General features: G+C 74.7%; 37 protein-coding genes and 2 pseudogenes. 16 read left to right on the plus strand and 23 right to left on the minus strand.

Annotation, left to right across the window (positions count from 1 at the left end):
* Window positions 1-134: 134 nt before the first annotated feature.
* The 3 genes from ACFWIC_RS35780 to ACFWIC_RS35790 all read right to left on the minus strand — a co-directional run bounded on the left by ACFWIC_RS35780 (window position 135) and on the right by ACFWIC_RS35790 (window position 2,387).
* The gene (locus tag ACFWIC_RS35780; protein WP_329881306.1) at window positions 135-719 is read right to left on the minus strand and encodes a TerD family protein; all 585 of its coding nucleotides are present in this window, start codon (window positions 717-719) and stop codon (window positions 135-137) included.
* Between the two features lie 169 nt (window positions 720-888).
* Window positions 889-1,479: an RICIN domain-containing protein gene (locus ACFWIC_RS35785; RefSeq protein WP_329951900.1), complete on the minus strand. Its 591-nt coding sequence runs from the start codon at window positions 1,477-1,479 to the stop codon at window positions 889-891.
* Window positions 1,480-1,721: 242 nt separating this feature from the next.
* Window positions 1,722-2,387, minus strand: a complete 666-nt coding sequence (locus tag ACFWIC_RS35790; protein WP_329951901.1) for a class I SAM-dependent methyltransferase — start codon at window positions 2,385-2,387, stop codon at window positions 1,722-1,724.
* A gap of 283 nt (window positions 2,388-2,670) precedes the next feature.
* On the opposite strand from ACFWIC_RS35790, the gene ACFWIC_RS35795 reads away from it, so the two are divergent.
* Window positions 2,671-4,992, plus strand: coding sequence for a glycosyl hydrolase family 18 protein (locus ACFWIC_RS35795; RefSeq protein WP_380521124.1), 2,322 nt, complete (start codon window positions 2,671-2,673; stop codon window positions 4,990-4,992).
* A gap of 89 nt (window positions 4,993-5,081) precedes the next feature.
* On the opposite strand, the gene yidD is transcribed toward ACFWIC_RS35795, so the two are convergent.
* From yidD to ACFWIC_RS35840, 9 genes are all read right to left on the minus strand, one after another.
* Window positions 5,082-5,642 (minus strand): membrane protein insertion efficiency factor YidD, encoded by a 561-nt coding sequence (gene yidD, locus ACFWIC_RS35800; protein WP_355405032.1) that lies wholly within the window; start codon window positions 5,640-5,642, stop codon window positions 5,082-5,084.
* Window positions 5,643-5,755: 113 nt separating this feature from the next.
* Entirely contained in the window at window positions 5,756-6,529 is a 774-nt protein-coding gene (locus tag ACFWIC_RS35805) for a hypothetical protein (RefSeq protein ID WP_329951904.1), read from the minus strand.
* 162 nt (window positions 6,530-6,691) lie between these two features.
* Window positions 6,692-7,756, minus strand: a complete 1,065-nt coding sequence (locus tag ACFWIC_RS35810) for a hypothetical protein (RefSeq protein ID WP_380521127.1) — start codon at window positions 7,754-7,756, stop codon at window positions 6,692-6,694.
* 338 nt (window positions 7,757-8,094) lie between these two features.
* The gene (locus ACFWIC_RS35815) at window positions 8,095-9,501 is read right to left on the minus strand and encodes a family 2B encapsulin nanocompartment shell protein (RefSeq protein ID WP_329881312.1); all 1,407 of its coding nucleotides are present in this window, start codon (window positions 9,499-9,501) and stop codon (window positions 8,095-8,097) included.
* A gap of 437 nt (window positions 9,502-9,938) precedes the next feature.
* A complete protein-coding gene (locus ACFWIC_RS35820; protein WP_329881313.1) occupies window positions 9,939-11,408 on the minus strand; it encodes a lysine 2,3-aminomutase in 1,470 nt (489 codons plus the stop codon).
* A gap of 205 nt (window positions 11,409-11,613) precedes the next feature.
* A complete protein-coding gene (locus ACFWIC_RS35825; protein ID WP_380521129.1) occupies window positions 11,614-12,732 on the minus strand; it encodes a hypothetical protein in 1,119 nt (372 codons plus the stop codon).
* 208 nt (window positions 12,733-12,940) lie between these two features.
* Entirely contained in the window at window positions 12,941-13,756 is an 816-nt protein-coding gene (locus ACFWIC_RS35830) for a DUF1963 domain-containing protein (RefSeq protein ID WP_380521131.1), read from the minus strand.
* A 209-nt stretch (window positions 13,757-13,965) separates the two neighbouring features.
* The gene (locus ACFWIC_RS35835) at window positions 13,966-14,475 is read right to left on the minus strand and encodes a hypothetical protein (RefSeq protein ID WP_380521133.1); all 510 of its coding nucleotides are present in this window, start codon (window positions 14,473-14,475) and stop codon (window positions 13,966-13,968) included.
* 168 nt (window positions 14,476-14,643) lie between these two features.
* Window positions 14,644-16,179, minus strand: coding sequence for a PLP-dependent aminotransferase family protein (locus ACFWIC_RS35840; RefSeq protein WP_380521134.1), 1,536 nt, complete (start codon window positions 16,177-16,179; stop codon window positions 14,644-14,646).
* A gap of 228 nt (window positions 16,180-16,407) precedes the next feature.
* Between ACFWIC_RS35840 and ACFWIC_RS35845 the strand changes: the two genes are divergently transcribed.
* Window positions 16,408-19,254, plus strand: a complete 2,847-nt coding sequence (locus ACFWIC_RS35845) for an AAA family ATPase (RefSeq protein ID WP_380521152.1) — start codon at window positions 16,408-16,410, stop codon at window positions 19,252-19,254.
* 100 nt (window positions 19,255-19,354) lie between these two features.
* Here the strand turns inward: ACFWIC_RS35845 and ACFWIC_RS35850 are convergent, their stop codons facing one another.
* On the minus strand, window positions 19,355-19,642 hold the full coding sequence (locus ACFWIC_RS35850) for a hypothetical protein (protein WP_380521136.1): 288 nt from the start codon (window positions 19,640-19,642) through the stop codon (window positions 19,355-19,357).
* Window positions 19,643-19,962: 320 nt separating this feature from the next.
* Here ACFWIC_RS35850 and ACFWIC_RS35855 point away from each other — a divergent pair, with 320 nt between their 5' ends.
* Complete coding sequence (locus ACFWIC_RS35855; protein WP_329951909.1) at window positions 19,963-20,271, plus strand: chaplin family protein; 309 nt, start codon at window positions 19,963-19,965, stop codon at window positions 20,269-20,271.
* Window positions 20,272-20,356: 85 nt separating this feature from the next.
* On the opposite strand, the gene ACFWIC_RS35860 is transcribed toward ACFWIC_RS35855, so the two are convergent.
* Complete coding sequence (locus tag ACFWIC_RS35860; protein ID WP_329951913.1) at window positions 20,357-20,770, minus strand: universal stress protein; 414 nt, start codon at window positions 20,768-20,770, stop codon at window positions 20,357-20,359.
* A gap of 578 nt (window positions 20,771-21,348) precedes the next feature.
* Between ACFWIC_RS35860 and ACFWIC_RS35865 the strand changes: the two genes are divergently transcribed.
* A complete protein-coding gene (locus ACFWIC_RS35865) occupies window positions 21,349-21,747 on the plus strand; it encodes a transglycosylase family protein (protein ID WP_380521138.1) in 399 nt (132 codons plus the stop codon).
* 273 nt (window positions 21,748-22,020) lie between these two features.
* A complete protein-coding gene (locus ACFWIC_RS35870) occupies window positions 22,021-22,656 on the plus strand; it encodes a DinB family protein (protein WP_329951070.1) in 636 nt (211 codons plus the stop codon).
* Window positions 22,657-22,708: 52 nt separating this feature from the next.
* On the opposite strand, the gene ACFWIC_RS35875 is transcribed toward ACFWIC_RS35870, so the two are convergent.
* Window positions 22,709-23,293: a pyridoxamine 5'-phosphate oxidase family protein gene (locus ACFWIC_RS35875; RefSeq protein WP_329881866.1), complete on the minus strand. Its 585-nt coding sequence runs from the start codon at window positions 23,291-23,293 to the stop codon at window positions 22,709-22,711.
* A gap of 177 nt (window positions 23,294-23,470) precedes the next feature.
* On the opposite strand from ACFWIC_RS35875, the gene ACFWIC_RS35880 reads away from it, so the two are divergent.
* The 3 genes from ACFWIC_RS35880 to ACFWIC_RS35890 all read left to right on the plus strand — a co-directional run bounded on the left by ACFWIC_RS35880 (window position 23,471) and on the right by ACFWIC_RS35890 (window position 29,263).
* Window positions 23,471-24,280, plus strand: coding sequence for a DeoR/GlpR family DNA-binding transcription regulator (locus tag ACFWIC_RS35880; RefSeq protein ID WP_329951071.1), 810 nt, complete (start codon window positions 23,471-23,473; stop codon window positions 24,278-24,280).
* Window positions 24,281-24,845: 565 nt separating this feature from the next.
* Window positions 24,846-26,990 (plus strand): alpha-galactosidase, encoded by a 2,145-nt coding sequence (locus ACFWIC_RS35885; protein WP_380521141.1) that lies wholly within the window; start codon window positions 24,846-24,848, stop codon window positions 26,988-26,990.
* A gap of 146 nt (window positions 26,991-27,136) precedes the next feature.
* Window positions 27,137-29,263, plus strand: coding sequence for an NPCBM/NEW2 domain-containing protein (locus ACFWIC_RS35890; protein ID WP_380521143.1), 2,127 nt, complete (start codon window positions 27,137-27,139; stop codon window positions 29,261-29,263).
* Between the two features lie 78 nt (window positions 29,264-29,341).
* Here ACFWIC_RS35890 and ACFWIC_RS35895 read toward each other — a convergent pair whose 3' ends face one another.
* A complete protein-coding gene (locus tag ACFWIC_RS35895; protein WP_329951074.1) occupies window positions 29,342-29,776 on the minus strand; it encodes a CBS domain-containing protein in 435 nt (144 codons plus the stop codon).
* A gap of 149 nt (window positions 29,777-29,925) precedes the next feature.
* On the opposite strand from ACFWIC_RS35895, the gene ACFWIC_RS35900 reads away from it, so the two are divergent.
* The 7 genes and pseudogenes from ACFWIC_RS35900 (at window position 29,926) to ACFWIC_RS35930 (ending at window position 35,742) form a co-directional block, all read left to right on the plus strand.
* Window positions 29,926-30,840, plus strand: coding sequence for a helix-turn-helix domain-containing protein (locus ACFWIC_RS35900; RefSeq protein WP_329881862.1), 915 nt, complete (start codon window positions 29,926-29,928; stop codon window positions 30,838-30,840).
* Between the two features lie 61 nt (window positions 30,841-30,901).
* Complete coding sequence (locus tag ACFWIC_RS35905) at window positions 30,902-31,402, plus strand: VOC family protein (protein ID WP_380521145.1); 501 nt, start codon at window positions 30,902-30,904, stop codon at window positions 31,400-31,402.
* A 5-nt stretch (window positions 31,403-31,407) separates the two neighbouring features.
* The gene (locus tag ACFWIC_RS35910) at window positions 31,408-31,809 is read left to right on the plus strand and encodes an MmcQ/YjbR family DNA-binding protein (protein WP_380362953.1); all 402 of its coding nucleotides are present in this window, start codon (window positions 31,408-31,410) and stop codon (window positions 31,807-31,809) included.
* Window positions 31,810-31,844: 35 nt separating this feature from the next.
* Window positions 31,845-33,035: a saccharopine dehydrogenase gene (locus ACFWIC_RS35915; protein WP_380521146.1), complete on the plus strand. Its 1,191-nt coding sequence runs from the start codon at window positions 31,845-31,847 to the stop codon at window positions 33,033-33,035.
* On the plus strand, window positions 33,032-33,712 hold the full coding sequence (locus tag ACFWIC_RS35920; RefSeq protein WP_380521147.1) for a TetR/AcrR family transcriptional regulator: 681 nt from the start codon (window positions 33,032-33,034) through the stop codon (window positions 33,710-33,712). The genes ACFWIC_RS35915 and ACFWIC_RS35920 overlap by 4 nt, the downstream gene beginning before the upstream one ends.
* Window positions 33,713-33,834: 122 nt before the next feature.
* Window positions 33,835-34,713, plus strand: a pseudogene (gene ligD / locus ACFWIC_RS35925) (non-homologous end-joining DNA ligase); the annotation flags it as partial.
* Window positions 34,714-34,890: 177 nt separating this feature from the next.
* Window positions 34,891-35,742 carry a DNA ligase gene (locus ACFWIC_RS35930; RefSeq protein WP_380521154.1) on the plus strand — a complete coding sequence of 284 codons (852 nt, stop codon included), beginning with the start codon at window positions 34,891-34,893 and terminating at the stop codon, window positions 35,740-35,742.
* A 220-nt stretch (window positions 35,743-35,962) separates the two neighbouring features.
* Here ACFWIC_RS35930 and ACFWIC_RS35935 read toward each other — a convergent pair.
* From ACFWIC_RS35935 to ACFWIC_RS35950, 4 genes and pseudogenes are all read right to left on the minus strand, one after another.
* Window positions 35,963-36,520, minus strand: a pseudogene (locus tag ACFWIC_RS35935) (type 1 glutamine amidotransferase domain-containing protein); the annotation flags it as partial.
* Between the two features lie 69 nt (window positions 36,521-36,589).
* Window positions 36,590-36,958 carry a PRC-barrel domain containing protein gene (locus ACFWIC_RS35940; protein WP_329951079.1) on the minus strand — a complete coding sequence of 123 codons (369 nt, stop codon included), beginning with the start codon at window positions 36,956-36,958 and terminating at the stop codon, window positions 36,590-36,592.
* Window positions 36,958-37,551: a DUF3040 domain-containing protein gene (locus ACFWIC_RS35945; RefSeq protein ID WP_329951080.1), complete on the minus strand. Its 594-nt coding sequence runs from the start codon at window positions 37,549-37,551 to the stop codon at window positions 36,958-36,960. Before ACFWIC_RS35945 ends, ACFWIC_RS35940 begins: the two co-directional genes overlap by 1 nt.
* Window positions 37,552-37,618: 67 nt before the next feature.
* Window positions 37,619-38,071 (minus strand): hypothetical protein, encoded by a 453-nt coding sequence (locus ACFWIC_RS35950; RefSeq protein WP_329951081.1) that lies wholly within the window; start codon window positions 38,069-38,071, stop codon window positions 37,619-37,621.
* A 439-nt stretch (window positions 38,072-38,510) separates the two neighbouring features.
* On the opposite strand from ACFWIC_RS35950, the gene ACFWIC_RS35955 reads away from it, so the two are divergent.
* Window positions 38,511-39,041 (plus strand): GNAT family N-acetyltransferase, encoded by a 531-nt coding sequence (locus ACFWIC_RS35955; RefSeq protein ID WP_380521148.1) that lies wholly within the window; start codon window positions 38,511-38,513, stop codon window positions 39,039-39,041.
* Between the two features lie 107 nt (window positions 39,042-39,148).
* On the opposite strand, the gene ACFWIC_RS35960 is transcribed toward ACFWIC_RS35955, so the two are convergent.
* From ACFWIC_RS35960 to ACFWIC_RS35970, 3 genes are all read right to left on the minus strand, one after another.
* On the minus strand, window positions 39,149-39,832 hold the full coding sequence (locus tag ACFWIC_RS35960) for a TNT domain-containing protein (protein WP_329951083.1): 684 nt from the start codon (window positions 39,830-39,832) through the stop codon (window positions 39,149-39,151).
* A 404-nt stretch (window positions 39,833-40,236) separates the two neighbouring features.
* On the minus strand, window positions 40,237-41,658 hold the full coding sequence (locus ACFWIC_RS35965) for a geranylgeranyl reductase family protein (protein ID WP_329951084.1): 1,422 nt from the start codon (window positions 41,656-41,658) through the stop codon (window positions 40,237-40,239).
* 331 nt (window positions 41,659-41,989) lie between these two features.
* Window positions 41,990-42,382 carry a transporter substrate-binding domain-containing protein gene (locus ACFWIC_RS35970; RefSeq protein ID WP_380521150.1) on the minus strand — a complete coding sequence of 131 codons (393 nt, stop codon included), beginning with the start codon at window positions 42,380-42,382 and terminating at the stop codon, window positions 41,990-41,992.
* Window positions 42,383-42,506: the final 124 nt, after the last annotated feature.

Here is a 42,506-nt window from a genome sequence, read left to right on the forward strand (position 1 = left end):
GGGGGGGGTGCCGGGGGGGGGCGGGGGGGGCCCGCCCCCCCCCCGTCGCCCCCCCCCCCGTTGTGCGGGGGGGGGGGCCGAGGTCGTGCGTGCGGACGGCTGCCGGTCGCCCTCCGCTTCGTCGTCGCCGAGGCTCAGAGGTGCTTCACGAGCTCGGGCATCAGGTCCTGGAACGTCCGTCCGGCGGCGGGTTGGCCGATCGCCACGAGCTGCCAACCCGTCCCGGTCCGCTGCATCTTCGCCATGATCTGCGCGGTGTACGGGCCACCGCCGGTCAGCGTGTAACGGGCCAGCTCGGTGCCGGTCTGGGTGTCGACCAGCCGACAGAAGGCGTTCTCGACCTCCTGGAAGGTCTGGCCGGTGAACGAGTTGACGGTGAACAGGATCTGGTCCACCTCGGCCGGCACGGCGGTGAGGTCGACGGTGATGGTCTCGTCGTCGGTCGCGTCCCCGGCCCCGCCCGTCAGGTTGTCCCCGCTGTGCCGCACCGAGCCGTCGTCGCTGGTGAGGTGCTGGAAGAAGACCACGTCCACCGGCTTGCCGGCCGCGAAGAGCACCGCCGAGGCATCCAGGTCGATCTCCTGCCCGGCGAACAGTTTGGCGAGGAAGCCCTTGCGCTGCGCGGCCCGCCAGCCGAGACCCATCCGCACCACGCCCAGCCGCCCGCCACCGGGCTTCTCCAGGCTCAGCTTCTGACCCTTCGCCAGCGAAACGCTCATCGCGCCCTCCTCGTTCCTCACCTGCGCCCCATGAATCTACAACAGTGTAGATCTTCCCGGCGCCCCGGATTCACCCCGGGACACCTCCATACCCCACGGGCGCGCCCGGGAAGCCGCCCGCGCCCGCACCGCGCCGGGACGCAGTACGGGCACCCAGGGCCCCGGCCGCCTACCAGGTCCAGATCTGGTCGGCCCAACGGTTGTCGCAGCCGCCCACGACCGCCCCGCTGCCGGAGTCCCCGCCCCGGACGATCACGCACAGCTTGCTGTTGTAGTTCTTCAACCAGTAGCCGCCCGCCTGGAGCGAGACCGCCCACCACAGCTGGTCGTCGAAGTCCGCGCAGTCCGTCTGGACCACCGGACCGTTATTGGCGGTCCCCCGGGCCACCAGGCACTTTCCGCTGTGGAAATTCCGGATCCGGAACGCATTGGCCTTGTTGTAGACCGGGTCGAAGATCCAGAACTGGTCGTCGAAACCGAGGCAGCCGTACTGGAACGCCTGGGTGTTGTTCGCATAGCCCTGGACCACCAGACACATCCCGCTGTTCGTGTTCCGCAGCTTCGAGCCCTGCCCCGGATCGGCGAGTGCGAGGTCGGCGACCGGCACCACCGTTCCGGCGGCCCCGGCCGCGGCGGGCCCCACCGGCGCCGAGCCGGCCGCCGCGACGCCGCCGGAACCGGCGAGAACCGAGACCGCCAGCGCGGCCACCGCGACGGAGGCCCCGACGAAACGGGCCGACCTGTGGATGAAACCCTGCATGTGCCATCCCCCTCGATCAGTCGGAATTCCCATCGACGGCAGACGAAGCACACGCCTGCCGGACCGAACCCTAACCGCCGGGGAATTCAGCTTCAACGGTTTTGCGAAATGACGAATGCACCCGTCCGCCCCGTACACGAAACAGCAAACCGTTCGCCACTGACGCCACCTGGTCACTTCGCTCCGGATCCACCGGAACGAGCGGCCGGCGACCGGCGACCGGCCTGAGGACCGGCCCGGGGTCAGCCGACCCGCTCCGCGCGGACGAGGGCGTCGATCGCCTCCACCGGACGGCCGCCCGCACCACCGCCGGCGCCGTCGTCGGTCGCGAGCCGGTGGCCACCCTCGGCGGCCACCGCACGGCGCACCCGTTCGGCCCGAACGGTGTGCAGACCGGCACCGACCAGGTCGGTCAGCACGTCACCCGGGGTGAAGAGCACCTCCGGATCCCGGGGGCCGCCGACGCCCTCGGTCAGGTTGGTCGAGTCGTGGCCGACCACCAGCAGGGTGCCGCCGGGCGCCACCGCGGCGGCGGCGCGACGCAGCGCCGTCCGGCGCTCCTCCGCGGGCAGTTGGAGGTAGGCGACCACGACGAGGTCGTAGCCGCCGGTCGGCGCCTCGAAGGTGCGGGCGTCCCCGTGCCGCCAGGTCAGGCGGTCGGCCACCTCGTCCGGCAGGGCGGCGGTGAGCCGTTCGGCACGGCCGAGGGCCACCGTCGAGAAGTCCAGACCGGTGACCTCCCAGCCCCGGCCGGCGAGCCAGATGCTGTTGCGACCCTCCCCCGCGGCGAGGTCCAGGGCGCGCCCGGGGGCGAGCCCGGCGAGTTCGCGGACCACCCAGCGATTGGGTTCGGTGCCCCAGACCAGCTCGCTCGCGGCATAGCGGTCGTCCCAGGCGCGGCTGTCCATGACCCGTTCTCCGTTCGACGCGGGGCTCCTCGGGAGGCCACCGTACCGGTCCGGCCGTCGTCGACGACCGTTCCGCGGGGCACCCTTGACGGCGAATATTGGTCCAGTCCAATCTGTGATGTCGTGATGCGGGATCCTGTCCGGTCCGCGTCACGAGCACCACACGCATACCCGAAAACGCGCTCCACACCCGCCCGCGCGCCCCCACAGCGCCCGGTTCGGCTCCCCGGCCCATCCCGGGCCAACCGCACCGCCGGAACCCCACTCCTCCGGAGGATCACCCATGCACGACCGGGTCATGCCCGCGCGCCCTGCCCGACGCCGGGCCGCCGCACCACGCCGACGGGCCACCGCGCTCGCCCTGGCGGCCACGCTCACCACCGGCAGCGCCGCCCTCGCCCTCACGCTCGACACCGCCTCGGCCGCGGCCGTCAACCTGCTGACCAACGCCGACTTCGAGACCGGCGGCCTGGCCGGCTGGACCTGCGCCAACGGCTCCGTCGTCACCACCCCGGTGCACGGCGGCAGTTACGCGCTCAGCGGCGCCGCATCGGCCGCCGACACCGCCCAGTGCCAGCAGACGGTCGCCGTCCGGCCCAGCACCACCTACACGTTCTCCGGCTGGGTGCAGGGCAGCTACGTCTATCTCGGCGCGACCGGGACCGGCGTCAACTCCCAGAGCTGGGCGCCCAACGCGACCGGCTGGACGCAGCTGAGCACCACCTTCACCACGGGCGCGGCCACCACCTCGGTGACGGTCTTCACGCACGGCTGGTACGGCACCGGCGCCTACCGGGCCGACGACCTCAGCCTGACCGGCCCGGCCGGACCGACCAGCAGCTCCAGCCCGACGGCCACCAGCAGCCCGACCGTCACGACCAGCCCCACGGCCTCCAACAGCCCGACGGCGTCGAACAGCCCCACCGCGTCGAACAGCCCGACGGCCACCACCAGCCCCACCCCGACGGCCACCTCGACCGGCACCGGCCCGGCCGGGGACGGCAAGGTCACCACCCCGAACGGCGTCACGGTCACCAAGGTCACCCACAACGCCGTCGTGCTCAGCTGGCAGCCGTCCACCCTCACCAGCGGCGACGGCCCCGTCTCCTACAAGGTGTACGCGGGCAACCAGCTGGTGGCCACCTCCATGGGCACCTCGGTCGCCGTCAGCTCGCTGCTGCCGACCCGCGGGTACACCTTCACCGTGCAGGGCTACTCCGGCAGTCACGCGTCCGCCCAGTCCGCCCCGGTGAACACCACCACCGCCGCCGCCCCCGCCAACAGCCCCTTCCGCTCGGCCTACTTCGACCAGTGGGGCGTGTACGAGAACGCGTACCACGCGAAGAACGTGGACACCAGCGGTGCGGCCGGCAAGCTGGACGTCATCAACTACGCGTTCGCCAACATCCACCCGACCAACCTCACCTGCTTCCAGGCGGTGAAGGCCTCGGACTCGGCCAACGAGAACAACCCGAACGCCGGCGACGGCGCGGGTGACGCCTACGCCGACTACCAGGCCGACTACAACGGCGCCACCAGCGTGGACGGCAGCGCCGACGTCTGGGAGCAGCCGCTCAAGGGCAACTTCAACCAGCTGCGCCAGCTGAAGGCCAAGTACCCGAACCTGCGGCTCAGCATCTCGATCGGCGGCTGGACGTACTCCAAGTACTTCTCCGACGCCGCCGCGAGCGACGCCTCGCGCAAGAAGTTCGTCTCCTCCTGCCTCGACATGTTCCTCAAGGGGAACCTGCCGACCAACATCGCCGGTGACCCGGCGGGCGGCGCGGCCTCGGCGGCCGGCCTGTTCGACGGCATCGACCTCGACTGGGAGTACCCGGGCTCGGCCGGCGGGCACACCGGCAACCACACCTCCCCCGCCGACAAGCAGAACTTCACCCTGCTGCTGAAGGAGTTCCGCACCCAGCTGGACGCCCTCGGCAGCGCGCAGGGCAAGCGGTTCCTGCTGACGGCCGCCCTGCCCAGCGGCCAGGACAAGATCGCGCAGCTGGAGACCGACAAGATCGGCGCGTACCTGGACTACGCCGACGTCATGACCTACGACATGCACGGTGCCTGGGACGCCAAGGGCCCGACCAACCACCAGGACCCGCTGCACGACAGCCCGGCCGACCCGACCACGCCGATCACGCCGGGCAACCGCAAGTACAACATCGACACCACGCTGGCCGCCTACACCACCGGCCTGCCGGAGTACGGCATCGCGGGCGGCTTCCCGGCGAACAAGCTGGTGCTGGGCCTCCCGTTCTACTGGCGCGGCTGGACCGGCGTGCCGGCCGGCTCGAACTTCGGCCTGTACCAGAGCGCGACCGGCCCGACGCCGGCCAAGCCGCTCAGCGCGGAGGCCGGTCTGGCCTCCTGGAAGGAGCTCAACGCCACCGCCGCCAACACCCACTGGGACCCGGTGACCGAGTCGTCCTGGGTGTACGACGGCACCAACTTCTGGACCGGTGACACCCCGCAGGCCATCCAGGCCCGTGGCGCGTACGCCAGGAGCAAAGGTCTGGCGGGCCTGTTCGCCTTCGCCCTGGAGAACGACGACGCCTCGGGCTCGCTGCTCAACGCCATGAACAGCAGCCTGCACTGACGCTTCGCCGGCTGATGCCGGAGGCCGCGCGGATCACCTCTCGACCGTGATCCGCGCGGCCCCTCCGTCTGCCGGGCCGCCCGGCCCGGTCAGCGCTCCGGCACCGGGTCGACGCCGCCACCCCGGCGGGCGGCACCCGGGCGGCAGCTCAACAGCCGGCCGACGGTCAGCCGCGCACCGCGCACCGCGCCGTGCCGGTGCAGCGCCTGGACGGCGTACGTCGAGCAGGTCGGCGTGTACGGGCAGCAGGCCGGCCGCCCGGGGCTGATCTCGGTGCGGTAGTGGCGCACGGCCCCGTACAGCACCCCGGCCGCGAAACCGCCGGGCACCGGCGCGGCCGGGTCGACCCGGCCCGCCGCGCCGCCGTGCCGTCGGCCGCGGCCTCCGGCAAGCGCGAACCGGATACCCGCGACCGTCATCACCGGGAAGAAGAGGAGCAGGCAGGGACCGTCACAACCGCCGCTGCAGTCGAGGTTGTCCAGGCAGTCGTTGTCCTTCTTCTTCTCCCCGTGCTTGCGGAGGTAGGCCTTCCACTCCTTGCGCTGGCGGCGCCGCCTCCGGCGCTCCTCGGCGGGCAGCCACCACCAGGCGCGCCCGGGGCGCTGGGTCGTCGGGTACGGGTCGCCCTGGTGGGGCTGTCGGTAGGCCACGCGCACGGATCCTCTCGGCATGCACGCCGGGGCCGGCCCCCGACGGCCCGATCAGAGTATCGAAGGCCGGGGCCGCCGGGAGACGGGTCCGGGTGACGGGCGCGACCGGCCGGTCACTCCTTCCCGCCGCCCAGTGCCGGGAACAGGTCGGTGAACGTCTCGGTGGTGACCGAGACGCTCCGGCCGAACGGGTCGTCGAAGTCCCAGATCAGGAAGAGCAGGAAGGCGATCAGCGCACTGAACACCCCGGCGAGCAGCAACTCCCGTGCCGAGCGCCTGATCTGGAGGGCGAACACCATCCCGACCGTCACCACGGCGCCCACGATCAGGCCGAACCAGACCACGCCCGGCATGGTCGGTCCGGCGTTCTGGCCCCGCGCGTTGCGGGCGTCGTCGGCGATGCCGATCCGGTCCATGATCGGCTGGTACGCCTGGGCCTCCAGGTCGGTGGCCGGCGGACGGGTCGCGACATCACTGCGCAGCTTCGCGAGCAGCTCGGTGCCCCGGTCGGAGATCTCGCCGTTCTCGCGCATGTACGTCCACTCGACGTCGACCACGTAGGAGACGTAGGCGTCGACGTCGGCACGGACCTTGTCACGGAACTCGACCGGGTAGACCTGCGCCCGCTCGCTCACCTCGTGCAGCGCCTGCGCCTCGCGGAACACGTCGTCCTGCGCCACGCCGCGTGCCTCCCAGACACCGGCGAGTGCCAGGCCGAGCACGATGGCGTAGACCACGCCGATCATCATCGTCATGTACTCGATGACGTCCGGTGTCTCGTCGGTGTCCTCGTCCTCACCGGCGCGGCGGTGCCTCAGCAGCACCACCGCCACCACGACGGCACAGGCCGCCAGCATGGCGATGGCCAGCGCCAACCACTCGGACATGGGAACTCCTCTCTGGGTCGGGTCATTCGTCGGATCGGATCGGGCTGAATCGGATCGGACCCGGCCCGTGCCGGGGTGGGAGGCACGGGCCGGGTGCACCGGGGGCGGAACTGCGAGCCGCTGCGGGCGGCCCGGTGGTGCTCACGTCGGACCGACGCGGTGTCAGGAGCTGCCGGTACCGCCTGAGCCGCCGGAGCCGCTCGAACCGGCGGACCCGGTGGAACCGCCGGCGCCTCCGCGACCCCCCGAGCCGCCTCGGCCGGAGCCTCCGCGCGGACGCAGGGCGACCGCCGCGAGCACGGCGGGCACGGTGATCACCAGCATGGTCCGGGTCGGCGCGGCGCCGTGGTGCCGCTCCGGGGCCTGCACCGGTGGGGCCTGCGGGATCCGGACGGGCTTCACCGTCGGGGCAGGTCGCACCGGCTCGGGGGCCGGGCTCTGCGGCGCCTGGGTCTGCGGTGCAGGGGGCGGTGGTGGCGTCGGCGCGGGCGGGCGGGGCGCCGGCGGGGGCGGCACCACCGGCTGTGCGGTGGGCCGCGGGGTCGTCGGCGTCGGTACCGGGGTGGGCACCGGCCGCGGGGACGCGGGCGGCGTGGTGGGCCTCGGCGTCGGGGAGGGCGGAGCCGGGGGCGGCACCGGCGCGGGGGTCGGCGGCGGTGTCGGCACCGGGGTGGGTGTCGGGGTCGGGGTCGGAGTGGGCTTCGGGGTCGGGGTCGGGGTGGGTGTGGGAGTCGGGGTCGGGGTGGGTGTCGGCTTGGGCGTGGGCGTCGGGCACGGATGGCTGTGCGTCGGCTTCGGTGGCCACGGCTTGGTGGGCCAGGGTCTCGGCGGCCACGGCCTCGGGGTCGGCGAGCCCGGGTGGTGCGACGTCCCGGAGAGGTCGACGGTGACGTCCACCTCCACGTCGACGCCGACCTGGACGTCCACGCCCCCGGGGCCGACCCCCACCGAGACGTCCGTCCCGGTGGAGACGCAGGTGGTGACGACCGGTCCGTGCGGGCGCCCTCCGCCGTGCTGTCCCGAGGTCCTGGCGGCGGCCGAACCGCTCAACAGCGCGCAGAGCGCGGCCACCCCGGCCGCCGCTCCGGCCAGCCGGATCCGCCGCGCGCGGGTGGTGCCGGCGCCGATCGGGTCACGGCTGCGGGTGACGCCGTCGCGCCGGGTACCGCCGCTCGCAGCGTCGTCTCTCGGAGTGCCGTCGCTCGCGGCGGTGGGGTCCGCGGTCACGACTGCCCGTCCACCGGTATCCGTCGGGGCGGCTGGGACTGGGGCATGGGCTCCATGCACCTCTCGTGTCGTCAGGAAGGTCGGACGGCGCCGGAAGGGGGCCGACACCGGACGGCCCGCCTCGGGGGGCGGGCCGTCCGGTACCAGGTGAAACGATCATGCGGGCGGCCCGTCACGGCCGGACCGGGTCCGGTCGCGAGCCCGGGGCCCGGGTCACGGGCCGGACCGGTCGTCACGACGGGTTCGTCACGGCATGGTCGTCACGGCACGGTCGTCACGGCACGGTCGTCACGACGGGGCCGCCGCGTCGAGGCGGGCCGGGCGCGCGGCGCCACGGATCAGCGGCGGCCGTGCGCGACCTCGACGTTCTCCAGCACGCCGACCGCGTCCGGCACCAGGATCGCGGCCGAGTAGTAGGCGCTGACCAGGTACGAGATGATCGCCTTCTCGTCGATGCCCATGAACCGGACCGAGAGGCCGGGCTGGTACTCGTCCGGGAGGCCGGTCTGGTGCAGGCCGATGACGCCCTGGTTGTCCTCGCCGGTCCGGATCACCAGGATGGAGCTGGTGTTCTCCTTGGTGATCGGGATCTTGTTGCACGGCAGGATCGGCACCCCGCGCCACGCCGGCACCTGCTGCCCGCCGAGGTCGACGTGGTGCGGGTAGATCCCGCGCGAGTTCAACTCACGGCCGATCGCCGCGATGGCCCGCGGGTGGGCGAGCAGGTAGTCCGGGTCGCGGCGGCGGCTGAGCAACTCGTCCAGGTCGTCCGGGGTGGGCGGGCCGGAGTGGGTCTGGATCCGCTGGGCGAAGTCCGCGTTGTTGAGCAGACCGAACTCCGGGTTGTTGACCAGCTCGTGCTCCTGGCGCTCGCGCAGCGCCTCGATGGTCAGCCGGAGCTGGTGCTCGATCTGGTTCATCGGCTGGTTGTAGAGGTCGGCGACCCGGGTGTGCACCTTGAGGATCGTCTGGGCGACGCTCAGCTCGTACTCGCGCGGCTTGAGCTCGTAGTCCACGAAGGCGCCGGGCAGCTCGTACTCGCCGTGGTGGCCGGCCGACATGGCGATCTCGGCCTCGCCGCGCTCGTTCTGGCGCTGGAGCGGGAGGGCGAGGAAGGCCCCGAGGTGCTCCTGCAGCGCGGGCGAGCCGTCCCGGATCGCCTCGAAGTCCCGGCGGGGCAGCGAGAGGACGGTACCGGAGGTCACCGTCCTGGCGGTGAACTCCCAGACGGCGTCGGCGTCGAGGACGGCGTGCTCGCCGAAGCGGTCACCGTCGGCGAGCACGCTGACCACCGTCTCGTCACCGTACTTGCCGGTGCCGATCTGGTTGATCTTGCCGTGCGCGATCAGGTAGATCCGGTCGGCGGGCGCTCCGCGCTCGGCGAGCACCTCACCCGGGCCGAAGTCGCGCTGCTCGCAGCGGTCGGCCAGCGCGGTGAGCACCCCGTCGTCCTCGAAGCCGCGCAGCAGGGCGAGTTCGCCCAGCTCCTGCGGGATGACCCGGACCTCGGAACCGGTCTTGATGAACTCGACCCGGCCGTCGCCGACGGTGTAGGTGAGGCGGCGGTTCACTCGGTAGGCGCCACCGGCGGCCTGCACCCAGGGCAGCACCTTGAGCAGCCAGCGGGAGGTGATCTCCTGCATCTGCGGCGCGGACTTGGTGGTGGTGGCGAGATTGCGGGCAGCGGCCGTAGTGAGGCTCGACTGCACCACCTGCTGTGTCTCCGGGCTGGTCTCCACGGGCATCGGCAGGGCTCTCCTTCATCTGGTCAGGTCACGTCGTCTGCGCAGGTCCCGCCGACGGGGCCGCCCGGTCGGCGGTGGCCGGGTGAACGGTCTCGACGGTTCATCAGATACACGTATCGGCAAGGGTGTTGGTGGCGTTCACGAGGTGGAGCGCCACTCGGTCGATCCACCGGGAACCCTAGATCACCAAGGCCCGACCGACCCCGTATGGCGGTGGAGTGCCCCCCGATAGGGTGAATCTCTCCGAGCGGAGGGTTTGAATCCGTCAGCCGGTCCCCACAACGCCGACACGTTTCTGCGCATGCGAATCGTCCAGACGTAGGAACGATTCACCTCACCCGAACGGAGCACCGTGAACGCCCGCACCCCGGCCGGCGGGGTGCGGGCGACTGGAACACGTGTTCGCCTGTCGAACAGAGTCGGGCGCCGAGGGCCGATCAGACCAGCGCGGGCTCCCCCGCGAGCTGCGAATCCCCCGCGAACCAGGGCCTCCGCTCGAACGACGCCGGCCTCAACTGATCGAACCAGGTGGCCCGTTCGTCGTACCGGGCGAAGAACGGCAGGCCCACCCGCTCCGGCTCGCGGGCCTGCAGGAACCGGCAGACGAAGACCCGCTCACCCGCGACCTCCGCGACGCCGTCCAGGCAGACCTTCCCCGGCCCGGCCGACATCACCGGCCCGCGCGCCGTCCGCTCCAGCCCCGACACCTGGCGGACCGCGTCCCGGTAGATCTCCACCGCCCGCGCCAGCGGCACCTCGAAGTAGGAGCTCGCCCCGGTGTCCCGCTCCACGAACAGGTAGTACGGCGCGATGCCGAGCCGCACCATGTCCCGCCACATCGCGGCCCAGACGTCCGGGGAGTCGTTGACGTGCCGGATCAGCGGCGCCTGGGCCCGGATCACCGCCCCCGTGGACCTGATCCGCGCCACGGCCGCCCGGACCGCCTCGCCGGCCAGCTCGCGCGGGTGGCTGACGTGGGCCATCACCGCCACCTGCCGCCCGGCGGCGACCGCACGTTCGAACAGGCGGAGCAGGTCGTCGGCGTCCGGGTCGGTGGTGAACCGGTGCGGCCACCAGGCCAGCGCCTTGGTGCCCAGCCGGATCGTCCGCAGGTGCTCGGTCCCGGGACCGAGCAGCGGCTCGACGTAGCCGGCCAGCCGCGCGGTGGACATGATCAGCGGATCACCGCCGGTGATCAGCACGTCGGCGACCTCCTGGTGGGCCCGCAGGTAGTCCAGCGCGGTCGCCGGACCGGGCAGGCTCTGCCGCAGGTCCGGCTCACCGACGAACTGGGCCCAGCGGAAGCAGTAGCCGCAGTAGGCGTGGCAACTCTGGCCCTGGGCGGGGAACAGCAGCACCGTCTCCCGGTACTTGTGCTGGAGGCCGGGCACGGGGCGGCCGTCCAGCTCGGGGATGTTCTCCTCCAGCTGACCGCCCGGGTGCGGGTTGAGCGCGCGCCGGGCGGCCGCCACCGCCTCGGCGAGCCGCTCGCGCGGGGCGCCGGCGGAGATCAGCGCGGAGATCCGGTCGAAGAGCTCCGCCGGGAGCATGTCCCGGTGCGGGAAGGTCAGGCGGTACATCGGGTCGTCGGGGACGCGCCGCCAGTCGATCAGCTCCTCCAGGACGTGGTTGTTCACCTTGAACGGCAGCACCGCCGCGACCACCGCGATCTCGTGCCGCAACCGCTCGTCCGCCCCGGCGAGCTGCGGCAGCCCGGCGAGCCGGTGGCCGGGTACCGCGCGCAGTTTGGGGCGCCGGCCGGCCCCGGCCGCCGTCCCCGTGCTGCCGGCACCTGCGGTGGTGCGCGCGCCGTCGCCGGCGTCGGTGATGGTGATGTCGGCGCCGGTGGTGGTGCCGGCGGCGTCGGCAGGCCCGCCGTTCACACGCTGGTCTCGTACGGTTCGCACCCGTGTCACCCTTCTCCCGGCCGCTCCACGCGGCCCTGCGGGCAGCCTAACCTTCGTGCGGTGACCATCCGTCAGAGGGCCTGGGAGCAGCGGCCGTACGGGTCCGGGGCGGGCGGCGGCCGGGCGCTTCCCCGGTCCACGGGGCGGGCGGACACCCGGTCCGGGCAGCGGGCGGGGCACCCGGCCCTCGACGGCCCGCCCCCCGCTACGGCTCGCCGCGGTCCCGGTGGTCCCGCTCGCGCCGTCGTGCCACGTACCAGAAGGTGCCCACCAGGGCGGAGAGCCCGATCACCACGAAGGCGAGCGCGGGCCACCGGCTCTCGAACAGCCGGACGTCGGCGAGCAGCAGCACGACGACCGCTCCCAGCGGGACGGCCAGCGAGGCCACGGCCCGGGCGGCCGCCACCACCATCCCGGGGTCGGTGCGGGTCCGGCGGGGCCCGGACCAGCCCGCCGGAGCGCCGCCGAAGTGGAAACCCACCGCACGCGTGGCGATCCGGTCGGTGGCCCGGTTGTAGGAGGCCCCCATGTACGGCAGCCAGACCAGCGGGGCGACCGTACCGAGGAGGAAGACCACGGCCAGCAGCGCCCACCCGCCGGCGGAACGCCAACGGGACGGCGGCGGGTCCTCGCCCTCGCTCGTCAGCCCGAGCAGGCGGGCCATCCGCCGGATCAGGGAGGCGAATCCGCGGATGCGCCGGGTCCGGCGGTCCCGACCGGCGGGCGCACCGCCGGGCACCGGATCGGGGCCGGACGCCAGCGCGCGCTCGGCGGCGGCGAGGTCGGGGTACGCCCCCTGGAGGACGAGGATCTCGGCGGCCCGGGCCGGTGCCACCGGGTCCTTCCCGGCGAGGGCGGCGAGCTCCAGGAGGAGTTGCCCCTGGGCCAGCAGCGCGCTGCAGAAGGCGAACGGCACCAGCCAGAGGAACGGCCCGCCGACGAACGCTCCCTCGGACTGGCTGACCCGCCGGGCGTGCGTGACGGCCCGGACGGCCAGCTCGCCCGTGGTCTCGTCGGGGCGGGACGCGCGGAGGGCGGCGGTCCGCCGGGCGGCCCGGGGGCCGCGGTGACGGACGGCGAAGACCGCGAGCAGCTCCGGCAGACGGCCCGGGTGCGCGCGCACCGCGCGCAGCAGCTCGACGGCGGGGGCGGCGGTGTCGGTGCCGGCCGCGACGTCGGCGCTGCGTGCGGTGCCGACGGCGTCGGTGCTGTCGGCGTCGGTGCTGTCGGCATCGGTGTTGTCGGCAGGAGCGGCCGCGCGGTGCGGCGCGGACTCCGTTCCCGGCTCCGCGTCCTCCGGGGTCCGCTCTCGCTCTGGGACCACGTTCGTCTCACCGCCCCGCCGTACCGCCCGACCGACCCCCGGCAGGGCGCCCGGTCCCTCGTTCCGGGCCTCACCCCAGCCTAGGACGAGTCCGCCGGTTCCCGCCGTTCGTCCACCCGGCGGTCGCCCGGCGGTCGCCCGGCCGTCCCGGGCGGAAGGCCGTGCGGGGCCGGTACCGATCAGGTCGGGGGCTCCGCGCCCGACCCCGTCAAACGGTCTCGAACCCGTGCCGGACCAGGTCGAAGCGGCCCGCCGCGAGGTCCTCGTCGGTGATCCAGAACGAGACGTCGGCGCACGCGCCCCGTGCCGTGTCCAGCGCGCCGCTCCCGATCTGGAGCAGCGGCCGGTGGCCCTCGGGGCGTCCGGTGTCGGTGTCGCACCAGCCGAGCACCCGCACGGCCGGCCGGGGCAGCTGGTCCGCGAGGTCGAGGGCGAGGTCGAGCGCGACCAGGAAGTCGTCGGGGAACAGGTTCTCCAGCTCGCGGTCCTGGTAGGACGGCGCGGAGAGCGCCCACGACGCCCGGACCGGGACGGCCGGGACGGCGGGTGTGCCGTGCTCGGTCGGCGGTGCCGCTCGGGGCGGCGCCCCGGCGGGCACGTGCAGGACCCGGCAGCCGCGGCCGCTGAAGTCCGCGAGCCACTCGTCGTGGAAGAAAAGCAGCAGACCGTCGGCGGGAAGCGGCCAGCGGTCGCCGGGCCCGGTCGCCCGGAACGCCGCGGCCAGTCGGGCGCAGTCCAGCTGGGCCAGGAAGCGCATCGGACGGCCGGAGAACGCGGGCCAGGCCGTCCCGGCCGGCAGCGCGGGCAGCCCTCCGAGCCGGCCCTCGCCCCTCTCACCACCACCCGTCTCGCCGCCGCCGGTGACCGGCCCGAGGACCAGCGAGGAACGGAACAGCCGGTGCACCAGCGGTGCGAGCCGGTCACCGGCCCGTGCGCGGATCGCCGCCGCGACGGCCTCGGGGATCGGCGGCGCGCCCCCGCCCGGGGCGGTCGTCGACATGTCAGTGGTCACCGGTTCGGCCATGCGCCGAGCCTGCCATCCGGGTCCGACAATCCGCGGGGCGCACGGGCCGCACACGCGGCGGCCCGCCGACCCGGTGGGCCACCGGCGCCCCGGGGGAAACGCCGGAGTCCCGCCAGGTGCCGGTACGGGGGCGATCGGCACCTGACGGGGGTTCCGGGCGGCCCCGGCCGGGCGCTGCGGCCCGGAGCGGGGGCGGGGCGGGGTCGGGATCAGGAGCAGGTGACCTCGTTGCCGGGGACGTTGAAGATGCCGGAGTCGGAGGCGGTGCCCGAGGCGTACTCGTAGTAGAGGTACGTGTAGAAGTCGATGCGCGCACCGTTGCCGCAGGCCGAGTCGGCGGCGATGTCGTAGGTCAGCGTGACGGTGGTGGTGGCACCCGCCGCGACCGGCACGGAGTGGTGGACCAGACCGCTGGTGGCGCCGGTGTCACAGCTGCTCACGTTGCCGCCGCAGGACGCGAAGGCGTACTTCAGGCCGGTGGCCTGGGTCGTGCCGTAGGTCGGCTGGATGGACTCGTAGAGGAACTGCACGGGGGTGTCGTGCGGGTTGGTCAGGGTCAGGGTCAGGGTGACCGAGGAGCCCGGGGTCGCCGTCGCCTTGTCGGAGGACACGGAGAGCAGGGGGGTGTCGGCATGGGCGGGGGCGGCCGAGAGGATCAGGCCGATCAGGAGGGCGAGGATCGCGGGCAGGCCGAGGCGGCTCAGGAATGATGTGCGCATGACCATGGAGCGTAGGCGGGCTGCCCCGCCCCGGTGTTCTCCTCCGCACCGGTCCGTACCGGCATATGACAGCGGAGCGGACGCCCGGAACCACTACCTTCCGGTTCCGGCCCCGCCGGAAGGCCGGACACCCTACCCTTTGCTCCCGGCCCCGCGCCGGACGGCCACTCAGAGCGGCTCCGGCAGGATGTCGCAGAGCGCGTCGAGTGCGGCCGGGTAGGCGTGGTCGGGCGGGGTGGAGTAGCCGACGACCAGTCCGTCGGAGGCCGGCATCGCCTCGGGCGTGACCAGCGGGTGCCGGTAGTCCGCGAGGCCGTCCAGGGCCAGCCCCCGGTAGGCGGCCGCCTTGAGGACCGACCGCTCCGTTCCGGGTGCGAGCCGGAGCACCGCGTGCAGGCCGGCCGCGATGCCGGAGACCTCGATGTGCGGGGCACGCGAGGCCAGCGCGGCGACCAGCGCGTCCCGGCGGCCGCAGTAGCGCCGGCGCATCCGCCGGACGTGCCGGTCGTAGCCGCCCGAGCCGATGAACTCCGCGAGCGTGAGCTGTTCCAGCGCACTCGCCCAGGCCTCGCGCTCCCCCTTGGCCGCGAGCACCCGGTCGACCAGGTGGTCGGGCAGCACCATCCAGCCGATGCGCAGCGCGGGGCTGAGGCTCTTGCTGACGGTGCCGAGGTAGACCACCCGCTCAGGATCGAGGCCCTGCACCGCACCGACCGGCTGGCGGTCGTAGCGGAACTCGCCGTCGTAGTCGTCCTCCAGGATCAGTCCGCCGCGTCCGCGCGCCCAGTCCACCACCGCCGAACGCCGCCCGGCGTGCAGCGGACCGCCGGTCGGGAACTGGTGGGCCGGGGTGAGCAGGACCGTCCGGACGTCCGGGTGGCGCGCCAACTCGCCGACACGGGCGCCGCGTTCGTCCAGCGAGAGGGGCACCGTGGTCGCCCCGGCGGTGGCGAGCAGCCCTCGGTGGAAGGCCAGCCCGTACGCCTCGACCGCGAGCGGTCCGGTGGTCCGGGCGGGCAGCACGGCCCGCGGACCGTCGAAGAGCAGTCGCAGCCCGTGGGCGAAGCCGGAGCAGACCACGATCCGCTCCGGATCGGTCCGTACGCCGCGCACCCGGGCCAGGTAGTCGGCGAGGACGTCGCGCAGCTCGCGGCGGCCCTGCGGATCGCCCGGTCCGAACGCCTCGTTGGGCGCGGCGGTGAGCGCGCGCCGCCCGGCGGCGAGCCACGCGGTGCGGGGGAAGGAGGCGGTGTCGGGCCGGCCCTGCCGCAGGTCGTGGGCGGGCTGCGGCGGCCGGGACGGCCGGCGGGCGCGGGTCGGGGGGACGGGCTCGGCCCGGTCGGCGACGGCGGTGCCCGAACCCTGCCGGGCGGTGAGCCAGCCCTCGGCGACGAGCTCGGCGTAGGCGTCGGCGGCGGTGTTGCGGGCTATGCAGAGGTCCGCGGCGAGGGCGCGGTAGGGCGGCAGACGGGTGCCGGGGGCGAGCCGGCCGCTGCGGATCGCCTCACGCAGGGCGCCCATCAGGGCGGCGCGGCGGCTGCCGGTGACGGGGAGGTCGAGATGCAGGTCGGCACCGGACGGACCGTCGCCGGCGCGGGCCGCGCCGGCGGCCCCCTCGTCCGGTCGGTCGGCGGTCTCCCGGGGCGTGCGTCCGGCAGGACGGCGGCGGGGTGTCCGGGGCGGCTCGACCGAGATGTCCGTCATGGTCAGGCAGCCTATCGCCGGACCGGGCCCGCCCCCGGGGCCGGGCCCGGCGCCCCGCCGCCGCCCCCGGAGCGCGGCGGGGCTGCCGGGGGCAGGGGCCGGAGTTCACGGGGCACCCGGCGGGAAAGGGGAGGATAGCCGGGGCCGCAGGTGTGGCCACCTGCGAGGAAAGGGGCGGGGACGGTCGTGGGCACTGGGGTGGGAGCGGTCGGGTCGACCGCGGGGACGATGGTCGGGCGGGGCCGCGAACAAGCGCTGCTGGCCGCGTTCGTGACGGAGCCGGGGCCCGGGGCCCTGCTCCTGCGGGGCGAGACGGGAGTGGGGAAGAGCGCGCTGCTCGACCACGCCGCCGCGCACGCGGCGGACGCCGGGCACCTGGTGCTCCGGGCCGCCGGGGCCGAGGCGGAGAGCGAGCTGCCCTTCGCGGGACTGCACCAGTTCCTGCACCCCCTGCTTCCACGGGCCGCCGGCCTGGACGCCGCCCACCGGGCGGTGTTCGACGTCGTCCTCGGGCGCGGCGACGGGGCGCCGCCGTCGGTGATGTCGCTGGGGATCGCCGTCCTCGACCTGCTGTCCCTGACCGGTTCCGAGCGGCCGGTACTGCTGGTCCTGGACGACGGCCAGTGGGTCGACGCCGCCAGCACCGACGTGCTCGGCTTCGTGGGGCGCCGGCTCACCGCAGGTCCGGTACGCCTGCTGGTCGGCGTGCGGTCCGAGGTCGCCTCCGGGTTCGACGCGGCGGCGCTGGCGGAGCTCCCGGTGGCCGCGCTGCCGGACGGCGACGCGGAACGGCTCCTCGACCGGCGCCACCCGGGTCTCGACCCGGGGGTGCGGCGGCTGGTCCTCGACCAGGCCTGCGGCAATCCGCTCGCGCTGCTGGAACTCCCGCCGTACGTGGGAGCGGCCCACCGGAGCGGGGGCGGTCCGGGCGGCGGGGGTTCCGCCGCCGGCGGACCGGCGACCGGCCCGCACCCGGCCGGACTTCCGCGCCGCCTCCGGCACGTGTTCGGCACCCGGATCGAGCGGCTGGACGACGCGGTGCGGGAGGAACTCCTGCGCGCGGCACTCGACGGTGCGGGGACGAGGAGCGGCGGCCGCGCCGCGCGGTACCGGATGCGGGACGTCGACGAGGCGGCGGCCTGCGGACTGCTCGACGTCGATCCGGTCAGTGGCGACTTCGTGTTCCGGCATCCCCTGGTGCGCTCGACCGTGGTCCAGCTGGCCACGCCCGGCCGGCGGCGCGCGGCCCACAGGGAGCTGGCCCGGGTCCACGGCGACGACGTCGAGCGGCGGGCCACCCACCTGGCGGCGGCGGCCCAGGGGCCCGACGAGCAGGTGGCCGCCGCGCTGGAGACGGCCGCCGAGTCGGCCACCCGGCGCGGGGGCGCGCTCGCGGCGGTCGCCTGGCTGACCCGCGCCGCCGAGCTCAGCGAGGACCGGGACGGGCGGGCGCGACGCCTGGGCGACGCGGCGTTCGTCGCCGGGCACTCCGCGCTCCTCGACCAGGCGCGCAGGCTCACCGACGGGGCGGCCTCGTCCGGCGGAGCGGCTTCGGCCGCGGCCACGGTGACGTCCGCGTACACGGCCCTCTACGAAGACGGGGACGTGCGCTCGGCGCGACTGCAGGTCGTCGCGGCGATCGGGCGGATCCGGGCGGCCGGCCGGGGGTGGGCGGAACCCGCGTCCGCCACGGAGACCCCGGGCGGGCGGCCGGCCGGGCACCCTCCGGAGCCGGGGCAGCCGGCCGAGGTGCTCACCCGGCTGGTGAACCTCCTGCTCGCCGTCAACCAGTACGCCGCCGATCCCGCGGCCTGGGAGGCCGCGCACCGGCTCCTGACCTCCATGGGCCCACTGGTGGCACCCGTCTCGCTGATCTACCGGGACGCCTGGAGCGACGTGGTCCGCCACGGGGCCGGCGTGCACGAGCGGGTCGAGCGCGCCTTCGCCGACCTCCCCCGGCTGGAACCGTGGGACGTCACGCGGCTGGCCGTCGCCGCGTACCACGTCGACACGCTGCACCACTACGGCCCGCTGCTGCGCCGCACCGTGGACCGGGAGGTGGAGACCGGCGCCGTCGCCAACGGCATGACCATGCTGCACCTCGTCATGCTGGACCAGCTGGCCGCCGGGGCGTGGGACGAGGCCGAGCGGACCGGGCACCGCGTACTGGAGCTGACCACGGCCCACGGATTCGCGCTGTTCGCCCACCACGGCCGGGCCTACCTCGCGCTCCTGGCGGCCCTGCGCGGACAGTCCCGACGGGCCGCGGAACTGCAGGCGGCCGTCGGGCACTGGGCCCGGCCCCGGGGCGTGGGCTTCCTCCTCCAGATCGCCGACGCGGTGGGAGCGGCGGCGGCGCTGAGCGACGGGGACTACGAGAGCGCCTACCGGTACGCCGCGGGCATCACCGCTCCCGGCACCTTCGCTCCCTGCGCCCACCAGGCCTCCCGCACCCTGCTGGACCTGGTCGAGGCCGCACTGCACACCGGCCGCGCCGAGCAGGCGCGGCGGCACGCCCTCGCCGCGCGGGACACCGGGCTGCCGGCGGTCTCCCCCCGGCTGGCCCTCGTCACCCACGGGGTGCTGTCGATGACGGCCCCCGACGACGCCGAGGCCGAGCGGGAGTTCGCCCTCGCCGACGCCCACCCGGCCGGCGCGCACTTCCCGTTCGAACTCGCGCGCATCCGCCTCGCCCACGGTGTCCGGCTGCGCCGCACCGGTGGCCCCCGGGCGGCGCGGCACCCGCTGACGCTCGCCGCCGAGTCCTTCGAGCGGCTCGGCGCCGCCGGCTGGGCGGGACGGGCCCGGGCCGAACTCCGCGCCTCGGGCGTGCCCGCGCCCGAACCCGGCCCGGGCCCGGGCGCCGCGCGCCTGGCCACGCTGACCTGGCAGGAGCGCCGGATCGGGGAGCTGGCGGCGGGCGGACTGACGAACAAGGAGATCGGCGCCGTGGTCCGGCTGTCCCCGCGCACCGTCGGTTCCCACCTGTACCGGCTGTTCCCCAAGCTCGGCATCACCTCCCGAGCGGCGCTGCGGGACGCGCTGGCGGAGGGAACGGGACGGGACGGGCCGTGAGGGGCGGCAGCGGGCTCCTCCCCGCCGGCCTCCCGGGCACGGCGGACCTCCCGGGCGCGGGACGGCCGCGCCCGGGAGGTCCGTACGACCCCGCCGACGCCTAGTCGATGCGGACGGAGTTGACGATGTACGAGCGCACGTCGTTGCGGGTGCGCTCGGCGAGCGTCGAGTCGGTGGAGTAGGCGCTGACGGTCAGCCAGACGTTCCGGCCCTGCGGGACGCAGACGACGGTGGCGATCACGTTGCCGTTGCCGCCGATCACCTGGTAGTCGCCGTTCCCGGCGAGGTCCCAGACCTGGAAGCCCTGGCGTTCGAGGGCGGTCTGGGCCAGACCGAGACAGCTGCCGAGGTTGTCGTTCTTGGTGAAGGTGCCCCAGTGCGCGTACATGCGGGTCTCCCGTTCGTGCCGTGGCCGGGTGGCCGCGGGCCCCTGCCGCGGCCGTCCGTCGAGCATCGGGCGGCCGATGTCCCGGAAACACGGGGCGGGTGTCCCGGTCGTGCCCCGTCCCGGTGCCCGGGACCGGAGCAGGACCGCGGTGTCGGACGGACAGGTGGCGCGAGAGCGGGCAGGTGGCGCGAGAGCGGGCAAGGCAGGTGGGCCGGCCGGGCTCGGCGGCTGCTGCATCGGGGTGGGGTTCCGACTGCGCTCGGGTGATCGCACGGTCGGATCATGTGGTCATCGGCGTGTCGGCTGGCTATTCCTTCCCCATGACCAACACCAGGAAGTACCTGCTCGCCGCGGGCCTGAGCGCCGCGCTGGCCGTCATCTCCGCCGGCCCCGCCCTCGCCGGCGGCTGCGACGACTCCGCGCACAGCGCCCCCGCCCAAGCCGCGCCGCCCTCCTCGGCCTTCCTCGGCGGGGGCGGCGGGGGCGGGGGAACCACCTGTATCAACACCGGCGGCGCCTACGCCAGCGGCGTCGTGGCGGGCTCCCCCGGCGTGCTCTCCGGAAACCAGATCCAGATCCCGATCAGCATCCCGATCAACATCTGCGGCAACGGCGTCTCCGTGCTCTGACCCCCCTCGCACCGCACAGGGCCGCGGCCCCGGCATCCGCCCGGGACCGCGGCCCTCGTCGCCCCCTCGTCCGCGCGCCCTTCCCCTACGGCACCACCGTGACCGGCCAGCGCCCCGCCTTCACCAGCCGCACCGCGACCGAGCCGATCACCCGGTGACCGGCCTGCTCGGAGGCCCCGACCACCACCGCGTCCGCCCGCAGCTCGTCCGCCAACCGCGCCAGACCCGTGAACGGGTCGCCCCGGACGGTCAGGAAGCGCCAGTCCAGCCTCCAGACGTCGCGCAGCCGGTGCTCGGCCTCGCGCAGGGCGTCGAGCAGCTCGTCGGCGATCTCCCGGGTGGTCTCCTCCACCGCCGCGCCCGCGAGCGCGGTGGCCGCACCGAGCACCGGCTGGATGTACGCGACCGCCAGGGTGGCGTGCTGCCGCCGGGCCAGACCGGCCGCGTAGGCGGTGGCCCGCCAGGCGGAGTCCGATCCGTCCAGCCCGGCCAGGACCATCCTGGGGCCGTCCGTCCCCAGCTCGAACCCGGTGGGCGCGACCGCCGGCCCCGGTTCCCCGGCCCCCTGCCCCACCTCGTCGAAGGCCTCCGCGTCCCACCGCTCATCGCTCTCGTTGCTCATGGCCCGAGGCTATGCCGAGCACTCCCGGTGCCTGCACGGGGCACGGCGGGTGAGGGCTGTGGTGCGGGCCACCCGGAGGCGGGTGACCCGCCACCCTTTCCACCACCCCCGGCAGAGACACCGTCACCCACCGTCGACCATGTGCGCGGCCTCACAGCCCCACCCCTGTGGCCCGGACCACTTCCCACCCCCCAACGATCTTGAAAATAGGGACATTCACCTTCAAAACACCCCATTTCCATGATCCTTACGACCGGTAACCACCCCCTGACATGCCTAAACCTCAGAATCCTTGAAACCCCCACCACCACCCCCGTAACTTCGAACCCGTTGCACCGAGCACACCGCTCACCAGGGCCCCACCGCCCCGCAACCACACGCACCACACCCCCACAGAACCACCCGCCCCCAGGGCCTGGTTCCGCACGCCCACACCCCCCTCCGAAAGGACCCACATGACCCACCGCAACCAGACCACCACCGCCACCACCACCGCCACCGCCACCAAGCGCCGCAACCGCATCCGCACCACCCTCATGGCCGGCGCCCTCACCGCCCTCCCCGCCGCCGGACTCATCACCGCCACCACCGCCTCCGCCGCCCCCGCCGGCGTCTGGGACAAGGTCGCCGCCTGCGAAGCCACCGGCAACTGGGCCATCAACTCCGGCAACGGCTTCTACGGCGGCCTCCAGTTCACCCCCAGCACCTGGGCCGCCTTCGGCGGCACCAGCTACGCCCCCCAGGCCCACCAGGCCACCAAGGCCCAGCAGATCGCCATCGGCGAAAAGGTCCTCGCCGCCCAGGGCCCCGGCGCCTGGCCCGTCTGCTCCGTCAAGGCCGGCCTCACCAAGTAACACCCCACCCACCGGGCACCCCACCCACCGGGCCCACGACAACGCCGCTGCACCGACCACACCACCGGTCAGGTCCAGCGGCGTCGTGCATCCCCCCACACCCCCACGGATGCGCAAAACCCACACCACGCGCGAGACGGACCCGAAAAGGTGTCGCCGCCCGGCCGCCGCTGTGGAAGGGTTCGGCCGGTCGGACCGGACGGTCTGGTGCCGCGCCCCTGCCCGCGCCCGGCGCACAGCTCGCACGCGCGCGCCCATCGGAGGAACGTCCGGATGACCCTGCCCGCACGTCTGGTCCCCCTGCTGGAACAGTTCGACTTCGCGCACCGCCGCCTCTCCGACCGGCTGGCCGGACCGGTGATGGACAGCGGCAACGGCACGGACGTCCCGGTCGGGCCGCTCACCGACGACGAGTACCTCTGGGAGCCGGTCCCCGGCTGCTGGTCGGTCCGCCGCCACGCGGACGGCCCCGGGGAGCGCGCCACCCTGCTCGTCGGCCCCGGCACCTGGGGCCGCGACGCCTCACCGGCCCCGCACCCCGTCCCGCCTCCCTTCACCACCCTCGCCTGGCGACTGAGCCACCTGACCGAGATGCTGGCGCTGCGCGCCGACCACACGACCGGCACCCGCTCGCTGACCAGGGACGACCACCCGGTGAGCGGCGACGCCGACTCCGCGGTCAAGGGCTTCGACAGCGCGGCGGGCGCCTGGCGGGCGACGCTCCTCGCGACCGACGACGCCGCGCTCGACACCGTCGGCCACAGCGCGTACCCGTACGGCAGCGACCCGGAGGATCCGTTCCTCGACATCGTCTGGTGGGTCAACCAGGAGTTGCTGCACCACGGCGCGGAGATCGCCCTGCTCCGCGACCTCCACCGCTCCCGCGCGCGGCCGGAACCGCTCTCCTGACCGGAGCCGCCGACCCGGACCGGTTACGCGGGCCGGTCGCGCGGGCCGGTGGTCACGCGGGCCGGGCCGGCAGGGGGAGCGGCAGCGCGGGCAGCCCGTCGAGGCTGGTGCCGACGTACGGCTTGCCCTCGCAGTAGGTGTTGAACTCCTCGTCGGTCTTCCGCCCGAAGTACTGCGTGTGCAGGTCGCGGTCACCCTGGTAGTCCATCAGCGGCACCGCGAACCCGCAGGAGTCGCTGACCCGCTCCGCCACCACCAGCACGATCGCCCGCAGCCCCGCCCCGTCGACCGCCGGGTCGAACTCGCCCAGCAGCCCCGCGAACCGCGGGTCGTCGCGGAACACCGCCTCGCCCTTCCCGTGCACCCGGACGACCGTCGGCGGCCCGTCGAACGCGCACCACATCAGCGTGACCCGCCCGTTCTCCCGAACATGGGCGAGCGTCTCCGCCGTGGAGCCCCCGAAGTCCAGGTAGGCGAGGGTGAGTTCGTCGATCACCACCAGCGTCCCCGCCCGTCCCTTCGGCGAGACGTTGACGTGCCCCTCGCCCGCCAGCGGAGCGCTGGCGACGAAGAACACGGGCTGTCGCTCGATGAACCCGCGCAGGCGGCCGTCGATCTTCTCGTATGTCTTTCCCATACGACCATTCTGGCGACTGCGCCGGCCGGGCCGATCGGATATTCGCCATCCGAGACACTCCGGGGCGGCGCTCCCGCCTGCGGCTTCCCGCCCCGACCGGCCGCGACCCCGCCGGGTTGACTATCCTTTGGGGCCTGTTCGCTTCCGATGTTCTACCAGGGTGAGGGGAGTCGGGTCTTGGCCGACACCGGGCTGCTGGCCCACCAGCGTCAGGCGCTGATCGCCGAGATGGTGCGCCGCAGCGGGGCCGTGCGCGTCGCCGAGCTGGTCGATCAGCTGGGCGTCTCCGACATGACCGTGCGCCGCGATCTCGATGCGCTGGAGCGTTCGGGTGTGGTGAAGAAGGTGCACGGCGGCGCGGTCGCCGCCTCGGGCACCGCCATCGACGAGCCGGGTTTCGAGGCGAAGTCCGGTCTGGAGTCCGCCGCCAAGGCCGCCGTCGCGGAGGCCGCGGCGACGCTGGTCGAGCCGGGGAGCGTGATCGCCATCGCGGCGGGGACCACCGCCTACGCGGTGGCGGCCAGGCTCCTGCACGTGCCGCGGCTCACGGTGGTCACCAACTCCCTGCCCGTCGCCGAGCTGATCCGCTCGGCCGGCGAGAAGGGGGAGCCGGGCTCGCCCTCGCTGCTGCTGACCGGCGGTTCGCCGACGCCGTCCGCCGCGCTGGTGGGCCCGCTGGCCGACCTGGCCGTCCAGTCCCTCCACGTCGACCTGCTGATCCTGGGGGCCCACGGGGTGTCCGAGAAGGCCGGCCTGACGACGCCCAACCTCGCGGAGGCCCAGACCAACCGGGCGCTGGTCGCCTCCGCCCGGAGGGTCGCCGTGGTGGCCGACCACACGAAGTGGGGGGTCGTCGCGCTCAGCGGCTTCGCCACGCTCGACGAGATCGACGTCTTCGTCACGGACTCGGAACTCAACGCCCAGGCCCGCAGCACGCTCGCGGAGACCGTCGGGGAGCTGGTCGTCGCACCGCTGCCGGAGGCGTGACCGCTGCCGGAGGCATGACCGCCCGACCGGCAGCGGCGGCCGGGCGCCGTTCCGCCGGACCGAGTCGGCGCCGCCGGCGACGAGACCGCGCCGCCGTTCCCGGACGCCGGGGACGGCGGCGTCGAGCGTCCTCGTCACACCCTTCACGCGGTCGCCCCGGACGGCGCCGACCCGTGGCACGAGACCGGCCTCGGAGCAGGCCGGGCCGGGACGCCGCGGACACCCGGCCGTCGGAGGCCGGCCGCGCCGTCCCGACCTCCCGGACAGCCCGAACGGCCTGCGGTCCCACCGCTGGTTCGCGCCACAACGGACCGCCTCAATCAATCAGAACCCAACCCATTCAAACGTCATGTGAAATATCACACCTTGCAGGCGCTCGCCGTCAAGCCCTGGCAGCTGTCGAGATCGAGCCGTGACAGGCCATATGGGACAAGCAAGTCGCGAATGGACAGGTCCATGCACACCTCTTGAGGGCGCCTCACGGGCATGCCTATGCTGCGTTGCTTTCCGTTTGAAAAACAGACAGAAAGCACCACCTGGCTCCCCCACCCACCTTGGAGCACCCATGCGCAGACCCGCGCCGCGCCTCCTGCCGCGCACTCTGCTCGCCCTCACCCTGGCCGCGTCCGGGCTGGCCGCGACCGTCCTCGGTCCCGCCGCGGCGACGGCCGCCACCCGCCACGCCCCGAGCGCCGGACAGGCCGGCCCGACCTCCCCGGAGGCGACGGGTACGGCCCAGGACGGCGGACTCGCCCCCACCCCGCCCATGGGATGGAACTCCTGGAACACCCTCGGCACCGGCGTCACGCAGGAGGAGGTCGTCCAGACCATCGACTTCATGTCCTCCCGCGGCCTGGTCGCCGCCGGCTACGACACCGTCACCGTCGACGACGGCTGGTCAGTGGGCCACCGCGACGGCCAGAGCACCGACCTGGTCAAGAACTCCTACGGCGCGATGCAGCTCTACGACGCCGCGGGCAACCCGGTCAGCGGCACCGACGGCACCGGGTCCGACCCGACCACCGGCCACCTGGTGCCCCACCCGGACCGCTTCCCCTCCCGCGTCGTCGACGGCCGGACCGTCAACGGCATCGAGTACCTGTCCTGGTACGCCCACCGCAAGGGCATGAAGTTCGGTCTCTACGCCACGACCACGTACACCACGTGCCAGGGCCGTCCCGGCAGCCTGGGGCACGAGAGCGTCGACGCCGCCGACTTCGTCGCCTGGGGCGTCGACTTCGTCAAGTACGACGACTGCCCCTACGGGCCGCCCGTCCTGGGTCCCGACGGCCACAACTACGGCACCCAGGGCCAGGGCAGGGAGCTCACCCGCTCGATCTACGCCCGGGTCCAGGACTTCCGCCGCGCCCTGGACGCCGCCTCGGCCGCCCGGAACAGCCCCCGCGTGACCCTCAGCGTCTCCGCCCAGCCCGTCCACACCGGCGTGCCCCACCTGCTGGCCGGCGACGACCCGGCCCGTACCGATCCGGTGGTGGTCGCCGCCGGAACCCCCGCCCGCGAGGCGCCCGGGTACGCGCCGACCGGCGTCTGGTGCGGCCAGGTCGCGAGCCTCTGCCGGATCGGCGGCGACCGCGGCCCCGACCTCGAAGGCGTGCTGTACAACGGACAGTTGCGGACCTCGCTCGGCCACCCCGGCAACGTCCGGCCGGGCAGCTGGAACGACATGGACATGATGTTCGCCGGTTGGCAGGACCCGTACGGCCTGTACGGGGTCACCGACCACTGCACCTGCCACAAGCCGATGACCGACACCGAGTCGCGCAGCGAGATGGCGATCCTCGCCATGATGGCCTCCCCGTTGATCTCCGGCACCGATCTGCGCACCGCGGCGGACTCCGTGCGGACCGACGAGGGGTACACCTGGTCCACCGGCATCTCCGACTCCGCCCTGGCGATCTACAAGAACGCCGACGTCATCGCGGTCGACCAGGACCGTCTCGGCAAGCCCGCCACCCTGGTCGGCGCCCCGCCGACCGGCAGCACCGCCCCGCTCGTCCTCAAGCGCCCCCTCGCGGACGGCGACACGGCCGTCCTGCTCGTCAACCAGGACCCGGCCGGCTCCCGCACGATCTCCACCACCCTCGCCGAACTCGGCCTGACCGGCCCGGGTTACACGTCCAAGGAGCTCTGGACCGGGGCCACCGGCACCGTGACCGGCGCGCTCGGCGCCCAGGTCGCCCCGCACGGCGTCGCCATGTACCGCCTCAAGGCGCTGCCGACCACCGTCCCGGCCGCCGTCATCGGCGACGGCCGGTACCACGGCATCAGCGCGGGGGGCACCGGCGGCCAGGCCCTGGAGGTGCGCGGCACCTGCAGCTCGCCCGACGGCTCGACCGTCGGCGTCAACACCTGGTGGAGCTGGCACACCTCGGAGCAGTGGATGTTCAGCCCCAACCCCGACGGCACCGTGCACATCACCGACAACTGCCGCACCGACACCCAGGTGCACGGCACGCTGACCGGAGGCAACGGGCCCGGCTGGGCCGCCTGGGTGCTCAACCGGTACGACCCCGCCAGCCCGCACCAGAAGTGGCGGGTCGTCCAGGACACCGCGACGGGCGCGCTGACCATCACCAACGTCGCCACCGGGCTGGCCCTGAACGCCTCGCAGGCCGCCCCGACCTCCACGGTCGTCATCAGCCCGCCGGACCCGGCCGCCGCAGGCCAGTCCTGGACGCTGCTCTCCTGAGCCACCGCTCCCGCACAGCCGCACAGCCATGGTTCCCGCTCCCCCGCACCAGGGGCGCCGGGCCCGGCCCTCCGGCCGCCCGGCGCCCTCCCCGAACCAACTTCCCCGTGCACCAGCCAGTTCGGTTCCGACCCCATGGAGGACTCGTGCGATCCCCCAACCGCAGGCCGGCCCGCCGCGCAGCGACGGCGCTGACCGCCCTCGCCCTGTTGGCCGGCGGCACCGCCCTGACCACCGGGCTCCAACTCGCCGCCGCGCCCCCGGCGGCAGCCCTCGACAACGGCCTCAACCTGACGCCCCAGATGGGCTTCAACAACTGGAACTCCACCTACTGCGGCGCGCAGTTCAACGAGGCGATGATCAAGGGCATCGCCGACATCTTCGTCAGCAAGGGCCTCAAGGCGGCCGGGTACCAGTACGTCAACCTCGACGACTGCTGGGCACTGCCCGACCGCGACGCCGCCGGCAACCTCGTCCCCGACCCGGTGCGCTTCCCCCACGGCATCAAGTCCCTCGCCGACTACGTCCACGCCAAGGGCCTGAAGTTCGGCATCTACTCCAGCGCCGGCGACCGCACCTGCGACGTCAAGGGCTTCCCCGGCGGCCTCGGCCACGAGCAGCAGGACGCCGACCTGTGGGCCTCCTGGGGTGTGGACTACCTCAAGTACGACAACTGCAACAACCAGGGCGTCAACGCGCAGACCCGCTACAAGGCGATGGGCGAGGCGCTGAAGAAGACCGGCCGCCCGATCCTCTACAGCATCTGCGAGTGGGGCAGCACCGGCCCGTGGAACTGGGCGCAGCCGGTCGGCAACTCCTGGCGCACCACCGGGGACATCAGCGACACCTGGCAGAGCATGATCTCCATCGCGCAGGCCAACCAGGGCCTCGCCGGATACGCCAAACCCGGCGCGTTCAACGACCCCGACATGCTGGAGGTCGGCAACGGCGGCATGACGGGCACCGAGTACCGGACCCACTTCAGCCTCTGGGCCCAGATGGCCGCCCCGCTGATGATCGGTACCGACCTGCGCACCGCCGAGCCGGAGACCTTCGAGATCCTCACCAACACCGACGTGATCGCGGTGGACCAGGACCCGCTCGGCCGGCAGGGCACGGTGGTCTCCCGGGAGGGCGGGCTCGTGGTCATGAGCAAGCCCCTGGCGGACGGCAGCCGCTCGGTCACGCTGACCAACGAGGGCTCCTACGACACGACCGTCACCACCACCGCGCAGGCCGTCGGCATCGGCGGCGCGACCTCCTACACCGTCAAGGACCTGTGGTCGAAGAAGTCCACCACCGGCGACGGCACCCTCAGCGCCGTCGTGCCCGGACACGGCACCGCGATGTTCCGCGTCACCCCGCGGTCGCCGGTCTCGCCGCCGAACGGGATGACCCAGCTCAGTGACCTGCCGTTCGGCTCCGTGACCAACATGTGGGGCCCGGTCGAGCGCGACCGCAGCAACGGCCAGCACGAGCGGGGCGACGGACAGACCATCAGCATCCGCGACACCGCCTACCCGAGGGGCCTGGGCGTGCACGCCGGCAGCGACATCGCCTTCCACCTGGGCGGCACCTGCAGGAACCTCGTCACCGACGTGGGGGTCGACGACGAGGCCTACGGCAACGGTTCGGTCGTCTTCCAGATCTACCGGGACGGCACCAGGGTCGCCGACAGCGGCACGCTCACCGGCAAGGACCGGGCCAAGCGGCTGACCGCCGACCTCACCGGCGCGAACGAGCTGCGCCTGGTGGTCACCGACGCCGGTGACGGCACCAGCTGGGACCACGCCGACTGGGCGGGTGCGCGGATCGCCTGCGGCAACGGCCCGGCGGCCGGCACGCACCAGCTCTCCGACCTCGCCTGGTCCTCCGCGGGCAACAGCTGGGGCCCGGTCGAGAAGGACATGAGCAACGGCGGCAACCAGGCCCGGGACGGCCGGACCATCACCATCGCCGGCACGACGTACGCCAAGGGCCTGGGCGTCAACGCGTTCAGCGAGATCGTCTACTACCTCGGCGGCGCCTGCTCCTCGGTCACCACCGAGGTCGGGGTGGACGCCGAGGCGGAGGGCCGGGGCACCGTCTCGTTCGAGATCTACAAGGACGACGTCAAGGTCGCCGACAGCGGCCGGGTCACCTCGGCGACCCCCGCGAAGCGGCTGACGGCCGACCTGGCCGGGGCGAACGAGCTGCGACTGGTCGTCACCGACGGCGGTGACGGCACCAACAGCGACCACGCCGACTGGGCCGCCCCGGTGCTCACCTGCTGACACCGGCACGACGACGGGAGCCCCCGCGCCGGACGGCGCGGGGGCTCCCCTGCGGCCGGGCGCGGCAGGACCGCGGCGTCACCGCTTCATGTAGACGCTGTCCATGAACTCGATGATCTGCCGGTCGGTCAGGCGCTGTCCGTCGCGGTGGCCCATCGCCAGGTCGGCCTCGCTGATCATGCCGACCAGCCGCTCGCCGTCGATGACCGGGATCCGGCGGATCTGGTGCTGCTCCATCTTCCTCAGCACCGCGTCCATGCTGTCCTCGGCCCTGACGCAGTGCAGGTGCCCGGCGAGTTCCATGGCCGTCATCCCGGCCGGGTCCCGCCCTTCGGCGATACATCGCAGGACGATGTCGCGGTCGGTGATGATGCCCTTCAGCTTCTGGTCGTCACCACAGATCGGGAGGGCGCCGACGTTCATGTCGCGCATCATCATGGCGGCCTCGGCGAGCGTCTGGTCGGCGCGGATGCACTGGGCGCCGGTGTGCATGATGTCTCGGGCAGTCGTCACGGGGACTCCTCCTCAGGATCTCCCCCCGAGCACCGGGCAGTCCGGTGCGTTCACCATAGGCACGACGCCGCGGGCCCGCGAGCCCACCGCCCGCGGGCCCGGTGACCGGCCGGTCACCGCCGGGGCCCGGACGGGCCGATACTGGAAGCGTGACGGAGCAGCCGGCCGGTACGTCCGGTGGAGCGACGACGACCCGCGACGTGGTGGACGAGGCGGTCCGGGCCCGGCCCGCGACGGCCCTGCGCCCGTACGTGGCCTGGTACTCGGGGTACCGCCAGCGCGGACTGGCGCCCGCCCTGCACCGGGGCCTGCCGTCCCCGTACCTGACCTTCATCCTCACGCTGGACGAGCCGCTCACCATGGCGGGCCACCCCGACCCGGCGCAGCCCCCCGGGAGCTTCACCACCCTGGTCGGCGGCCTGCACACCGCCCCGGCCCTGATCACGCACGACGGCCGCCAGTCCGGCATCCAGCTCTCGGTGCACCCGCTGGCGGCGCGCGCCCTGTTCGGTCTGCCCGCCGGGGAGCTCGCCGGGCTGGACGTGCCGGCCGAGGCCGTGCTCGGTCGGACCGTCGAACGGCTCCAGGACGCCGTACGGGCGGCGGCCGGGTGGCCGGAGCGGTTCGCGGCGCTGGACGGCGCGCTGCTCCGGCTCGCGCGCCCGTCCGGCCAGGTGCCGCCGGAGGTCGTCCGGGCCTGGCACGTGCTGCGGCGCAGCGGCGGGGCGCTTCCGGTCGCGGACCTCGCCCGCGAGACCGGCTGGAGCGGGCGGCACCTCCAGGACCGGTTCCGCCGGGAGACCGGGCTGACCCCGAAGGCCGCGGCCCGGGTGATCCGGTTCGACCGGGCCCGCCGGCTGCTGGTCCCGACCGGCCCGGTGCCCCGGCTGGCGGAGCTGGCCGTGCGGTGCGGCTACTTCGACCAGGCGCATCTGGCCCGCGAGTTCCGTGCGCTGGCCGGGTGCGCGCCGAGCGTCTGGCTGGCCGAGGAGGGCTCGGACGAGGTGAAGTTCCGAAACGTCCAAGGCGAGCCGGTCGTGGCGGCGCCAGAGTGGGACGCATGACGGCCGACCGGCCGGGCGTCCGCCCCGTCCCGGCCGCCGCTATCCCGAGGAGGCATCCGCCATGGACACCGAGACCACCGACACCGGGACCACGAACGCCGGGACCACGAACGCCGGGACCACGAGTACCGCGGCCGCGAGCGGCGGGGCCGCACCGGCCCCCCAGGTCTGGCCGAGCCTGCGGGCCGCCGACGCCCGGGCGCTGATCCGCCACCTGGTGGAGGCGTTCGGATTCGAGGAGGTCGTCGCCTACGGCGAGGGCGACTTCGTCACGCACGCCGAGCTGGCCTGGCCGGAGGGCGGCGGGGTGATGCTGGGCTCTGAGCGGCCGACGCCCGAGGGCTCCGACCCCTGGCCCGGCGGTCCGGGGTCCTTCACCGCGTACGTGGTGACGGCCGACCCGGACGCCGTGCACGCGCGGGCCGTCGCCGCCGGGGCGCGGATCACCGCGGCGCCCGCCGACACCGACTACGGGTCGCGGGGCTTCGCCGCCGCCGACCCGGAGGGCAACCACTGGCACTTCGGAAACTACCCGGGCGCGCCCCGCCCGTCGGCCGGGTGACCCCGGTGGCCGACCGCCCACCGGCCGGCCACGCACCGTTCGACGGCGGCCCGGCCGCCGTCGAACGGCTGCGGGCGATCTGCCGGGCGCTGCCGGAGGTCGACGAGCGGGTCAGCCACGGCGAGCCGACCTGGTTCGCGGGCACCGGCCGGCGGGCGCGGGTGTTCGTGATGCTCGCCGACCACCACCACGACGACCGCCTCGCGTTCTGGTGCCCGGCGGCGGCCGGTGCCCAGGAGTTCCTGACCGCCGAGGACCCCGACCTGTTCTTCCGGCCCCCGTACGTCGGCCACCGGGGCTGGATCGGCGTCCGTCTCGACCTTCCGGCGCTCGACTGGGAGCGGGTCGAGGACCTGGTCGGGGACGCCCACGCACTGGTGTCGGGCCGGGCTGGCCGGCCGAGCTAACGCCCCTTTTAGGTCGGGTGACCTATTTTTCTCTCATGACCACCTCCGACACCACCGAAGCCACCGCGGCCACCGCGGCCATCGCGGCCACCGGCAGCACCGACCACGCCGGCACCCGCCCCGCAGGCGTCCACGACGCCCTCACCCACGACCCCGACGGCCCCGTCCTGCTGGTCGGCGGCTACGGAACGGTCGGCGGGGAGCTGGCCCGCCTGGTCGCCGCCGACCACCCCGTCCTGCTCACCGGCCGGACGGAACAGCGCGCCGCCGCCCTCGTCCAGCAGCTCGGCGGCGCCCCGCACGCGGCCTTCCGCCGCTGGGACCTCGCCGACCCCGCGCCGTTCACGGCTGCGGTGCGCGCCGTCGTCGGCGTCGTCAACGACCCCGACGACCGGGTCCTGCGGGCCGCCGTCCGGGGCGCGGTCCCGTACGTGGACGTCACCCGCTGGACGGCCCGGCTCCAGCGGGCCGCCACGGTGGCCGCCCTGCTGCGCCCGACCGCCCCGGTCCTGCTCTCCTCCGCCTGGATGGGCGGGGTCACCAGCCTGGTCACCGCCGCCCTGGCCGAGCGGCTCGGCGGCGCGGAGCGCGTCGAGACCGCCGTCCGCTGGGACCTCGCCGACCGCGCGGGCGCCGACTCCGTCGAGTTCATGGACCGCCTCGGTCTGGACTACGAGGTGATCCGTGACGGCCGCCGCCGCCCGGTCACCCCGCTCAGCGACGCCCGGACCGTCCGGATCGGCGCCCACCCGACCCGGGTGGCCTGCATCGACACGCCGGAGCAGTTCACCCTGCCACTCGTCCTGGGCACCGCGACCGCCGTCACCCGGATCGGATTCAGCTCCCTGACCAGCACCCGCGCCCTGCTGGCCGCCAAGCACAGCGGCTTCTTCCGCTGGGGCCGGGGCGACCGGTGGGAGCCCGCCCGCCGGGCCCTCCTCCACTCCCCCGGCGAGGGCGGCACCGCCCTCGTGCGCGTCGACGTCTCCCACGCCGGCCGGACCCTCAGCGCCGTGATCGAGGACCGCGCCGGACAGGCCCACCTCACCGCCGTCGGCGCCCTGCTCGCCCTGCGCCGCGTCCTCGGCACCGACGGCGCCGCGCCGCCCGTCGGTGTGGCCTTCCCCGAGCAGGCCCCCCGGCCCGCCCGGGTCCTCCCCGACCTGGCCGACCTCGGCGTCACCGTCGAGGTCCGGTCCGCCCACGACACGAAGGCGGCCGCATGACCTCCGCATCCGGCCCCGGGCCCGGCCCCGACGCCGAAGCCGAAGCCGAAGCCGCCCCCGTTCCCGACCCCCTCCCAGACCCGCCTCCCGGAACTGCGGCCGGCGGCCGGGGACGGAAGGGGGCGCAGCGGCGGACGGAACTGCTCGACGCGGCGGAGGAGGTGCTGGTCACCGGGGGCGGGGCGGAACTCTCGATGCGGGCCGTGGCCACGGCCGCGGGGGTCCGGCTCGGGCACCTGCAGTACTACTTCCCCACCCACGCCGACCTGGTGGCAGCCGTCCTGGAGCGGGTGCTCGGCCGCTCGGCGGAGCGCCTGGCACCGCTGCTGGCGCCGGGCACGGACGACCGGGCCGGGGAACTCGTGACGGCGTTGCTGGCGGAGCAGGAGGACGCCCGGCTGGTGCGCCTGTTCGCCGAGGTGTGGGCACTCGCGGCGCGGGACACGGCGGTGGCGGGCGCCGTCCGGCGGTTCTACGACGAGTACCGGGAGCAGGTGGCGGCGTTCCTGGCCCGGACCCGGCCGGAGCTGCCGGAACAGGTGCGCCGGGCCCGCGCGGCGGTCTTCGTCATGCTGGTGGAGGGAGCCGCCCTGTTCCGCTCCGGGGTGGCGGGCGACCGGGAGCCCGCCTCCGACGGGGAACTGCTCCGGGCCGCGCTGGCGCTGCTCGGCCCCTGAGTCGGCGGCTCCCCGGGCAGGGTCGCGCCGGGTCGGGAGTACGGGCAGACTGGCCGCAGGGGGCCCGGCCGGGACGCCGTGCCCGCCCGGGCCTGACGACCGGTGCAGGCTCGGAGGCGGCGATGCCGCAGATGCTGGTGGACGGGCGCACGCTCGCGCTCTCGCACCTGGACAAGGTCTACTTCCCGCGGACCGGCACCCTCAAGGGCGAGGTGCTGCGCTACTACGCCGCCGTCCACACCGCACTGCTGCCGCACCTGCGCGACCGGCCGGTGTCGTTCCTGCGCTGCCCGGACGGCGTGGCGGGCGAGGTGTTCATCGCCAAGAACCCGCCCGCCGGGACGCCCCGCTGGGTGCGCACCGTCGAGGTGCCGAGCAGCGGCGGGGACCTCCGTCAGGTGGTGCTGGACGACGGGGCCGCGCTGCTCTGGGCGGCGAACCTGGGCTGCCTGGAACTGCACGTCCCGCAGTGGCACGCGGCGGAGCCCGGGACGGCCGACCGGTTGGTGCTGGACCTCGACCCGGGCGCCGGAGCCACCGTCCTCACCTGCCGGACGGTGGCCGGGCTGCTGCGCGACCGCCTCGCGGAGGACGGGCTGGAGGCGTGGGTGAAGACCTCCGGCGGCAAGGGACTGCACCTGCTGGTGCCGCTGGAGCCGACGCCCAGTCAGCAGGTCTCCGGGTACGCCAAGGCGCTGGCGGCCGAGCTGGAGGCGGCCCACCCGGACCTGGTCGTGCACACCATGGCGAAGGCCCGGCGCACCAACCGGGTGCTGGTCGACTGGTCGCAGAACGCCGCCCGGAAGACCACCGCCGCTCCCTACACCGTCCGGGCGCAGGAGCGGCCGACGGTGTCGACGCCGCTGACCTGGGAGGAGCTGGGACGGGCCCGGTCGGCGGAGGCGCTGGTGTTCACGATCGCCGAGGTGCCGGAGCGGCTGGCCCGGCTCGGGGACCTGTATGCACCGCTCCTCGACCCGGAGCGGGCCCGCCCGCTGCCGCGCGCCACCGCCGCCCCGGGACCGACCGGCCCCGCTTCCGCCACCGCTTCCGCACCCGCTTCCGCACCCGCTTCCACCACCGCACCCGCACCCGCGGCCGCCGCTTCCGCTTCGGCCCGGACGGTGCGCCGGCCCGCCGTGGCGGACCCCGCCGTCCTGGAGCCCCCGGTGGAGGTCATGCGCCCGGCCGCCGTCCCGGCCGTCCCGGCGGCGGACGGGCTGGGCGGTTCGGGCGTGCTGTACGAACTGAAGCTGGACGGCTTCCGCTGCGTGGCGTTCGCCCGCGGGGAGCGCGCGCCGTACCTGCAGACGCGTTCGGGCCGGGACCTCGCGGCCGACTTCCCGTCGATCGCCGCCGCCGTCGCCCGGCTACCCGCCGGACTCGTGCTGGACGGGGAGCTGGTCGCCTGGCGCGGCGGCCGGTTCGCCTTCGAGGAACTGCTGCGGACCCGGCAGGCGCGGGCCTCGGAGGACGTGGCGCTCGGGTTGATCGCCTTCGACCTGCTGGCCCTGCCCGGCCGGGACGTCCGGCGGCTGCCGCTGACCGACCGGCGGCGGCTGCTGCTGGCCGCCCTGGCCGACGTGCCGCCGCCGGTCCAGCCGGTGCTGGCGACCACCGACCGGGCGGAGGCGCTGGCCTGGATGGAGCGGCTGGCCGACACGGGGGTGGAGGGGCTGGTCTGCAAGGCGGCCGGTTCGAGCTACCGGGCGCGGGGCGCGGGCCACGTCTGGGTCAAGTACCGGCGCGGCGACACCCTGGACGCGACGGTGCGCGCCGTGACCGGACCACCGGCCCGGCCGCGCGCGCTGGTCCTGGAGCTGGACGACGGACGGGTGCTGTTGTCGTCCCCGCCGCTGTCGCCGCTCCAGTCGCGACGGGTGGCGGAGGCCACGGCCGGCCTGCTGGGCCCCGCGGTGCACGATCCCCAGTACGGGGCCGTCCGGCCGCTGGCCACTCCGCTGCGGGCCGAGGTGACGGTCACCGGGCGGACGGCGACCGCGACCTTCGTGCGGTTGCGCGGGGACTGATCCGGGCCCGCCGAACGGCCCGTGACTACTCCGGCGTGGGCGGGGCGGGGCGTTCCGCAGCGGGCAGTTCCGTGGCGGGCAGTTCCGTGAGCGGGCCCTCCGTGACCGGGCGTTCCGCGGCGGGCTGTTCCCCCGTGGCCGGGTGACCGGCGGCGGTGTGGCGCGAGGGTTCGGGCGTGTGGGCGGTGGGCCACGGCGGGGGCGGGCCCTCGCCGGCGGGCGCGTGCGCGAACTCGGTCACCAGCACCTCCTCGAAGGCCGGCAGGTCGGCCGGCTTCCGGCCGGAGACCAGCACGCCGGGGCCGTCGCGGCAGACATGGACCGGTTCGTCGACCCAGTGGGCACCCGCGTTGACCAGGTCGGTGCGGATGCCGGGCCAGGACGTGAGCGTGCGTCCGCGCACCGCGTCCGCCTCGATCAGCGTCCACGCGCCGTGGCAGATCACCGCGACCGGCCGACCCGCGACGCACAGGTCGCGGACGAATCCGACGGCGGCCCGGTCCAGCCGCAGCCGGTCGGGGCCGGCGACGCCGCCGGGCAGCACCAGCGCGTCGTAGTCCGCCGGGTCCGCCTCGCCGACCACGTCGTCGACGGGGAAGGTGTCCGCCCGCTCCAGCCCCCGGAAGGCCTGGACGCGCCCGGGACGGGTGGAGAGCAGCCGGGGCGTGCCGCCGGCCTCGGCGACCGCCTGCCAGGGAGAGGTCAGTTCCACCTGTTCGGCGCCCTCGGGCGCGACCAGGAACGCGACCGTCCGCCCGGTGAGGACGACGAAGGTCATCCGTCCCACCCCGCTCTCGTCTGCTCCGGTCCCGGAAGGGTCCCGACGGCCCCGTACGGGCCGTTTCCGTCAGGGACCGGGAGTGCCGGTCCGGTGTTCGTCCTGCACGTAGTGGTCGTCCAGGGCCGCCCGGCCGTGCGCGGTCAGGCCGCCTCCGGTGTGGTCGACCGCGGCGGGCGGCGGGGCGGAGCGGATCCGGGCGCGCGGGCAGTCGAGGTGGACCACCAGCTCCAGGTGGTCGATCCGGGCCACGAGCCCGACCGGGACCAGCACGGGGGCGCCCGGCACCCACGGCCGGGTGTCCACCAGCAGATGGTCCCCGGCATCCTGCTCGACCCGGCCGAGCGGACCGTCGGTCGCCTCGACCTCGTAGCCGACCAGCGTCAGGTCGGTGCTGTGGTGGGAGCCCGGACGGTACTCCCACAGGTCGGTCGTCATCACGCCTCCGGGTCGTCCCAGGGCCGCCGTTCGCGGTGCTGCCGGTGCTCGCGATCCTGGCGGCGGTCACCGTGCGGGCGCCGGTCACGGCGGTCGCGGCGTTCTCGGCGGCGGCGGGAGCCGCCGCGGTCGTCGGGTCCACCGGCCCCCTTGGCGAAGTCCGGGCCGCCGGCGGGATACCGCCCACCGGGATCCCGGCCGCCCAGGTCCGGACCGCGCAGGTCCGGCCGGCGGGCCGAGTCGCCCAGGTCGTCCGCACCGCCCTGCCGGTGCCGGTGCTGGTGGTGCAGCAGCGCCGCGATGCCGGCCGCGAGGGCGACACTGCCCGCCCACAGCACCGCCACACCGATCAGCACCGCCGCCGTGGGCTTCCGCACCGCGATGCTGAGGCACACCGCGGACATCACCAGCCCCGTCATCGCCACCCCGGTCGGTACCCGGCGGGCGAGGCCGCGTACCGCACGCCGGCCGCGGCTCGGACGTTTGGCGCCCATCGTGCTCAGCCGCCGGTCGAGGCGGCTGTCCTGGCGCAGGTCGTCCTCGATCTCCTCAAGGAGACGTCGCTCCCGTCCGCTCAACGCGGGTCCGTCCATCTCGGTCACCTCCGGGCTTCCGGTGACGGTGTCCACTCCTCCGGGCGAATGCCCGGTCCGGTATGTGCTAACCGCTCCGGCCCCCGGGCGCGACGGCGACCGGGAGACGGCCGGCGCCGAACGCCCGGGGCCGGGCGAGCAGGCTGTCGTCCAGCACGCGCAACAGGGCGACGGCGTCGCGGTGCACCTCGGCCGCGCCCGCCGCCCGCAGCTCCGGGGCGGTCGCGCCGCCGCCCCGTACGGCGACACAGGGCACTCCGGCCCGGTGCGCCGACCGCACTTCGGGAACGCTTCCGGCGACGAACACCGCGTGGGACGGCGTGCCGCCCACCAGACCGAGCCCGGCTCCGAGCGGATCGGACCCCGGCGCGGTCACCGTGAGTACCGGTGCGCCGACCGGTCCGGGGGCGGTGAGGACCACCGTCCAGCCCCGCGCGGCGCACTCGCGCAACAGTTCGGCGGAGCCGGGCGACGCACCGCGCCAGTCGGTCCCGAAGAGTGCCGCCGAGATGACCGTCATGGCTCACCGATCCCGTTCCGCACCGCGTACCGGCGCGCCCTTCCAGACTAGGCCCGCACCCCCTGCCTCCGCCCGGCGCGACGGCGTCCGCGCAGCTCGGGGCGGGACCGGAGCGGTGGCGCCGCCGGGTGGACCGGGACGGGAGCACGGGGCGGCCTCCGCCGCGGCGCGCAGCGCGCCCGCCCGCTCACCCGGAGTGATCGCGGCCACGGGACGGGCGGTCCGACGGTCGGGCGGGCGGAGCGCGCGGGTCGGTGGCGAGGCGGCCCGGGCGGTCTTGCCGAGGAGCCCCCGCCGGCCCGGTCGACAGCGGCGAAGGCGGCGGCGTCCCCGCTCCTCCGGCCGACGGCGCGTCGGTGGTGCGGAGCGGGTGCCGGAAGGCGAGGTCCGGGTCGGCCGGGGCCGACGGCGCGACGCACGGGCGTGCCACGATCGGGGCATGCGCGACCTCGTCACCGTCCACACCGCCCGGTTGGACCGCACGGCCCGGGAGGCGGTCCGGGGCCTGCTGTCCGAGGAGTTCGACGACCTCTCCGAGGAGGACTGGGAGCACGGACTCGGCGGGCTGCACGCGCTCGTCCGGGAGGGCGGCCTGCTGGTCGGCCACGCGTCCGTGGTCCAGCGCCGGATGCTGCACGGCGGGCGCGCGCTGCGCACCGGCTACGTCGAGAACGTCGTGGTCCGGGCCGACCGGCGCGGGCGCGGCCACGGCGCGGCACTGATGGCGGCGTTGGAGGAGGTGATCCGAGGCGGGTACGAGCTGGGGGCGCTCTGCGCGGCGGACGATGCGGCGCGGTTCTACGCCGCGCGCGGGTGGCTGCCGTGGCGAGGTCCGCTCGCCGTGCTCGCTCCGCAGGGCCCGGTACCGACCCCGGAGGAGGAGGGCGCGGTGTTCGTGCTGCCGGGGGCGGCTCCGCTGGACCTCGGCGGGCGGTTGGCCTGCGACTGGCGCGACGGCGACGTCTGGTGACCGGCTCCCGTCCGGTGACCGCCGGGGCCGGACGGGAGCCCGCGAACCCACCGGCCCCGGCCCGGCCGGAGCCGGGGTGACGGGCTCGGGCCGGGCCGGAGCAGGGGTCAGATGCGGGCCAGGTACCCGTTGTCGACGAGCCAGAGCACGTTCAGCCTGGACGGGCCGTTCGGCACCAGCGCGGCGTCGAGCTGGTACTGGAAGCCGTAGCCGGGCTGGCCGAACCAGGGCGCGATCGGGCCGGCGTGCACCTTGAACGGCTTCAGGACCTTGTAGTCGTGGTAGTTGCAGGGTGCGGCCGGGTTGCTGTCGAGGCTCTGCGGCGGGATGGAGCGGCTGGCGTAGGGCAGGCCCTCGGGGGCGAGGAAGGAGCCGTACTCGCTGCCGTAACGGTCGATGTTCTGGTTCGGGTAGAGGGTGATCTCGAACTCGATGGGGGTGCCGTCGGGCAGGGTGACGTACCCGTTGGCGGGCGGGTAGATCCAGCCCGGGGCGCCGTTGTTGGCGGTGGGGCTGTAGTAGGTGGCGAGGAACTGCTCCTCGGTGAGGTTTCCGGTGCGCTTGTAGCCGATCAGCTCGCGGCCGACCGGGCCCCGGGTCGGGAGGTCGGCGGGACCGAGCCGGGGGTCCCCGTGGTGGTCGGCCTCCGAGCACTCGTTCGAGGGAGTCGTCGCGGCCGCCCGGGCGGCGAGCACGTCGGGGGCCGAATCGGCGGCCGCCGGGATGCTCGGGACTAGCAGGGCCACGACCGCGGCGAGCGGTGCGGCGAACAGGCGAAGGCGAAGGCGCACGATGTCTCCGTCGTGAAAGTCGTCGGGTGGGTCGGGTGGGTCGGTGGTCCGGTGGATCGGTGGTCCGGTGGCCGGTCGGGAACCGGCGGCCGTTCGGCGCCGGCCGGGACCGGCCGGTGACGGACGGTGGCAGGCCGCAGGGCGCGACCGGCCGGATCCTCCCGGACACCGGGCGATCAGTCACCCTCCGTGTCCGGGCCGCGACCTAGGCAAGCGGATCATCTGACCCCGCGTCAACACGCCGGGCCCGCAGCGCCGTCGATTCCCCCGGATTCGGCCAACCTGCGCACGCCGGCCACCGGGGGCGCGCAGACTGGAGGGTCACGCCCCCTCCCGTCGCGGTCTCCGCCGCGCGGCGGCCGGAGCGGACCGGCGGCGCGAGTCCTCGCGGCGGGACCTGGCGGTCAGCCCCGGCTGCTCGGCGCCAGCCGACCGAGCAGATGGAGCAGCCGGTCCAGCGCGTCGCGGGAGTTGGGCTCGGTCAGGTTGACCATCAGACGGAACGCCACCTTCAGCACGGCCGGGTTGCCGAGTCCGGCGGCCCCGGCCGCGCCGAGCAGCCGGGGGCGGCCCAGGGCCTCGGCGACGAGCCTGCCGAGCGCGAAGTAGCCGTCATAGGCGGCGCGCAGCGCCTGCGGATAGGCGCGCAGGGCGAGTTCGCGCCCCCGGTCGGTGCGCCGCGCCAGCGCCTGGACGACCGTCTCGGCGGCGAAGCGGCCGGACTCCATCGCGTAGGCGATCCCCTCGCCGGTGGCCGGGCTGACCGTTCCGCCCGCGTCGCCGACCAGCAGGAGTCCGTCGGCGTAGTGGGGCTGGCGGTTGAGCCCCATCGGGAGGGCGGAACCGCGGACGGGCTCGGTGACCCCCTCGGGGGTGTAGCCGTACTCGGGCGGCAGGTCGGCGCACCAGCGGCGGAGCAGCTCGCGCCAGTCCACCTCACCGGCCACGGCGCCGGTGTCGAGCACCCCCAGGCCGACGTTGGCGGTCCCGTCACCCATCCCGAACACCCAGCCGTAGCCGGGCAGCAGGCGCCGTGCAGGGTCGCCGGGGTCGCGCAGGTCGAGCCACGCCTCCAGGTAGCGGTCCTCGTGGCGCGGGGTGGTGAAGTAGGTCCGGTACGCGACGCCCATCGCACGGTCGGTCCGGCGGTAGCGCTTCATCGCGAGCGAGAGCCGGGTGGAGTTGCCGTCGGCCGCGACCACCAGCGGCGCGCGGTAGACGACCGGGCGGCGTTCCTCGCCCAGCCGGGCGGTGACACCGGTGATCCGGCCGGACCGCTCGTCGATCATCGGGCCCGACACGTTGGCGCGTTCGACCAGCCGGGCACCGGCCGAGGACGCGCGGCGGGCGAGCAGCTCGTCGAAGTCCGCGCGGCGCCGGACCAGCCCGAAGCCGGGGAAGGCGGACAGCTCGGGCCAGTCCAGCTCCAGCCGGCGCCCGCCGGCAACCAGCCGCAGGCCGCGGTTGTGCAACCAGCCGGCCGACTCGGAGACGTCGATGCCCAGATCGACCAACTGCCGTACCGCACGCGGGGTCAGGCCGTCGCCGCAGACCTTCTCGCGGGGGAACGACGACTTCTCCAGCAGCAGCACGTCCAGCCCGGTGCGGGCCAGGTGGTAGGCGGCGGTGGAACCGGCCGGACCCGCGCCGACGACGATCACGTCGGCGCTGTCGACGTCCGGACCGTCGGGGCCGGCACCCTCCGCTGTGTCCCGGTCCCGGTCGGGACCGGCCGCGTCGGGACCGGCCGTCGCCGGGGCGGTGCCCGGGTGGCCGGTGCCCGGGCGGGCGGGGTCGGTGAACGGCTGCTGTGCTGGGCCGGGCATTCGGCGCTCCCACGGGTGTCGGTCGGTCGGTTCGGCGGCGGACTCGGCGGACCTCGGCGGTCTCAGACGATATGGACACTGTCCACCGCGCCGCGCCCCGACACGCGGACCCGTTCCGACGACCGGTGGGGACCGGCCGTCGGGATGCCCCCGGGGCGGGCCCGGAACGCCACCGCGCCCGCCGCCGGGTTCCGCTACCGGACTCCGCTGCCGGGTTGTGCCGTCGGAAGCCGCCGTCGACGACGGCGCCGGAGAACACCCCCCTTCCGGATGTTCCACTCGGTCAGGGTCCGGTCGTACTCGCCGTTCCGGATCAGCCGGTCCACCGTCTTCACCAGGACGTCCCGCAAGGCGGTTCGTCCTGACCGGTGCCGTGCCGGACGGCCACCGTGCGGCCGGAGAGCTCTCCGGGGCGGAGAGGTCTAGCGGGTTGCCCGCCTCGACCACCGTCGAGGTGCCGGTCGCGAAGTAGTCGACGAAGTCGACGCCCGCGTCGGCCCGGCGGCCGTCCTCGGCGGCCCCGGAGCCGGCGCTGCCGGGTGTCGACGACGGCGGACATCGCCAGGTCCGGGTGCCCTGTCCGGACGGCCGGAATCAGCCGGTCGAAGGGCAGGTCGGTGAAGGCGACCCGCAGGCCGAGGTGGCGCCCGATCGCCCGGGCGAGCTCCGGATCGAGCCCGGCGGGGTCGCCGGGCGGGTCCTTGAGGTCGTCGCCGGGGCACACGACGCGGGCGGGGGGGGGCCCCCCCCCCCGGCCCGGCCCCCCCCCGGCCGCCAGCCCCCCCCCCCCCCGCGCGGGGCGGGGGCGGGGTGTTTGACCCGCACCCCACGGGCCGCGACGAAAAAAA

This window comes from Kitasatospora sp. NPDC127035 (assembly GCF_042726075.1).
GTDB lineage: Bacteria > Actinomycetota > Actinomycetes > Streptomycetales > Streptomycetaceae > Kitasatospora.

Bases quoted from the DNA above. Each gene is read 5' to 3' on its own strand.
- ACFWIC_RS35855 (WP_329951909.1), top strand. From the start codon at position 19,963: ATGACCAACACCAGGAAGTACCTGCTCGCCGCGGGCCTGAGCGCCGCG.
- ACFWIC_RS35815 (WP_329881312.1), bottom strand. From the start codon at position 9,501: ATGCCCGTGGAGACCAGCCCGGAGACACAGCAGGTGGTGCAGTCGAGC.
- ACFWIC_RS35875 (WP_329881866.1), bottom strand. From the start codon at position 23,293: ATGGGAAAGACATACGAGAAGATCGACGGCCGCCTGCGCGGGTTCATC.
- ACFWIC_RS35850 (WP_380521136.1), bottom strand. From the start codon at position 19,642: ATGTACGCGCACTGGGGCACCTTCACCAAGAACGACAACCTCGGCAGC.
- ACFWIC_RS35920 (WP_380521147.1), top strand. From the start codon at position 33,032: ATGACCTCCGCATCCGGCCCCGGGCCCGGCCCCGACGCCGAAGCCGAA.
- ACFWIC_RS35840 (WP_380521134.1), bottom strand. From the start codon at position 16,179: ATGACGGACATCTCGGTCGAGCCGCCCCGGACACCCCGCCGCCGTCCT.
- ACFWIC_RS35965 (WP_329951084.1), bottom strand. From the start codon at position 41,658: ATGCCCGGCCCAGCACAGCAGCCGTTCACCGACCCCGCCCGCCCGGGC.
- ACFWIC_RS35930 (WP_380521154.1), top strand. From the start codon at position 34,891: ATGCGCCCGGCCGCCGTCCCGGCCGTCCCGGCGGCGGACGGGCTGGGC.
- ACFWIC_RS35955 (WP_380521148.1), top strand. From the start codon at position 38,511: ATGCGCGACCTCGTCACCGTCCACACCGCCCGGTTGGACCGCACGGCC.
- ACFWIC_RS35865 (WP_380521138.1), top strand. From the start codon at position 21,349: ATGACCCACCGCAACCAGACCACCACCGCCACCACCACCGCCACCGCC.
- ACFWIC_RS35945 (WP_329951080.1), bottom strand. From the start codon at position 37,551: ATGGACGGACCCGCGTTGAGCGGACGGGAGCGACGTCTCCTTGAGGAG.
- ACFWIC_RS35940 (WP_329951079.1), bottom strand. From the start codon at position 36,958: ATGACGACCGACCTGTGGGAGTACCGTCCGGGCTCCCACCACAGCACC.
- ACFWIC_RS35835 (WP_380521133.1), bottom strand. From the start codon at position 14,475: ATGCGCACATCATTCCTGAGCCGCCTCGGCCTGCCCGCGATCCTCGCC.
- ACFWIC_RS35905 (WP_380521145.1), top strand. From the start codon at position 30,902: ATGGACACCGAGACCACCGACACCGGGACCACGAACGCCGGGACCACG.
- ACFWIC_RS35795 (WP_380521124.1), top strand. From the start codon at position 2,671: ATGCACGACCGGGTCATGCCCGCGCGCCCTGCCCGACGCCGGGCCGCC.
- ACFWIC_RS35830 (WP_380521131.1), bottom strand. From the start codon at position 13,756: ATGGCCGAACCGGTGACCACTGACATGTCGACGACCGCCCCGGGCGGG.
- ACFWIC_RS35785 (WP_329951900.1), bottom strand. From the start codon at position 1,479: ATGCAGGGTTTCATCCACAGGTCGGCCCGTTTCGTCGGGGCCTCCGTC.
- ACFWIC_RS35870 (WP_329951070.1), top strand. From the start codon at position 22,021: ATGACCCTGCCCGCACGTCTGGTCCCCCTGCTGGAACAGTTCGACTTC.
- ACFWIC_RS35860 (WP_329951913.1), bottom strand. From the start codon at position 20,770: ATGGTCCTGGCCGGGCTGGACGGATCGGACTCCGCCTGGCGGGCCACC.
- ACFWIC_RS35790 (WP_329951901.1), bottom strand. From the start codon at position 2,387: ATGGACAGCCGCGCCTGGGACGACCGCTATGCCGCGAGCGAGCTGGTC.
- ACFWIC_RS35845 (WP_380521152.1), top strand. From the start codon at position 16,408: ATGGTCGGGCGGGGCCGCGAACAAGCGCTGCTGGCCGCGTTCGTGACG.
- ACFWIC_RS35885 (WP_380521141.1), top strand. From the start codon at position 24,846: ATGCGCAGACCCGCGCCGCGCCTCCTGCCGCGCACTCTGCTCGCCCTC.
- ACFWIC_RS35805 (WP_329951904.1), bottom strand. From the start codon at position 6,529: ATGTCCGAGTGGTTGGCGCTGGCCATCGCCATGCTGGCGGCCTGTGCC.
- ACFWIC_RS35950 (WP_329951081.1), bottom strand. From the start codon at position 38,071: ATGACGGTCATCTCGGCGGCACTCTTCGGGACCGACTGGCGCGGTGCG.
- ACFWIC_RS35780 (WP_329881306.1), bottom strand. From the start codon at position 719: ATGAGCGTTTCGCTGGCGAAGGGTCAGAAGCTGAGCCTGGAGAAGCCC.
- ACFWIC_RS35915 (WP_380521146.1), top strand. From the start codon at position 31,845: ATGACCACCTCCGACACCACCGAAGCCACCGCGGCCACCGCGGCCATC.